Raw genomic sequence first — 48,580 nt, 5'->3', positions numbered from 1 at the left:
TTGTTTTGTCTGTTATCTGGCGTTCTGCTCGAGCATGGGCATCCTGAGACGAATTGTGTAGGACAAATCCGCCGGGAGCGGATTTGAACGTTGCGAAGCAACGGCCCGAAGGGGGGCGGGCAGGACGACCGCCATAAACTGCCAGGCATCAAATAAAGCCGAAAGCCCTGAACTGACGTTCAGGGCTTTTTGCTGTGCGTAAAATGGAATATCCCCGTTGTAATCCGCTTCAGCTTTCATCGTACTGTTTAATATTCATCACAAAACCAACGCATTGTTTCTCTGAATGTCAGATATTCTTCGTCCGCTATTAAGTTTGGCTGTTAACTTATAAATAACAATAAAGTAACAACCAGGGCGGCAGGAAGCCAAATTTCATCATTGTTATGGCTTGGAGAATACATCATGACAGAAACAACCTCGGCTCTTGGGGATGAGCACGGCGTCGAACAGGGGGCGCTGGATAACAAGAAACGCATTTTCGCTATCGTCGGGGCTTCATCAGGCAATCTGGTGGAGTGGTTTGATTTTTATGTTTACTCCTTCTGTTCCATTTACTTTGCCGCCTCGTTCTTCCCGGCGGGCAACAGCACCACGCAGCTGCTGCAAACCGCCGGGGTATTCGCCGCCGGCTTCTTTATGCGGCCGATTGGCGGTTGGTTATTCGGCTATATTGCCGACAAGCATGGTCGAAAAAATTCCATGCTGCTTTCGGTCTGTATGATGTGCGCCGGATCGCTGGTGATCGCCTGCCTGCCGACGTATGAATCGATCGGCAGCTGGGCGCCAGCGTTGCTGCTGATCGCCCGCCTGTTCCAGGGGCTGTCGGTAGGGGGAGAATACGGCACCAGCGCGACCTATATGAGTGAGGTGGCGATCAAGGGGCGACGCGGTTTCTATGCCTCGTTTCAGTACGTCACCTTGATCGGCGGGCAACTGCTTGCGCTGCTGGTCCTGGTGATCCTGCAGCAGATATTGCCCGCCGAAGCGCTGAAAGCCTGGGGATGGCGCATTCCGTTTGCCCTGGGGGCCGTGTTGGCGATAGTCGCGCTGTACCTGCGCCGTTCGCTGAATGAAACTTCCGATGCGAAGACGCGTAACCACAAGGATGCCGGTTCGCTGACGGGGCTGTGGAAAAATCGCAAGGCGTTCCTGATGGTGTTGGGCTTTACCGCCGCCGGTTCGCTGACCTTCTACACCTTTACCACCTACATGCAAAAATACCTGGTGAACACCGCCGGTATGGACGCCAAGCTGGCCAGCGCCATCATGACCGTCGCGCTGTTCGTCTTTATGCTGCTGCAGCCTGCGGTAGGCGCGTTTTCGGACAAAATCGGCCGTCGCAGCTCGATGTTGATCTTCTCGGCCTTCGCCACGGTGTTGACGGTGCCGATCCTGTTCGCTCTGAAAGAGGTGAGTAATCCTTATATGGCGTTTGGCCTGATCGTGCTGGCGCTGTTCATCATCAGTTTTTACACCGCGATCAGCGGGCTGCTTAAAGCCGAAATGTTCCCGCCGGAGGTTCGTGCGTTAGGGGTGGGCTTGTCTTATGCGGTGGCGAACGCCATGTTCGGCGGCTCGGCGGAATATGTCGCGCTGTCGCTTAAATCGTTTGGCGTGGAGAACGCTTTCTTCTGGTATGTCTCCGGCATGTGCCTGCTGGCGCTGCTGGTCTCGCTCCGGTTGCATCGCAAAGGCAAGGAGATACAGCTGTAATAAAAACCCCGGCCTTGGCCGGGGTCAGCATACCGCTTACAGGATACGGCTGATCAGCCGATCGATGCGGATACGGCGCAGACGCCGAATCAGCTTACGGACCTTGATCGGATACTGCTGAATGCTTTGCAGTTCCTGATAATGGCCGACTACAGTGGTATGAGTACGGATGCATTCCAGCTCTTTCTGCCGTTGCTCGCGCAGCTCTTGCTTGGGATCGTGGATCAGAATGGCGTTTTCCAGATCCAGCCGCCAGGCGCGCGGGTTGAGGTTATTGCCGGTAATCAGCTGCCACTCTTCGTCTACCCACATGCCTTTCAGGTGATAGCTGTTATCGCCATCCTTCCACAAACGCACGATCAGTTGGCCGGTGTCGATGTAACGCTGCAACCGGCTCAGGAAGCGGCGCAGGTTGATCTCGTACAGGTAGGGCAGTGCGCCGATGATTTTGAACGGCTGATCTTCCGGAATATAGAAGTCGTTGGCGGTCTTATCGCCGACGATGATCTCTACCTGTTTGCCCTGGCGCAGCAGATAGATGATGTTGCGCACCAGCAGCGCCGGCAGGTTGAAATAGGGGGTGCACAGCGTCAGTTTCTGGTCGGCACACGACATCAGGTGATGAATGGTTTTATTCAGCACGCTTTGTTTGCCCAGCCCAACCAACGGTGTCACCGCCAGCTCATCGTTGCCGGCCTTACCGCGGAAGTGATAACCGGCGCGGCGCAGGGCGAAACGGAACAGACGGGTTTCGTTTTTGATCTCCGGGCTTTTCGGCCGATCGCTGCGATCGAGGCGCTGCACCGCGCCGGCGGTCAGCAGATGCTGCTTGATGTAATCGATCAGGGTATCGGCCAACACCTCATTGGTGATCAGTTGGTAGCGATCGTAACGGTATTTCTCATGCTGATGCAGATAAACGTCGTTGATGCTGGCGCCGCTGTAGATCACGGTATCGTCGACCACAAAGCCCTTCAGATGCAATACGCCCAGCGCTTCACGGGTATTGACCGGCACGCCGTAGATCGGCACCGACTGTTCCGGGTGCTGGCTGGCCATGGCGCAATACCAGTCGGCGTTGGTATTGGCGGCGGCAGCGCCGATGCGCCCGCGCTGTGCGCGGTGCCAGTCGACCAGCACGCAGATTTCCAGCTCGGGCCGCCGCTGCTTGGCTTGATACAGCGCGTTGAGGATCTCACGCCCGGCGTCGTCATGCTCCAGATACAGAGCCACCAGATAGATGCGTTGGGTGGCGTTGGCGATGGAATCCAGCAGCGTGGCGCGAAAGTCGGACGGCGCGTACAGAGTACGAACATCAGCAACCGTCTGGGGGAGTTTGGGCAGTTGTGCAAGGTGTTGTTGATGTTTGCTACGTTTAAATTTTGACAACATCACAGTGCGCTTCTTCTCTCATGATTGATGGCCGGAACGCCACAGACTTAAAAACAATAAACCGAATAATCGGGCGATAATACCATTAGTTGCCTCGATTGTGCGTATGTTTTGGCGTTAAGTGGTGGATTCGTAGCGCATTGCGACGCAGGTCACTGCGCGTCGTCGGCCTGCAGCGGCAGCGTCAGATTGACGATGCCGTCCTCAAGCTGCACCTCGATGCCAAAGCCCAGCCGCTGCGCCAGCGCGATCATGCCGCGGTTATTCGGCATGGTGATGCCGCTCAGGCGGGTCAGGCCATGCGCGCGCGCATAGGCGATCATTTTCTCCAGCAGCTGGCGGCCGAGCCCCACGCCTTTCAGGTCGGAACGCACCAACACGGCGAACTCGGCATCGGTGTTGTCCGGATCGGACAGCGCGCGGGTCACGCCGATAATCTCGTCTGCCCGCACCGCCACAAAGGCCATTTCCCGATCGTAGTCGATCTGCGTCATGTTGGCCAAATCGTCATGGGTAAACTCGTTGATCTCGCTGAAGTAGCGATAATAGAGATCTTCCTTGGTCACCCGGTCGATGAAATGCTTCAGCGCCGGCTCGTCTTCCGGCAGGATAGGGCGGAACAAGCATTGGCTGCCGTCTTTCAGCGCGATGGTCTCTTCCAGCTCATGCGGATAAGGCCGAATCGCCAGCCGCGCCTGTGGATCGCCGCTGAACGGCGCGAGCTGCATCGAAACGTCCAGCAGGGTGAACTCGCTGCCGGAAGCCAGCACCGGGTGAATATCCAGCCGGGCGATCTCCGGGCAGTCAAGGATCAGGTTGGAAACCTGCACCAGCAAGCGGCTCAGCCCGGGGATATCTAAAGGCCGCAGCGCGCTGCGCCCGCGGATCTTGCCGCCTTTCACCGCCTGCAGCACCAGATAACGCGCCAGCGCCATATTCAGCGGCGGCAGCGCGACCGCCACCTGATTTTCCTGGCGCCACTCTACGCCGCCTTCACCCAGCATGATCAACGGGCCGAAAATGGCATCCTGCTCCACGGCGATGCGCAGCTCCTGGGCGCCGGCGCGGTTGGCCATGCTCTGCACCAACAGGCCGTGGATGCGCGCCTGAGGGTAGGTGCGCTTCACGCGGTCGAGGATCGCCTCCGCCGCGCGCTGCACTTCGGTCGCGGTGCGCAGGTAGAGCATCACGCCCTGAACTTCCGATTTGTGCGGGATATCCGGCGAACGCAGCTTCAGCGCTACCGGGTAGCCGATCTGCTCGGCGATGTGCACCGCTTCGGCGCTGTCTTCGGCGATCCAGGTCGGCAGGGTGCTCAGATCGTAGGCCTGCAGAATGGATTGCACCTCGTGGGTATCCAACTGGGTAGCGCCTTCGGCCAGCGCCTGATGAATCAGGCGGTGGGCATCGGCGGTATTGGCGGTCAGGCCGACCGGCAGCGCGGGCGTCTCCTTCAGCTGCTTCTGGTTGCGGCGGTATTCCACCATATGCATAAAGGCGGTGACCGCGCCTTCCGGCGTGCGGTAAGTCGGAATGGCGGCTTCGGTAAACAGCCGGCGCGCCTCTTGCGAAGAGTATTCGCCGCACCAGTTGGTCAGCAGCGTGATGCGCTTGCCCCTCGCATGGCGATGCAGTGCGTCGATCAGCCGCTGCGCCGTGGCAGTGCCGGGCGCAGCCGCGCTCGGCGCGTGGATCAGCAGCAGCGCGTCATAGTCGTGGCTGTCGAGCAGCGCTTCGAGCGCCGCCAGGTAACGCTGTGGCGTGGCGTCGTCGCGCAGGTCGAGCGGGTTGCCGGCGCGAATGAAGTCCGGCAGCGCGTCGCTCAGCGTCGCCAGGCTCTCCTCGCTCAGCGTCGCCAGCTTACCGTTGCGGCCGAGCAGTTCGTCCAAGGCCATCGCCGCCGGCGCCGCCCCGTTGCTGACGATCATCAGCCGTTCGCCGCGCAGCGGATGCATATGGCTGAGGGTTTCCACCGCCGAGAACAACTCATGGGTATCCTGGACGCGCAGCAGGCCGGCGCGCTGGATGGCGGCGTCATAGGCGGCGTCCAGCCCCAGCTGGCTGTTGAGCAGTAATTGCGCCTGTTGGCTGCGGCCGCTTTTGATCACCAGAATAGGCTTGTTGCGCGAGGCGCTGCGCGAGGCGGAGAGAAAGCGCCGCGCATCGCTGATGTTTTCCAGATACAGCAGGATGGCGCTGGTCTTGCTGTCGCGCGCCAAAAAGTCGAGCAGGTCGTCGACGTCGATATCCAGGCTGTCGCCTAGCGCGATGAAATAGGAGAAGCCGACTTCGCGCTGCTGTGCCCAGTCGAGAATGGTGTTGGCCACGGCGGCGGACTGCGAGATAAACGCCAGCTTGCCCTTTTGGATCGGCACCGGCGAGAAGCTGGCGTTGATGCCTTGCCACGGCGCCAGTAGCCCCAGACTGTTGGGGCCCAGCAGCCGCATGGCGTAACGCTGCGCGCAGGCTTTGAGCTCGGCGAACTGTTCCGGCGGCGAAGAGAGCACGATGGCGGTTTTGCAGCCGCGTTGGCCCAGCGCTTCAATCAGCGCCAGATTACGGCTGGCGTGGGTGCAGATGATCGCCAGATCCGGCGTCAGCGGCAGGCTGGCGACGTCGGGATAGGCCATGACGCCGCATACCGCCTTGTAGCGCGGCGTCACCGGCAAGATGGGCCCGCCGAAACCGCCGGCCAGCAGGTTGCTCATCATCAGGTTGCCGGCGCGGCCCGGCTGCTGCGAAGCGCCCAGCACGGCGATCGATTTGGGACGTAGTAGCGCTTCTAACCCTCGCTGGCTCATGCACGGCTCCTTTTGGCAACGTTACGCCTGATTTTAGGCGCTTTATGGCTACATTGCTGTGACCGGTGCCTCCGGTCGGGTCGGTTTTCCCGCCAGATACTGTTGACGGAAATAGCGGAAATGCTGATTCAATCCGTCGGCGGCCGGCATATCGCCCGCCTGTTGCAGCAGGGCGGCGGCCACTTCCGCCGTGCAGTGTTGCTCGGCGCGGCTGGCTTCGCGCAGCTGATAATCTGATGCGGCGTCGACGTTGAGGGAAAATACCGGGAATTGATTGAGGTACGGGCTCTTACGGAACATTTTTCGCGCTTCCGCCCAGGTGCCGTCCAGCATGATGAACAGCGGCGGTTTGCCGCCGGCGGGCAGCTCGCTGAACACCGGCCGCTCGGCGTCGGCGTAGGATGCGGGGAACACCACGTAAGGCTGCCGTGTCGGATCGTTGATGGCCGCCAGCAGGGCGGGATCGACCTCGGTACGCGACCAGAGGAACGCCTGGGTGTCCGGCAGGATATCGGCGATCAGGCGGCCGGTGTTGCTGGGCTTGAGCGGCTCGGCGCCGAACATGATCAGGCAGAAACGGCTGCCGGCCTGCTGCGGGCGAATGGTGTCGCACAGGCAGTTTTTATGCGGCAGCAGGCAACCCTGACAACGCGCCACCCGGCAACCGCGCGCCAGAAAAGGGCGGGTGGCGCGGTCTAAACGGAATTGGCGCAGGCGAAGTACGGCGTTGTCGGTCATAACGATCCTGGGGAAAAACCGCTATTGTAACGCAGAAAAAAGCCCGCCGGGAGGGGCGGGCTCGATCGGGGCGCGTTCGCGCGCGATGGCGGGATACGGCCTATACTTGCCGAATCACACTAACTCGTTGAGCCAGTTGTCAAACGGCGCCTTCGGCATCGCGCCGTTGAGCATGTCGACCATCTTGCCCTGACGGAACACCATGATGGTCGGGATGCTGCGGATGCGGAAACGGGCGCTCAGTTCCGGCTCGGCTTCAGTGTTCACTTTCACGAAGCGCACTTTGCCGGCGCGCTCTTCGGCCACGTCTTCAAAGATCGGCGCAAAGCTGCGGCACGGGCCGCACCACGGCGCCCAAAAATCGACCACGACCGGCAGATCGTCCTGCAGCAACTGGTCCAGCGTGGCGGCGGTGGCGTTGATCACTTCACCGTCGAAGAGCTCATGGCCGCAGCGGCCGCATTTCGCGTTGTCCGCCAGACGTTCTTCCGGCACACGGTTGGTGGCATTGCAAGCTGCACAAACTGTATTCATGTTGACCTCGGGTACTGAGAAAGCCGGGTCTCCGCAACGCGGTTGCGGAGATGTTTCTTTAATGCTGACGATTATCGGCAAAACCCGGCGCATGAACAATGAGGTTTGTTCAATGGATGTGATAGTTGGGAGCTTTTAGCGCAAGTTGGTGGCTTCATGCACCAACATCAGGTAATCTTCGCGCCCTGCGCGTTGGTGGAGAAGACAATGAACGATTCATTTAGTGGCAAGAACGGTAAGGTCAAAGTGATGTACGTCCGCAGCGACGACGACAACGGCGACGACCGCAACAAGAATAAACGTCCGGCCGGCAAAGGCCGTCCGGCTGACGGCGCGCGCTCGGGCCGCACCGGTCAAGACAAGGCGCGCGGCGGCAACGACCGTCGCGGTTCCGACTCCCGCCGCAGTGAAAGCGATCGTCCTCGCCGTCCGGCGCGCTCTGAAGATCGCGGCGGCAACGAGTCGCCGTGGAGAACCGTGTCGCGCGCGCCGAGTGAAGAGCCGGCGTTCGATCACGGCGGCATCAGCGGCAAAAGCTTCATCGATCCGGAACAGCTGCGTCGCCAGCGCGCGGAAGAAACCCGCGTTTACGGTGAAAACGCCTGTCAGGCGCTGTTCGCCAGCCGCCCGGAAGCGATCGTGCGCGCCTGGTTCGTGCAGTCGGTCACGCCGCGCTTTCGTGAAGCGCTGCGCTGGATGGCGGCTAACCGCAAAGCCTACCACGTGGTGGATGAGGAAGAGCTGGCCAAGGCTTCCGGCACCGAGCACCACGGCGGCGTCTGCTTCCTGATCAAAAAGCGTCAGGGCCTGGATGCGCAGACCTACCTGAAAACCGCGCCGGCGACCGACTGCGTATTGGCGCTGGAAGAAGTCGGCAACCCGCATAACCTGGGCGCCATCGTCCGTTCGTGCGCCCACTTCGGCGTCAACGGCGTGCTGCTGCAGGATCCGGCGTTGCTGGAATCCGGCGCGGCAGTGCGTACCGCAGAAGGCGGCGCGGAGCACATCAAGGCGATCAACGCCGATGATTTCCTGTCGGTGCTGGATACCTTCCGCAAGGCGGGTTACACCATCGTCACCACCTCCAGCCACAAAGGCACCGCGCTGGCGCAGGCCAAGCTGCCGGCCAAGATGGTGCTGGTGCTGGGCCAGGAGCGTGACGGCCTCAGCGACAGCGCCTGGCAGCAGGGCGATATGAACGTGTCTATCGGCGGCACCGGCAAGGTGGAAAGCCTGAACGTTTCCGTGGCGACCGGCATTCTGCTGGCGGACTGGTGGCGTCAGAATCAGGCGTGATTTTCATTACGTCGAATAAAAAACGGGCGCCTCAGGGCGCCCGTTTGGTTTATTGAAGCTTAGTGAGCGCCGCCGCCCCCGCCGCCGCCGGAGCTGAACGGCGGTTTCGCCACCCACACCAGCGCCAGCAGCACCAGGAATACCCCGGCCGACAGCCAGAAAATCTCGTTGGCGGAGATGATCAGCCCCTGTGCCGTGATCTCGTTGGCGATGTAGGCCGACGCCTGTTGCTTGCTCATGCCGAGCTGCTCTAGCTGCCGGTACATCTCCTGCGACTGCGGATTGTACGGGTTGACGAACTCCGTCAGCTGCGCGTGATGCTGCGATTCGCGCTGCGTCCACAGGGTGGTGGTGATCGAGGTGCCGATCGACCCCGCCAGGGTTCGCGTAAAGTTCGACAGGCTCGATGCCGCCGCCATGCGTTCCGGCGGCAGGCCGGACAGCGTGATGGTGGTCAACGGCATGAAGAAGCAGGCGATGGCGAAACCTTGAACGAACTGCGGCCAGGCCGAAGCGCCGAAGTCCATGCCCGGTTCAAACGTATAGGCACGCCAGTAGAAGCACACGGCATACATGATGAAGCTGAAGGTCACCAGCCGGCGCATGTCGAGCCGGTTGCCGAACTTGCCGATGATCGGCGACAGCAATACCGGGATCAGCCCGACCGGCGCCGACGCCAGCCCCGCCCAGGTGGCGGTGTAGCCGTACACCTCTTGCAGCAGCTGTGGCAGCAGAACGATGGCGCCGAAGTACAGCATGTACGCCAGGCTGATGCACAGACAGCCGATGGTGAAGTTGCGCGACTTGAACAGCGACAAATCCACTACCGGATGGTCGTCCGTCAGTTCCCAGACCACCAGGAACAACAGCGCGACCACGGCCACGACGGTCAGGGTGATGATCTCGGTCGAGTTGAACCAGTCCAGCTCCTTGCCCTGATCGAGCATGATCTGCAGCGAACCGATGCCGACGATCAGCAATACCAGGCCGACGGTGTCGATCGGTTTGATCTCGGTTTGGGTTTCCCGCCCCTTCAACGTCGCCATCGCCGCCACGATCACGAAAACGCCGATCGGGATGTTGATGAAGAAGATCCAACCCCAGTGGTAGTTGTCGCTGATGTAGCCGCCGAGGATCGGCCCGAAGATCGGCGCGACGATCACGGTCATCGACCAAAGCGCCAGGGCCATCGCTCGCTTGGCGGGCGGATAGTTGTTCAACAACAAACTCTGCGACAGCGGGATCAGCGGCCCGGCCACCACGCCCTGGATCACGCGGAAGAAGATCAGCATGCCAAGGCTGTTGGAGATGCCGCACAGCCAGGAGGCGAGGGCGAACAGCGCGGTGGACCAAAGGAACAGCCGCACTTCGCCGAAGCGCTTCGCCAGCCAGCCGGTGATCGGGATTGAGATGGCGTTCGCCACGCCGAACGAGGTGATCACCCAGGTGCCCTGCGAGTTGGAAGACCCGAGGTTACCGGAAATGGTGGGGATCGCCACGTTGGCGATGGTGGAGTCCAGCACCTGCATGAAGGTCGCCATGGCGAGCGCGACCGTCATCCAGGCAAGCTGGGCGCCTTCAAGCGGTTTCTGTGGCAAGATGGCCTCCCGCGCGCTTAGCCGGCGTTCGCATGGATCACGTCGGCGATCAGCTGGTTAACCGGCGCCAGATTCAACGCCAGCGCGTCGCTCTGATACAGCGGTTTGTCGCGCACCACGTCAGACAGCACGCGGCCGTCCTGGTTGGCGGTATCGACGGTCACCAGCGTCGAAAGACCGATGCGCAGCGGATGATCGGCCACCTGCTTGGCGTCGAGCTCAATACGCACCGGCAGACGTTGCACCACCTTGATCCAGTTGCCGGTGGCGTTCTGGGCCGGCAGCAGCGAGAAGGCGCTGCCGGTGCCCATGTCGATACCGACCACTTTGCCTTGATACACCACGTCGTCGCCGTAGACGTCGCTGACCACCGTCGCCGGCTGGCCGATGCGCATATTGGCGATCTGCGTTTCCTTGAAGTTGGCGTCAACCCAGATGTGATCGGCCGGCACCACCGCCATCAGCGGCGAACCGGCGGCGATCTGCGCGCCGACCTGCACGCTGCGGCGCGAGACATAGCCGGTAATCGGACTGATCACTTTGGTACGCTGCAGCGCCAGCCAGGCGTCGCGCATCTGCGCGGCGGCTTGCTGGATCGCCGGCTGCTGTTCCAGCGGGGTGTTCAGCACCATCGCCTGGTTGGCATTGTATTGCTGCACTGCCACTTCGAGCGCGGCTTTGGCGCTGTCGACCGCATCGCGAGCATGTTGCAGCTCTTCGCGGCCGATGGCGTCAACGCTGCCCAGCACCACGCGACGTTTCAGATCGTTCTCGGCCTTGCTCAGATCGGTCTTGCGCAAGGCGATGTTGGCCTGATACTGCTTGCTGTTGATGATCAGCTGGTGGGTCTGACGCACGCTGTTGGCCAGGCCGGTTTTGGCGCGTTCAAACGCCTGCTCGGCATCGGTCGGATCGAGCGTCAGCAGCACGTCGCCCTGCTTGACGTAGTCGGTGTTGTCGAAGTTGACGCTGTTCACGCTGCCGGACACCTGGGCCATGATCTGCACCTGGTTGCCGGAGACGTAGGCGTCGTCGGTTTCCTGGTGATGACGCAACACCAGGAACCAATACACTAAATAAGCCACCCCTATAACAATGAAAATAACCGTCAGCAACAGCAGCCAAAATTTGCGCTGCTTCTTTTTGCCGCTCGGCTGCTGCGGGTTTTGAGTTTCCGCGCTTGCGCTCATGGTGTTCTCCAAGCCTTATATTATTATGCTTTCGAATCCGCTGCGGCCGGGGCCTGATAGCCACCGCCCAACGCGCGGATCAGTCCTATCTTCGCCTGCAGTAAATTGCTGCTGGCATTCAACTCCGCCTGTTGCTGCTGCAATAGCTGCGTCTGGCTGGTCAACAGATCGTCGCGCCCGATAATCCCTGCCTGGTAACGGGCGTTGGCGACCTGATACACCTGTTGCATCGACTGGGCCGCGGACGCCGCCTGCAGCTGCTGTTGTGCAGAGCTCTGCTGGATGGTGATGGCGTCGGCGGTTTCCTGTACCGCATTCAGGATGGTTTGGTTGTAGGATTCCACCGCTTCGTCATACAGCGCGGATTCCTCGCCCAGCTTGCTGCGCAGGGCCCCGGCGTGGAAGATCGGCAGCGAGATCGCCGGCATCACGTTCCAGGCCTGGCTGGCCGCTTCAAACAGATTCGGGCTGGTGCCACTGGTATTGGTGGTCATCAGGCCGGCGAAGGCTGAAATGGTCAGGCTGGGGTAAAACTCTTTACGCGCGGCGCTGACGCGCTGGCTGTAAGACTCCACCAGCTGGCGTTGCGCGGCGATGTCCGGGCGTTTGCCCAACAGATCCGCCGTCAGTTCACCCTGCGGCGCCATCAGGTTGTCTGCAGGCAGCGGCACCTGACGCAGGTGCTGCATGGCGTTCGGCCCCTGGCCTGCCAGCGCGGCGAGCTGGTGTCTGAGCTGTTCGATTTGCGACTGCAGCTGCAGAATCTGCTGTTTGGCGACGTCGGACTGCGCCTGGGTTTGTTGCGGCACGTCGACGCCGGTCAGGCCGGCCTGATAGCGCTGTTGGCGCAGCGCGGTCAGGCGCTCGTTGTTGTTCACTTCCTGCTGCAGCAGCTTCTCGAGCGCGAGATTGCTCTGCAGCTGGTAGTAGGCGGACGCCACCGAGCTGGTCAGCGTCAGCGCCGCCTGTTCCTGCTCGGCGCGCGCTGCGTTCACTTGCGCCTTGGCGGCGTTCACCTGGTTGCGGTATTTACCCCACCAGTCGAACTCGTACGCCAGGTTCAACCCCAGCGAGTTGGAGCTTGAATAGATCGGCTTATGCGGATACCCCAGCCCCATATTGACGTTCTGCGGCACGCGCTGACGCTGGGTGCTGGCGTTCAGATCCAGGTTCGGCCCGTTGGCGGCGTTGGCTTCGCCTACCACGCTCTGCGCTTCGCGCACGCGGGCGGCGGCCTGACGCAGGGTCGGCGAACTTTGCAGCGTTTGCGTCATCAAGGCGTCCAGCTGCGGATCCTTGAGGGCGCGCCACCACTGCGGGCTGACGGCCAGCGAACTGACTTTCGGCTGAGCCAACTGCAGGCTCTGCGGATCCATCAGCGTGGATTGCGGGGCAATATTATCGGTAGAAGCACACCCGGCCAGCAGCAACACGGCGAACAGCGGGGTGAATCTCCAGTGAAATGGGGATCGCATAAGTAGGTACCTGAACAGAAATTGTGAATTAGGGTAACTGTTCTGTGATTTCCATTTGATCCAGACGTGCCAGCAATTTGCGCGTCAGCTGTTCCAGCTGTTTTTGCTCATCGTCGGTCAGCGTGGACCACAGGAAATGCAGACATTGGTGCTGCGGCGGCAGCAGTTGACTGAGAAATTCTTCCCCCTGCGGCGTCAGATGCAGATGCAGGCAGCGGCGATCGTTGTCGCTTTCCCGGCGCTCGATCCAGCCGCGCTTCTCCAGCTCGTCGGCGATGCGGGTCGCATTGGTGCGCGAGGAGCCCAGGGCAGAGCTTAGCTCAGAAGGTTGGATGCTGTGGCTTTCCTGCGCATCCAGGGTAATCAGCGCCATAAACAGTGTTTCGTTAATCCCCTGCGCTTTCAGCATCTTATTGCGATTTTCCAGCAGCTTGCCTTGCATGTGCATGCATAGACGGGTCAGCAGGATTTCCTGATAAGGGAAATCTTTCTGCCGCGTGGCGCGGAAATTCAGCATTTGTTCTATGGGGGCAAACGAGCTTTCCATAATTTAGGGCCTCATTAATTTCGTTCGAGATAGTAACGACGGTGACAAATAATGTAAATGTTCAGCCGTGCGGATAATTTAGCAATTCGTGTCATTTGTCAGTGTTTGTAAAGATGTGACGCCTGAAAACGCCAGTGTGAAGCCAAACGGTCGGAGGCGGCGTCAGCCAGGGCCGAAAAACATTAACAATTTTAATGTGACGCCAAAGGCCGTCGCGCCGAGCAGCGTCGACAGAATGATGCTTTTACTGCGGTAGAAGCACAGTGCCAGCGCGGCGAACCCCGCTAACGTCGGCAGCAGCTTGTCCGGTTCGCGCATCACCACCGGCGTGCTGGAGACCACCAGCAGAGCGCAGATGGAGGCGATGCCGATGCTGTCGAGCAGCAGGGCGGCTTTGCCGCGTTTGATGCCGGGCTGAGCGCGCGCCGGCGCCAGCCGCAGCGGCAGATAACGGAACAGGTAGTTGGCGCAGCCCACCACCAGGCCGATCACCAGCACATCAGTGTTCATGGCAGGCCTCCGCGTGCGGGGGTTGGAACAGGGCGGCGACGCAGCCGGCGCCGATGCCGGCCAAAATGGCGACCGGAATGGAGAACAGCACCACGCCGAGCAGCGCGCCGGCCAGCGCGGCGGCGATGGTCAGGCTCTGCGGGCGCCGGAAAGCGGCCAGCAGGAAACTGAGAAACAGCGCCGGCAGCATGAAGGCGAGCGAGGCCTCGATCACCGGGAACTGCTCCAGCGGGCCGTTGCCGAACAGCGCGCCGAGCGCGGTGCCGGCTACCCAGGAGAGCCAGGAACAGAGCGCGATGCCCAGCATCCAGTTTTCGCTCCAGCTGCGATTATTGCGCATCAGTCTGGCGGTGGCGGCGGCGAACACCTCATCGGTCAGGCCAAAGGCCCACAGCGCCGTTTTGCCGGGCGACAGGCGCGAGACGATGCGGTGACGCAGCGCCGGGCCATACAACAGGTGGCGCACGTCCATCGCCATTACCGTCAGCGCGGAGACCCACAGCGACATGCCGGCGCTCAGCAGAGCGGTGATCACGAACTGGCTGGCGCCGGCGTAGATAATGCAGGAGAAGAAAATGCTTTCCAGTGGGGAAAAGCCCAGTTTGACGGCGCTGAGGCCGAAAGCGAACGCCACCGGCACGTATCCGATGACGATCGGCAAACTGTCGACGACGCCGTTGGCGAAGGTGGCGCTGACGGCGGGCGGAGTGAGGCTGTCTGCAGCTTGGCTTTGCATGGTTGTGGGTCGCAGGGTAGATAGGTCGTCAATAGTTTATGCCCAGAACATTACCAGAGAGTAAGTAATGTTTATACCCTGCACCGCTAATAAATTTCTTTAGTGACTATTTGCACGATAATCAGATTGCCGCCGGCCCCTGCGGATCGTGATGCTTGCCGAGCCACCAGGTCAGCAGGTTGAGCAGGCATAACCCCCCTCCGACGGCGGCCACGCCGTACCAGCCGGCATGCTGATAGGCGGACGCGGAGAGCAGCGAACCGAGCGCGCCGCCGATAAAGTAGCTGGTCATGTAGCCGGCGGTCAGGCGGTTGCGCGCCTCCGGCATGATGCGATACATCACGCTCTGGTTGGTGACGTGTACCGCCTGCGCCGCCAGATCGAGGATCAGGATGCCGGCGATCAGCGCCCACAGCGATTGTTTAGCCAGCGCGATAGGTATCCAGGACAGCAGCAGCAATACCAGGCTGACGGTGGTGGTCAATCCGGCCTTGCCTTTGTCCGCCAGATGCCCGGCGCGCGAAGCGGCCAGCGCTCCGGCGGCGCCCACCAGACCGAACAGTCCGATCACCCCTTCGGAATAGTTGAACGGCGGCGCGGCGAGCAGAAAGGCCATTGAGGTCCAGAGCACGCTGAAGTTGGCGAACGACAGGGCGCCGAGAATGGCGCGGGTGCGCAGCAGCGGCGTGCGGCAGAACAGGCTGAAGATCGAGGCCAGCAGCTGCGGGTAGTTCAGCCCGGAGTGTTGCTTATAGCGCGGCAGCGCGCGCCACAGGATCAGCGCCATCAGGATCATCAGCACGCTGGCGACCCAGTAGATGGTGCGCCAGCCGCCGAACGATGCCAAGGCGCCCGCGACGGTGCGCGCCAGCAGGATGCCGAGCAGCAGGCCGCTCATGATGATGCCGACGGTCTTGCCGCGCTTTTCCGGATGGGCCAGCGTGGCGGCCAGCGGCACCAGGATCTGCGCCACCACCGAGAACAGCCCGGTGAGCGCGGTGCCGAGGATCATCATCGGCAGCGTGGCGGAAGTGGCGGTGATCAGCATGCCGCCGGCGGCCAGCAGCGTCATGAACACGATCAGCCCGCGGCGCTCGAACATGTCGCCGAGCGGCACCAGCAACAGCAGGCCGGTGGCGTAACCGAGCTGCGCGGCGGTGACGATAAAGCCGGCCTGATTGACCGACAGGTTGAAACCGGTGGCGATGGTTTCCAGCAGCGGTTGCGCGTAATAGTTGCTGGCGACCGCCAGGCCGGTAGCGATGGCGATCAGCACGGTCAGCGCCGGGCTGAGGCCCGGATGGGCGTTTTGTTGGCTCATGGTTTTTTCATCACGGAAAGAAGATGGCGCGCAGTATCCGGCAACGCGTCTGCGGAAACCAATGTATAATTTTCATTTGATTTATCTCATTTCAAGATAGATGCCATGAACCTGAAACAGATCCGCTATGCGCTGGCGGTGGCGGAAGAGCAGAGTTTCACCCGGGCGGCACAGCGCTGCCATACGGTGCAGTCGGCGCTCAGCCACCAGATCGCCAAACTGGAAGAAGAGCTGGGCTGTACGCTGTTTGAACGCACTTCGCGCCGGGTGCGCTTGACCCCCGCCGGCCAGGCTTTCATTCCGTCGGCGCAGCGCCTGCTGGCGGCCCAGCAGGCGCTGGTGGAAGAGGTGACCGCCGCCGGCGATGCGGTGTCCGGCACCCTGACCATCGGTACGATTTCAACCATAAACGCGATTGATCTGACCGAAAAGCTCGACAAGTTTCATCGCCACTATCCGGCGGTGAACATCCGCCTGTACGTTGGCATGAGCGAAGCCCTGCTGGAGGATGTGCGTCAGCAGAAGTGCGATATGGCGTTCGTCGGCATTTGGCCCGGCGATGTCGATCTGCTGCCGATGTCGCACCGGCAGTTGACCGATGAGCCGCTGGTGGCGCTGGTGGCGCCGCAGCATCCGCTGGCCAACCGCGAGCGGGTCAACCTGCAGGCGCTGGCGGAAGTGCCGCTGGTGGATTTTTACAGCGGCACCGGCGCGCGGCGCCAAACCGACCGCGCCTTTCAGGCGGCGGGCATCCGCCGGCACGTCAGTTTTGAAATCGACCATATCGAATGGCTGGAGAATCTGGTGCGTCGCGGGTTGGCGGCGGGCATCGTACCGATCTCGACCGCGCAGCGTTTAGGGGCGCTGGTGTCGATTCCGATTGAAGACGGGCCGCGGCGCCAGGTGTATTGCATTTGGCCGCAGCCCTTGTCGAACGCCGCTGCACGTTTTTTACAGTTCAGCGGCATCGATCTGGCGGGGTAGGGGCGCGGCAGAGGCGGCGCCCCCGATCGGTTACGGCTTCGCCGCTTCGGCGGCGGTTTTCACCCAGCCGTCGAAGGTGGCCTGATGCGCCTTGATCCAACCGTTGACGTGGTTTTGGATGTCGGCCTCCGAAGCCTGGCCTTCATGCATGCGCAGGTTTTGCGCGTTGATGTCGGCGATCGGCAGCTTCATGATGGCGAACAGCTTGGCGGCCGCCGGGTTGGCTTCGGCCCACTGCTTGTTGGCGGCGATGCGCATGGTGTTGACCGGGAAGCCGTAGTTGGCGCCGTTAGGCAGCTTGGTATCGACGTTCTTCTGCTCGCCCGGCAAGGAAGAGAACGGCACCTGCAGCCAGACCACGTCGCGGCCCGGCACCATCACATCGCTGACCCAGTACGGCGTCCAGGTGTAATACAGCACCGGTTTGCCCTCTTTGTAGCGGGTGATGGTGTCGGCGATCATCGCCGCGTAGTTGCCCTGGTTGTGTTCGACGGTATTGCTCAGGCCATAGGCCTTGATGTGATGGTTGATCACCGCCTCGCAGCCCCAGCCCGGGGTGCAGCCGGTCAGATCGGCCTTGCCGTCGCCGTTGGTGTCGAACAGCTTGGCGATCTTGGGATCCTTGAGCTGTTCGACGTTGGTGATGTGGTACTGCTCGGCGGTTTTCTTGTCGATCAGGTAGCCCTGCGCGGCGCCGTTGACGTAGACGCCTTCGCGGTAGAACTTGGCGTCGCCGCCGGCGGCCTTGTACTGATCGGCGTGCAGCGGATCCCAGTTGACCGCGATAAAGGTGGCGTCGCCGGAGGCGATGGAGGTGTAGGCGACGTTGTAATCCACTTCGCGCGGTTCCTTCACGTCGTAACCCAGTTTTTCCAGCGCCTTGCTGACCAGCAGCGTCTGGAACGTCTCTTCGGAAATGGTGCTTTGCACCGGCTGTACCGCTATTCCCTTACCGGGTAAATCCGCCGCGATGGCGCTCTGTGAGCCAATCAGTGTCGTCAGGGCGAGAGCCCAGATGCCCGTGGTGCGCATAGTGTTTCCCCTCTTTTGATGTGGTGGTGCCTTGGCCCGCCGGGGCCGCAGCCGCCGGCGGGAAAAGCGTCAGGCTTGTTTGATAAATGGACGGGTAAACAGCCCGATGGGGCCGCGACGGTACCAGCGGCCGATGCCCTTGCTGCGGCGATCGCGCCCCAGCGATTGGGTGAGGCGATCGAGAATGATCGCCAGGATCACGATGCCGACCCCGCCGATGGCGGCCAGGCCCATATCCAGCCGGCCGATGCCGCGCAGCACCATCTGGCCCAGACCGCCGACGGCGATCATCGAGGCGATGACGACCATCGACAGCGCCAACATCAGCGTCTGGTTCACGCCGGCCATGATGGTCGGCATCGCCAGCGGCAGCTGCACCTTGAACAGCAGCTGGCGCGGGCTGGCACCGAAGGATTCGGCGGCCTCGATCAGATCCTCCGGCACCTGCTTGATGCCAAGAATGGTCAGACGCACGATCGGCGGCAGCGCGAAGATAATGGTCACCACCACGCCCGGCACGTTGCCGATACCGAACAGCATGACGATCGGCACCAGATAGACGAAGGCCGGGGTGGTTTGCATGGCGTCGAGCAGCGGCCTAATCACTTTGGCGGCATGCTTGCTGCGCGCCAGCCAGATGCCGAGCGGCAGGCCGATAAGGATGCAGAAGAACAGCGCGGTCAGCACCAGCGCCAGCGTAACCATCGCCTGCGACCAGGCGCCGATGGCGCCGATGGCGACCAGAGAGAGTAGCGTCGCGGCGCCCATACCGAGGCCCGCGATCTGCCAGGCGACCAGCGAGAACACCAGAATGGCGATCGGCGCCGGCATGCCCAACAGCAATTGCTGGAAGCCGCTCAAGATCACGTCTACCGGCACGCGGATGCCCTGGAACAGCGGGCGGAAGTGCAGCACCAGCCAGTCGATGCCTTGCGTGACCCAGGAATCAAACGGCACCCAGGCTTTGTGGAACGGATCAAGCAGGCTGAAGTGCTCAGGCTGCGCCGGGGCGCTGCTGAGCCAATCGGCGCCTTGCCCGGCGGCGTCATGAGCGGCCGGCGGAGGCGCGCTGGACCAGGCGTCGCCGGCGTTGGCGGCGGCATCGTGAGTTGGGGCAGCGCCGGCATCGGCCGGTGCGGTAGCCCAGGGATCTTGGTTTTGCGTGGTATCACTCATTGGCTGAGCCCTCCTTGTCCAACGCCTGCAGCAGCATGGCCTTGGAGATGATGCCGAGATAGTTATGTTCTTCGCCCACTACCGGCACTGCGCACGGCGCCTGGGCGACCAGGGAGATCAGATCGCTGAGCGGCGTGTCGGCCGGCACAGCGGCGGGGGCCTCAAGCAGGGCATCGTCCAGCGTTTGATTGGCGGACAGCGCCTTTTTCAGCGACTCTATCGACACCACGCCGATAAATTTCTTCCCGCGTTCAACAACATAACCATAATCACGGTCCTCATCGCGCAGCAGCTGCAGCGCCGAGCGGGGGCCAAAACCGGGGGTTTTGCGGATCAGCGTCACCGGGCGCCGCTGGGCGATATCCTTGGCGCTGAACACATGACTGATGTCCACGCCGCGGAAGAAGGTGCGCACGTAGTCGTTGGCCGGGTTATTGAGGATCTCGTCCGGCGTGCCGACCTGGATCACCTCGCCGCCCTGCATGATGGCGATGCGATCGCCAATGCGCATCGCTTCGTCCAGATCGTGGGAAATAAACACGATGGTGCGCTGATGCTGAGCCTGTAATTTCACCAGCTCATCCTGCATCTCGGTGCGAATTAACGGATCGAGCGCCGAGAAGGCTTCGTCCATCAATAATATATCCGGGTTATTGGCCATCGCGCGGGCTAATCCCACGCGCTGACGCATGCCGCCGGATAATTCATCCGGGTAAGACAGCGCATAATTCTCAAGCCCGACCTGACGCAGGGCGTCCAGCGCTTTTTCCTGGCGCTCCTGCAGCGGTATTCCGGCTAATTCCATGCCAAAGGCGGTATTATTCAGAACATTCATGTGCGGCATTAGCGCGAATGACTGAAATACCATGCTGATCTTATTTCGCCGCACGGTGCGCAGCGCGGTGTCGGATATTTTGGCGATGTCCTCACCGTCGATCAGCACCTGACCGCGGGTGGGTTCTATCAGACGATTGAGAAGGCGTACCAGGGTGGACTTGCCGGAACCGGAGAGCCCCATGATGACAAATATCTCGCCTTCTTCAATGGCCAGAGTGGCGTCTTTTACGCCGAGCGATAAGCCGGTTTTTTCAAACAGCTGATCTTTTGTCAGACCTTTATCCAGCAGTTTGAATGCGCGTTCCGGGTGCTCGCCAAATATCTTATACAGGTTCTTTACTTCGAGTTTAATTGCCATGCAATTTGCTGTTTCCTCTGGTTTAATTAAAGCGTTATGGGCTGTCCTTAGCAAAATAAAAGAGCTTTTTACCCTAACACAGTGAATATCTGAGACAACCCTCAATGTCATTTAAATAGGATATTAGTGGTTTACATCAAGGTTTTAATTAGTTATGGTAATTTAGCCCGTGACTCAAAATTGACGGCCATTATTCGCCATAATGGTTTGGTTTTTGGGGAAATAATACGGTGTGGCGCAGAGAAATATTTGGGCGCCGCGCCTGCCGTTCGGATAATAAAAAACCCGACCAGAGGCCGGGCAAAAGTCATCAGTATTTCATCAGTTTTAACGACAGGTGCCGATATCGAGGGGGATATCGTCGGGCGTCATGTTATCGCCTTAGTATGACAGCCAGATGGCAGCCTCAGGCCTTGCGATACAGCCTGCGCGGATGGCCGATATTGCCGTACAGCATCTCCACCCGCACGAACTGGGTGGCGACGCAATATTCCAGATAACGGCGAGCGGTGGTTTTGCTGATGCCGACCTGTTCGACCACGTCTTCCACCGCATGTGCCACCGCCGGCTGGGCGATAAACAGCGCCTGCACCAGCTCCAGCGTGTTGGTTTCTATGCCTTTGGCGCTCGGTTCGCTGGAGAACTGCTTCGACTGCAGGTTGTACAGCGCATCGACATTGTCCTGATCGATGATTTTAAAGGTGCGCTGGGTCTGCACGAACTGCATGAAGCGCTCGAGCGAGTTGCGCAGCCGTTTGTAAGACACCGGCTTGATGATGTAGTCGAAGGCGCCGTTGCGGATCGCCTGGCTGCAGGTATGCATGTCGCTGGCGGCGGTGATGAAAATCACCGAACAGGCGGGATTCTTCACCGCCGGTTCTTCCATCAGCTCGATGCCCTGGCCGTCCGGCAGAAAGTTGTCCAGCAGGATCAGCCGCGGCTGATGCTCGTTGGCTTTGGCCCGAGCTTCGGCCAGCGTGGCGGCGTAGGCTACCACCTGCAGGTTGAAATTTTTCTCGATGAACTCTGCGTGCAGCGTCGCCAGTTGCGGCTCATCTTCCACGATCAGAACGTCCAGTGTTTGGTGTGACATAATCGGGTGCTCAAAAAAATCGGGTTATGGGTTTTATTTAGGGATAAATATAGAGAATATCGCGCCGTGCGGCTCGTTGTCCGACACTTCTATGCTGCCGTGTGCCTGCGCCACGTGGCTGGCGACCAGATGCAGGCCGATGCCGTGGTCGCTTTTATCCGCTTTGGTGGTCACGCCCTGTTCAAACAGCGTATCACGAATCTCCTCGGCGATGCCGGTGCCGCGATCCGCCACCTCGATCACCAGTTCGTCGCTGCCGTCGCTGATATAGAGTTCGATCGCGTCGTGCGGAGCCGGGCAGTGCAGCGTCGCCTCCACCGCATTATCCAGCAGGTTGCCGACGATCGACATCAGTTCGGTCTCATTCAGCGCCGCCGGGATCTGCCGCAGCTGGCAGGCCGGATCGAAACGCAGTTCGATGCCTTTCTCTCTGGCGCTGGAGTATTTGCCCAGCAGCAACCCGCACAGCGCCGCCGAACTGAAGCGCTGCGAGATGAAATCGAGGATCTCCTGTGCCCCCTCCGACTGGGCTTCCACATAGCGGATGGCCTCGTCGTAGCGCTGCATGTGCAGCAGCCCGGCCAGCGTGGCGGTCCAGTTCAGCTGCTCGTGGCGCATGATGCGCAGGTTGTCGGCATAGCGTTTCACCTGGCTGAGCTGGCTGCTCAGGGTATTGATATCGTTCTTGTCGCGGAAGCTGATCACCCAGCCTTGCAGCTCCTGCTCCTGCATGATGCGCACCCGGCTGGCGATCACCCGCACGTGGTTGAAGCGGCACACCTCGTCATGGGTGTCGTGCTCCAAGTGCGCGACGGCGAAAAAGTCCGGCTGGGCCTGGATCACATCGCCGATCGGCTGGCCCAGCAGGCCGGTGGCGGGCTGATGCAGATCCAACAGCTCACGCGCCGCATGGTTGATGGTGATGATCCGCAGCTGCGGATCGATGGCGATCACGCCCTCATAGATGGCTTCCAGCAGCGCTTTTTGCTGGCGCACCAGCAGCGCGATCTCTTTCGGCTCCAGCCAGAACATTTGGCGTTTGAGATTTTTCGACAGCAGCCAGGAAAAAACGAACAGGGCGATCAGCAGCAGCACGATGGAACCGATAATTTGCGTTAATGTCCTGGCATTTAAATTATCGATATGCGATTTCAAATAGCCGACGGAAACGATGCCGATGACGTGATTATTTTCATCCAGAATCGGCGCCTTGCTGCGTAATGAAACGCCGATGCCACCCTTGCGAATGGAAATAATGCTTTTTCCTTCCAATACTTCTTTATTATCGCCGCCGATCATCGGCGTGCCCAGGCGGCCCTCATATTCGGAATGATAGAGATGACGGGCATGATTATCACCGATGACGATATAGCTGGCGTCGCTGCTGGCGCGGATTTTTTTCATCAACGCAGCGATCCTGGCGGCGTCGTTTTTTTCTACGGCATCCACCAACGAAGGGATAAGGGCGATTTCACGCGCCTGCACCTGGGCGCGGGCGCCGAGATCGCGGTGCAGTTGCGCATCCAGCTGGTAATAGGTGTAGGCGCCGATGCAGCTCAGCAGCAGGCAGGAGAAGGCCACCAGGCACAGAAACAGCTTGATTTGAAATGAGAGTTTAAGGCGCATGGCGGAGCTTCACCGTAAAGAGATCCTGAAGCCTTACCCTATCACGAGATACGGGGTGTGTAATATTGCGCCCGATCAACTTGTGATCCCTCACACGGGATTAGAGTGAACCGGACGAGAATTGTTCGTCTGCGATAAAGTTGATAAGCTTTAAAATAAAAACGGCATTAACACCATTAAAACCACGCTGATTTTTACATAATCTTAATTAACCCCATAGAAACCATAACCACCATTAAAAACCCTTTTTAATTTTGAACATAATCACAGCAGATAATCCGTGCGCTTCCCTATGATGGCTGAACAAACTAATAAGAGGCCAGATTATGAGCACAACAGATGATTCTTACCTCGTAGCCAAAGACAAGGCCGCCGATATTCCTCTGCGTGAGAAATGGTGGCGGATACTGGACAATTATAAAGTAGGGATTATTCCGTTACCGTTCTTTATTCTGGCCGGCGTATTGATTCTGCTCGACTGCCTGGAAGGCAAGTTGCCGAGCGATATCGTGGTGATGGTCGCCACCCTGGCGTTCTTCGGTTTCGCCTGCGGCGAATTCGGCAAGCGCCTGCCGCTGATCGGCAAAATGGGCGCGGCGGCGATCTGCGCCACTTTCATTCCTTCCGCGCTGGTGCACTATGGCCTGCTGCCGGACGTGGTGGTGGAGTCGACCACCAAGTTCTACAAATCGACCAACATTCTTTACCTCTACATCTGCTGCATCATCGTCGGCAGCATCATGAGCATGAACCGCCAGGTGCTGATCCAGGGCTTCCTGCGCATCTTCATCCCCATGCTGTGCGGCGAGATCGTCGGCATGCTGGTGGGGATGGGCATCGGCATGGCGCTGGGCCTGGAACCGTTCCAGATCTTCTTCTTCCTGATCTTGCCGATCATGGCCGGCGGCGTAGGTGAAGGGGCGATCCCGCTGTCGATGGGTTACGCCGCGATCCTGCACATGGAGCAGGGCGTGGCGCTGGGGCGCATTCTGCCTATCGTGATGCTCGGCAGCCTGACCGCTATCGTCATCGCCGGCCTGCTCAACCAACTGGGCAAGCGTTATCCGCACCTGACCGGCGAAGGCAGCCTGATGCCGAGCAAGCAGGGTGAAAGCGACATGAGCGCGGTGGAAAAAATCAGCGGCAAGGTGGACGTCAGCACCATCGCCTGCGGCGCGCTGTTGGCCATTCTGCTGTATATGGTGGGCATGCTGCTGCACCGTCTGATCGGCCTGCCGGCGCCGGTGGGCATGCTGTTCGCCGCCGTGGCGGTGAAGTTGGCGCACGGGGTGTCGCCGCGCATTCAGGAAGGCTCGCAGGTGGTGTACAAATTTTTCCGCACCGCCGTGACCTATCCCATCCTGTTCGCCGTCGGGGTCGCCATCACGCCGTGGCAGGAACTGGTGGACGCGTTCACCGTACAGAATCTGATCGTGATCGTCACCACCGTCAGCGCGCTGGTGGCGACCGGCTTCTTCGTCGGCAAGAAAATCGGCATGCATCCTATCGACGTGGCGATCGTCTCCTGCTGCCAGAGCGGGCAGGGCGGAACCGGCGACGTGGCGATCCTCACCGCCGGCAACCGCATGTCGCTGATGCCGTTCGCCCAGATCGCAACCCGTATCGGCGGCGCTATCAACGTCTCGCTGTCGCTGCTGGTATTAGCCAAGTTCTTCGTATAACTCCTATAAATCCTTAGCGTTACTTTGCCTTTCCCCGCCCCCGCGGGGATTTTTTTTGCCCGCGCGCCGGCCTGACGCGCGGGCGGGGAACTGCCGGTTACGCCGCTTGCTTCATGGCGGCGTCATACCACGCGAAGTAGCGCTCTACGCCGCGACGGCCGGATTCGATCAGCGCGCGTTTCTTCTCCTCGCTGATGCCGAACTCCAGCGTGCCGACGTCGAGCGTGTCGACATACACGGTACGCTTCCAGTCATCGCTGTCCAGATGCACCTTGGTTTGGATGTCCAGCATCACGTTGGCCACCGCCAGGGTGAAATCAAACAGGTTGTTGACCGGCGTGCGCGGGCCGGCCTGACCGGCGGCCTGAGCGATTTCACTGGCGGAGTCCAGGCGAATGCCCAGCGTGCGGGTGTTGATGCGCTGGCTGGCGTTGTCGATGTAAGGCGGCGTGGCGGAGAAGTCATAGTCGAACAGCCGCACCGGGTAGTTGTCGATCATGCCGCCGTCGATGCACAGGTCGCCCAGGGCATTTTTCTTCGCCACGAAGGCGAACGGGAACGACATCGAAATGCGCAGGCCGTCCGCCACTTTCATGCGCGGCGTGGTGCGATGCGAATAGACTTCGCGCTGGCCGCTGTTGAGGTTGGCGCCGATAAAGTAAATCGACTTGAACCCTTTCGCCGTTTTCATCGCTTCGAACTGTTCGAAGGTAATATTCGGGTTGCCGGTATATTGCTTGATAATATCGCGCGACCATTGATAAAAATAATCACCGGGCGCAATGCCGTATTGATTGAACAGGCGATAGGCGTCCTGGAGCGTGCCGAAAAAACCGCCGTTATAATCGAGGAATTTTTTAAAATCCATCGCCGACAGAATCTTGGTCACGTCGGCCGAGCTGCAGCCCAGCCCGACCAGCAGCGCGGCGATGGCGCCCGCTGAGGCGCCGGAGGTTTGCTTGATCTGCGGCATGATGCCTTTGGCCTCCAGCAATTCCAGTGCGCCGCCATAGGCGATGCCTTTTACGCCGCCGCCTTCAAAGACCAGGTTTTCGAATTGATAGCTCATCATATTTCCTTACTCGTGGTTTAGGGAGTAAGAAAAATAACCAAGCGGCGCACGAGAAAATATGGATTGGGGTTGTGTGGCTCGGCAAACAAAATTATTCATAATGAATATATTATTTATATATTTATCAAAGGCATTTATTAAACAGGCGCATCGGGCTTTTTGCGTCAATACTTAGCGCTGTTTAATTCTCACAAGGAGTCATCATGTTCTGGAAACGTTGTCTGTTGGGCGCGGCGCTGGCCGTTATGTCGTTACAGGCCGGCGCCGCCGCGCCGCAGGCCAAAACCCCGACGCCGGGATTCTACCGCATCATGTTGGGCGGTTTTGAAGTGACCGCATTGTCTGACGGCATCATTCGCCTGCCGGCGGACAAACTGTTGCTGAACAGCACGCCGCAGCAGATCGTCGCCGGGGTAGCCGAGCAGCATCAAAGCCTGCCGGTGGTCACGTCGGTCAATGCTTATCTGATCAATACCGGCGACAAGCTGGTGATGATCGACAGCGGCGCCGGCCAGCTACTGGGCGACGGCCTGGGCAAGCTGGTGGATAACCTGCGTGCGGCGGGCTACCAGCCGGAGCAGGTGGATGAGATCTACCTGACCCACATGCACCCGGACCACCTCGGCGGCCTGACGCACGACGGCAAGGCGGTATTCCCCAATGCGGTAGTGCGCGCCGCCAGCCAGGACGCGGACTTCTGGCTAAGCGCGGACCAACTGAAACAGGCCAGCGCGGGCAGTAAAAGCAACTTCGAACGGGCTCAGGCAGTGATCAAGCCGTATCAGGCGGCCGGCCACTTTAAGCCGTTCAGCGGCGACGGTGAGCTTTCCCCGGGCATTGCCGCCTTTGCCGCCCACGGCCATACGCCGGGGCATAGCGTGTATCAGGTGACCAGCCAGGGCCAGAAGCTGTTGCTGCTGGGGGATCTGATCCACGTGGCGGCGGTGCAGATGCCGCATCCGAAGGTGGCTATCAGCTTTGATAACGATGCCAAGGCGGCGGTCGCTCAGCGGCTGCGGATATTTGGCGACAGCGCGCGGCAGAGCGAACTGGTGGGGGGCGCACACCTGTCGTTCCCGGGGTTGGGGTATCTGAACCGCCAGGGCGACGGTTACACCTGGGTGCCATTGAACTACGGCGCCCTGTAATGGAAATGGTCGCCCAACGGGCGGCCATCGTAAGCGCCTTGGGGACATTGTTCGATAATTTGGGATGATGATGCCAGAGAATCGGGGCTGATTCGCCGTGATAAAGAGTGCATGATTAACGTTACCCTCGTCGTTTTCTTTAAGGATCTCCCGATGAATCAGAAAACTCCCTCCGTCGCCATCGTCACCGGCGCATCGCGCGGCATCGGCGCGGCCATCGCCGAGCGTCTGGCCGCCGACGGCTTCACCGTCATCATCAACTATTCGGGCAACCCGGCGCCGGCCGATGAGCTGGTGCGCAAGATTGAACAGGGTGGCGGCCGCGCCTTGAGCGTCAAAGCCGACGTCAGCGATGCCTCTGCGGTCGCCCGCCTGTTCGACAGCGCCGAACAGGCGTTTGGCGGCGTCGACGTGCTGGTCAATAACGCCGGGGTGATCGCGCTGGCGCCGGTGGCGGATATGCGTGACGAAGACGTGGATCGCCTGCTCGACATCAATCTGAAAGGCAGCTTCAATGCGATGCGCGAGGCGGCGAAGCGCCTGCGCGACAATGGCCGCATCATCAACTTCTCCTCCAGCGTGGTGGGGTTGCTGCAGCCGGGGTACGGCATGTATGCCGCCAGTAAGGCGGCGATCGAAGCGCTGACCAGCGTGCTGGCGAAAGAGCTGCGCGGCCGCAATATCACGGTGAACGCCGTCGCGCCGGGACCGACCGCCACCGGCTTGTTCCTCGACGGCAAAACCCCGGAGCTTATCGAGCGGTTGGCGAAGATGGCGCCGCTGGAGCGCCTGGGCACGCCGGACGATATCGCTGCGGCGGTGGCCTTCCTCGCGGGGGCCGACGGCGGTTGGATCAACGGCCAAACCCTGCGCGCCAACGGCGGCATCATCTGATTGACGACGCACCGCCGCAGGATCGGGTATCCTGTGGCGGAACTCATCACATCAAGGGCAGCGTATGGCGGGCGACAATCAGCAGTTTCATCCCGGCGTCAGGTCGCCCTGCGTCAGCCTGTGCCGGATTGACGACGAAACCCAGCAGTGCCGCGGATGCCGGCGCACGCGGGCGGAGATCGCCGCCTGGCCGACCGCCAGCGACGCGGAGAAACGCGCTATCTGGCGGCGGCTTGAGCTGCGTCAATCGGTGAAATAATCCTCTGCATTATTGCGCTGTCAGACTGCATGTAGCACAATTGAGCTACATGTGATTGACCGACGTTAGGAGCGATTATGTCGACGACGACCATTCGTATTCCAGATGAGCTTAAAGCTCGAGTCGCTGCCGTCGCCGAGCAGGTTGGCGTAACGTCTCACAGCTTTATTTTGCAGGCAATAGCGGAGAAAACGCAGCAGGAAGAGTTGCGCCGCGACTTTGCGAATGAAGCGGAAAAACGCTATGCCAAGATAATTGCGACGGGAGAGACGGTCTCTTGGAAAGAGATGCGCGGTTATTTGGAAAATTACGCAGCGGGTGATACTGCCGCTGTCAAACCTCCGGTTAAAAAATTGGGGCGCTGATGGCAAATGTCGAGTTGGCGCCAGAGGTCAGGGATGATATCGAACGTATTCTCGCTCATTTGGCTCAGTATGGCGCTGCGGATTCAGGGCGGCGCATTCAGGAAATCATCCAGGCAATTGCGGTATTGGAACATAATCCATTGATCGGACGGTCCCTTGGCGCAGGGCTGCGTGAATTGATTATTGGGCAGCAAGCTCGCGGTTATTTGGCGCTCTACAAATACATTCCTGATATCGATACGGCGTTTGTTCTGGCGATCCGCAGTCAGAAAGAACAAGGGTATTGAATGCACGATACCGGCCTGAAAGACCGGCATCGCTGTCATGTCCTCAGAAATCCCAGTCCTCATCCTCGGTGTTGACCGCCTTGCCGATAACGTAAGACGACCCTGAACCGGAGAAGAAGTCGTGGTTTTCGTCGGCGTTTGGCGACAGCGCCGACAGGATCGCCGGGTTGACCTCCGCCATCGCCGGTGGGAACAGCGCTTCATACCCGAGGTTCATCAACGCCTTGTTGGCGTTATAGTGCAGGAAGGTCTTCACGTCTTCCGTCCAGCCGACGCCGTCGTACAGCTCCTCGGTGTAACGCACCTCGTTGTCGTACAGATCCTGCAGCAGATCGAAGGCGAAGTTTTTCACCTGTTGGCGCCGTGCAGCGTCCACTTTCTCCAGCCCTTTCTGGAACTTATAGCCGATATAGTAGCCGTGCACCGCTTCGTCGCGAATGATCAGGCGGATCAGATCGGCGGTGTTGGTCAGCTTGGCGCGGCTGGACCAGTACATCGGCAGGTAAAAGCCCGAATAGAACAGGAACGACTCGAGGAACACGCTGGCGACTTTTTTCAGCAGCGGATCGTCGCTGCGGTAGTGCGCCAGAATGATGCCGGCTTTCTTCTGCAGCGCGCGGTTTTCCTCGCTCCAGCGATAGGCGTCATCCACGTCCGGCGTTTGGCACAGGGTGGAGAAGATTGAGCTGTAAGAGCGGGCGTGCACCGCTTCCATAAAGCTGATGTTGGAGTACACCGCCTCTTCGTGCGGCGTCAGCGCATCGGCGATCAGGGCCGGCGCGCCGACGGTGTTCTGGATGGTGTCCAGCAGCGTCAGCCCGGTGAACACCCGAATGGTCAGCTGCTGCTCCTTCGGCGTCAGCGTGGCCCAGGAGGGGATATCGTTGGACAGCGGCACCTTCTCCGGCAGCCAGAAGTTGGAGGTCAGGCGGTTCCACACCTCCAGATCCTTGTCGTCTTCGATGATGTTCCAGTTGATGGCGCGCACCAGCGGCGCCGATGTTACGGTCGTCATAAGTTGCCTCACAGCGCGCAGGACACGCAGCCCTGCACCTCGGTGCCTTCCAGCGCCATCTGGCGCAGGCGGATGTAGTAAATGGTTTTGATGCCTTTGCGCCAGGCGTAGATCTGCGCGCGGTTGATGTCGCGGGTGGTGGCGGTATCGCGGAAGAACAACGTCAGCGACAGCCCCTGATCGACGTGTTGCGTCGCGGCGGCATAGGTATCGATGATTTTTTCCGGGCCAATCTCGTAGGCATCCTGGTAATACGCCAGGTTGTCGTTGGTCATGTACGGCGCCGGATAGTAAACGCGGCCGATCTTGCCTTCCTTGCGGATCTCGATGCGCGAGACGATCGGGTGGATGCTGGAGGTGGCGTTGTTGATGTACGAGATGGAACCGGTCGGCGGCACCGCCTGCAGGTTCTGGTTGTACAGCCCGTGCATCATCACCGACTGGCGCAGCGCGCGCCACTCATCGCGGCCCGGAATGGCGATGCCGGCGGCGGCGAACAGCTCGCGCACCCGCTCGGTCTGCGGCAGCCAGTCGCGTTCGATGTATTTGTCGAAGTACTCGCCGCTGGCATAGCGCGAGTGCTCAAAGCCGTCGAACGCGCCGCCGCGTTCGATCGCCAGCCGGTTCGAGGCGCGGATGGCGTGATAGGCCACGGTATAGAAATAGAGATTGGTGAAGTCGATGCCTTCTTCCGAGCCGTAGAAGATGCGCTCGCGCGCCAGGTAACCGTGCAGGTTCATCTGGCCCAGACCGATGGCGCGGGCGCTGCGATTGCCTTCGGCGATCGACGGCACCGAGCGGATGTCGCTCATGTCGGCCACCGCGGTCAGCGCGCGGATCGCGGTCTCGATCGCCTTGCCGAAGTCCGGCGCGTCCATGGTTTTGGCGATGTTCAGCGAGCCGAGGTTGCAGGAGATATCCTTGCCGATGCGATCGTAGTTCAGATCCTCGTGATAGGTGCTGGCGCGATTGACCTGCAGGATTTCCGAACACAGGTTGCTCATGTTGATGCGCCCGGCGATCGGATTCTCCCGGTTGACCGTGTCCTCGAACATGACGTAGGGGTAGCCGGATTCGAACTGGATCTCCGCCAGCACTTGGAAGAACTCGCGCGCGTTGATGCGCGACTTGCGGATGCGCTTGTCGTCCACCATCTCACGGTATTTTTCACTGACGCTGATTTCAGACAGCGGCGTGCTATACACCCGTTCGACGTCGTAGGGCGAGAACAGGTACATTTCTTCGTTGTTCTTCGCCAGTTCGAAGGTGATATCCGGGATCACCACCCCCAGCGACAGCGTTTTGATGCGGATCTTCTCGTCGGCGTTTTCCCGCTTGGTGTCGAGAAAACGCAGGATATCCGGGTGGTGGGCGTTGAGATACACCGCGCCGGCCCCCTGGCGCGCGCCGAGCTGGTTGGCGTAGGAGAAGGCGTCTTCGAGCATTTTCATGATTGGAATGACGCCGGAGGACTGGTTCTCGATGCGTTTGATCGGCGCGCCCACCTCGCGAATGTTGCTCAGCATGAAGGCCACGCCGCCGCCGCGTTTCGACAGCTGCAGCGCGGAGTTTACCGCCCGGCCGATCGATTCCATATTGTCTTCGATGCGCAGCAGGAAGCAGGAGACCAGCTCACCGCGCTGGCGTTTGCCGCAGTTGAGGAAAGTCGGCGTGGCCGGCTGGAAGCGGCCCGAAATCATCTCTTCCACCAGATCCTGCGCCAGGGCGGTGTCGCCCGCCGCCAGCGTCAGCGCCACCATGCACACCCGGTCTTCGTAGCGTTCCAGATAGCGCTTGCCGTCGAAGGTTTTTAGCGTATAGCTGGTGTAGTACTTGAAGGCCCCGAGGAAAGTCTCGAAGCGGAATTTTTTGGCGTAGGCCTGCTGGAACAGCTGCTTGATAAACGGGAATTCGTACTGCGCCAGCACCTGCGGCTCGTAGTAGCCTTCTTCCACCAGATAGCGCAGCTTTTCCTCCAGGTTATGGAAGAACACGGTGTTTTGGTTGACGTGCTGCAGGAAGTAGTGCCGCGCCGCCAGCCGATCTTTATCGAACTGGATCCGGCCTTCCGCATCGTAAAGATTGAGCATCGCGTTGAGCGAATGGTAATCCAGCGCGCCCGTCTCGGGCCTGGTCAGTTCTGTCGTTGCCAAAATGCGGTTACTCCCTGTCTAACGTTTTCAACGTCTTGCGTAGTGCCGAGCAGCTCGAAGCGGTACAAGAAAGGCACCTGGCATTTTTTGGCGATGATGTCGCCGGCGATGCCGTACGCTGCGCCGAAGTTGGTGTTCCCGGCGGCGATGACGCCGCGCAGGTATGAACGGTTTTGCGGAACGTTGAGAAAGCGGATCACCTGGATCGGCACCGCGCCGACGGCGCTGCCGCCGCCATAGCTGGGCACGATCAAGATATAGGGTTGTTCCATCAGCAATTTGCTGCGGGCGCCGGCGATCGGAATGCGGATCGCCGGCAGGCCCAGTTTCTCAACGAATCGATGGGTGTTCTCCGAGCTGCTGGAGAAATAGACCAGCGGATTCATCGTCGGGCCTCAGCAGGTGAGCGCCAGCGCGCCGATTTTGTCCGGCCGGAAACCGGCCCAGTGATCGTCACCGGCGATAATCACCGGAACTTGCTGATAACCTAAGGATTTAACGTGGTCCAGCGCTTGCGGATCCTGGGTGAGGTCGATCACCTGATAATCAATCCCCTGTTTATCAAATGCGCGATAGGTGGCGTTGCACTGGACACAGTCCGGCTTACTGTAAATAATAATGCTCATGATTCGCATTTACCTTTAGGCTGAAGGAAAGGCGGACAAGTCAGAGAACGGAGCATTGTTCCTGGCGTTTCTGACGGCGTTATCAGCCGAACAACATTCCCTGCGGCTGACCCATAAAATACTATATGTTGATATTTGTTTTATCAACCACGCTATATATGGTGTTTTGTCGGGTTTTGCGCGCAGGCCGCGCCGGGGCTGGAAAAGGCGAGGGGAAAAATTTTTGCGGGTGTGAAATTCCCCCTCAGAGTCAAGAGGGGGAGGCGAGCGCATTACTGACGCATGCTGACGGCCAGCCGGTTGAAGGCGTTCATGATGCTGATGGCGAAGGTCAGATCGGCGATCTCGGCGTCGCTGAAGTGCGCTTTCAGCGCCTCGAAAGCGCTGTCCGGCGCGCCGGTGGCGGCGATCAGCGTAACCGACTCGGCCCACTCCAGCGCCGCGCGTTCACGTTCGCTGAATTCATGGCTGACGCGCCAGCCCGCCAACGTATCCAGCTTGGCATGGCTGAAGCCGCTTTCGCGCAGCGCTTTGCCGTGCATGTCCAGGCAGTAGGCGCAGCCGTTGATCTGCGAAACGCGCATAAACATCAACTCGATGGTCGCTTTGTCCAGAGTGCCTTTCTCCAGCGCCATCAGCGCGCTCACCATATTTTTGTACGGGGCGGGCGCCAGCTCGGCATAGTTCAAACGTGGCTTAATCATGGTCAACCTCAATCGGTAGTAACGAAATCATGGCGCTACTTTAGCGGCCTTATGGTCTATGCTATAGGGCCATAAAATGATTATTTAACCGGGCCATGATGCCACCGTTCCTGACTTCATTGCGGCTGGACAGCCGGCTTGCCGAGCCGCTGTACCGGCAGATTTACCAGCGGATTAAAGACGCCATCGCCCAGGGCAGCCTGGCGGCGGGCAGCCGGCTGCCTTCAGTGCGCGGGTTGGCGAGCGATCTGGGCGTGGCGCGCGCCACGGTGGAAAGCGCCTACGCGCAGCTGATCGCCGAAGGTTTCTTGCAGAGCCGGGGGCAGGCGGGCACCTATGTCTCGCCGCAGTTGCCGCACATGCCGCCGGGCGCGATGCCCGCTGCGCCGCCGCTGGCGACGATAGCGCCCGATCCGCTGCAGCCGCAGGGCATGCTACAGCCTTTCCAACTGGGCGTGCCGGCGCTGGATGCGTTTCCTCGGGCGCTGTGGCAGCGCATTGTCGCCCGCCAGCTGCGTGGTTCCACGGCGGCTTCCCTGGCGCTGCCGCTGGCCGGCGGCCTGCCTGAACTGCGTGAGGCGATCGCCCATTATCTGCATTTGTCGCGCGGCATCAGCTGTCGGCCGGAGCAAATTTTCCTCTGCGCCGGTTATCCGGCGTTGCTGGACTGGGTGACGGAGACGCTGTTGCACGCCGGCGACGCGGTATGGATCGAAGATCCCGGTTATCCGGTCACGCGTCCGCTGTTGCGGGCCGCCGGCGTCAGGCCGGTCGCCGTGCCGGTGGATGAACAGGGCATGGACGTGGCCGCCGGTATGCTGACGGAGCCTGAGGCGCGGCTGGCAGTGGTGACGCCGACCCATCAAAGCCCGCTCGGCGTCTCGCTCAGCCTGGCGCGGCGGATGGCGCTGCTCGACTGGGCGCAGCAGCGCGGGGCCTGGATCCTCGAGGATGACTACGACAGTGAGTTTCGCTATCACGGGCGGCCGCTGCCGCCGCTGAAAAGCCTCGATGTTCAGGGGCGGGTGCTGTACGCCGGCACCTTCAGCAAAACGCTGTTCCCGGCGCTGCGCATGGCTTATCTGGTGGTGCCCGACGGCCTCACGGAGGCCTTTGCGCGCAGCAGCCGGCTGCGTGGCTGCGGCTGCCCGCCGCTGCTGCAGGCCGGCGTGGCGGATTTTATCCGGCAAGGGCATTTCTATCGCCACCTGAAACGCATGCGGCCGCTGTACCGCCAGCGGCGCGAGTGGCTGACGCAGGCGCTGGAACGGCAGCTGGGGGCCTGGCTGACGACGGTGCCGCAACAGGGCGGCATTCAGCTGTTGGCCCGGCTGCGCGACGGCTTGGCGGATGCGCCGTTGGCGGCGCAGGCCTGGCGACAGGGGCTGGCGGTGCAGGCGTTGTCGGAGTGGCGAATCGACCATCAGGCGGGGCAAGGGTTACTGCTGGGGTTCGCCAATTTCAGCCGGCGAGAGGAGGCGGAGCGAGCGGTACAGGGGCTGGCGCAGCTGTTTCGCTAAAATTAAACGGCCCGCGATTTCCGCGGGCCAGACGCACATCTGTTTTATCTTTATGACTGCAGGGGTGTTAACGCCGGGCCAGCAGCACGCCGAGCACGATGCCGACGGCGGCACCGATCCCTACGCCCTGCCAAGGTTTGTCACGCACATAGCTGTCGGCTTGATCGACCGCGTCGCGCGCATGCTGTGTCAGACTGGTGGAGCCGTTGAATCGCGCTCGCGCGTCGCGCAGCACGCCTTTCGCCTTGCTGTGCAGCTCTTTCAGTTCCTCTTTGGTCTTGTCACCGGACTCGCGCAACACTTCATCCAGCGTATCGGCCAACAGAGTCACATCCTGATCGATATCGCGTTCTGTTCTTTCCGCTTTCTTAAACATTCAGCTCTCCATTTCGACACATGTCTTTTAAGTGTAGACCATGTCGAGATTTGCGTAGCCGATCACGGAAAAAAACCGCCGTCACGCAGGTGTTTGCCGGCACCTGGGCTTTGTACATTTGGTTACTCGGCGAAACCAATCACTCACGGAAACGGTCGTTTGATTCCACTAGTATCTGTTTCAACGGCTCCACCGGAGCTTACCGAAACAACACTCTGAGGATTTAAAGATGAAAAAAGTATTAGCGCTGATCGTTGCTGCCACTATGGGTCTGTCTTCTGTTGCTTTCGCTGCTGATACTGCAGCTACTGCTCCGGCTACCACCACCGCGCCAGCTGCGACCACCACTACCGCTGCCCCAGCGGCGGCTGCTGAAAAAGCGCCAGCTAAAGCAACGCACCACAAGAAAGCTAAGCACCACAAAAAAGCGCCAGCCCAGAAAGCTCAGGCCGCTAAAAAGCACCACAAAAAAGCGCCAGCTCAGAAAGCCCAGGCTGCTAAAAAACACCACAAAAAAGCGCCAGTGCAGAAAGCTCAGGCCGCTAAAAAACACCACAAAAAAGCCGGTAAAAAAGCTTAATTAAGTGATGTTTGCGGAACCGAAAGGTTCCGCACGCTCCAGCCCGTACTCCAGACACCCGGTTCTTCCGGGTGTCTTCTTTTGAGGCGACGAACGATGATCCAGCGCTATCTGTTTGAGGTCATTTTCAGCGCGGTAACCCTGTGCGGGGTGATCGTCGGCTGGGAACTGTTTTTGGCCGGCAGCTTCCTGTAATTATTGCGCCGCGGCGGTTTCGTGCAAATGCCGCCAGCCGAGCGCGTCGGGCAGGCGTTCAAACACCACCGTGGAGTAGCGCAGCGTGGCGCTTTGCCCTGGCAACCGCTGTTTTTCTCGATAACTGACTACCGCGCCCGTCGGCCATTCGGCCACCAGCTTCATCTCTTCTATCTCGATTTCCAGTCCCGGTTTGGCGGCGCGATGCGCGCGGAAAAAAGCGCACAGCGCGGTGAAATCCAGCGGGGCGCCGTTCAGCGCGATCATGCTGAAATCCGGCGTAAAGCGCGCCAGCAGCGCCTGCTCCTCTCCGGCGCCTTTGCCCAGCCAGCGTTCAATGGCGATGTGGGCGTCGATCACTTCGGTAAAATACGGGTTCATAAAGCATCCTGTTGAGCGTTGAGTTGGCGCACGATGGCGCGGTTGGCGAGGCGCAGACACAGCAACAGCGGGATAAGTGTGCTGGCGCCCGCCAGAATGAAGCAGGTTCGGTAAGCCGCCGCGGGCGGCAACACGGCCAGCAGCAGATTCAGCAGCAGACTGAGCAGCGCCACGCCGAGGCAAAAACTGAGCTGGCGGTTGATATTCCACAGTGCGCTGGCGTCTGCCAATTGGCCGTCGGGGATCTGCAGAAACGCGCTGCTCTGCGCGGTGCTGCTGCACAGGCTGCCGCCGAACCCCATCAGGGCGAAGGCGGCGATCTGTAACGCGTGCTGCCCGGCCTGATCGATCTGCGCCAGCGTCAGCATGCCGGCGCCTTGCAACAGACAGCCGGCGATCAGCAGCGGCCGCGGGCCGAGGCGATTAAAGCTTTTGCCGGTCAGCGTGATGGCCAGGAACGACGCCAGCGCCCAGGGCAGCATCAGGCCGCCGACCTGCGCGGCGGGCATCCCCAGCTGGTTTTGCAAATACAGCATCGCCACCAGGCTGACGCCGATGAACAGACCGGGAATGCACAAATAAACCGCCATGGCGTTGCGCAGCAGCGGATCGCCGACCAGCCGCAGGTTCAGCAGCGGCTGCGGGGTGCGCAGGCTATGGCGCAGATAATAGGCCAGCACCAGCAGGCCGGCGGCCAGCAGCGCCGCGCCGGAAACCTGATGACCGGCTTCGCTCAGCCGGGTCAGGCCGAGCAGCAGCAGCGTCAGCGCCGCGCAGGCGCTCAGTAATCCTGTCGCGTCGAGCGGTTTGCGCGCCGCCGTCGGCGTTTCCGCACGTAGCCACAGCGCCGCCAGCGCCAGGGCCAGGGCCGCCAGCGGCAGGTTGGCGAAAAACACCCAGCGCCAGTCCAACCGATCGACGAGCCAGCCGCCCAGCGCCGGTGACAGCGCCGGCGCCAGCAGCCCGACCAACATGATGGCGGCCGACAGCCCGGCGCGTTCATGGCTGCGGTACAGCTGATAGGTCAGGGTCTGGCCGATGGGGATCAGCAAACCGCCGCCCATGCCCTGCAGGGTGCGCCAGCCGATCAGCGCGCCGATGCTGTCGGCGTTGCCCGCGCCGAGGGTGGCCAGCATGAACAGCGCCAGCGAGAGCAGAAACACCCGCCGCCCGCCGATGCGCTGCGCCAGCCAGGCGCTGAGCGGGATCACCAGCGTCAGGCCGAGAATATAGCCGTTGCTGACCCACGCCAGCTGGCTGACCGATGCCCCCATCGCCTGGCCGATGGCGGGGTAGGCGACGTTGGCGATAAACATATTGATCAGATCGACGAAAAAGCCGAGCAGATAGACGATTGCCACTTTGCTGCGATAAGACATGGTGCCTCCGGTTGAAGGCGAGCAGTGTATCGGGGGGAAAAGTGCGGATAAATCGGCGGCGGGCGATTACACTGTCAAAATTATTTTGACAATAAGGGCGATGAAATGCTGAATTTGCAGCGTCTGGCGATCTTCGCGGCGGTGGTGGAAGCGGGCAGCTTTACCGCGGCGGCGGCGGCGCTGGGGCAAACCAAGGCGGTGGTGAGCTTTAACGTCAAGCAGCTGGAGAACGAACTGGGGGTTTCACTGCTGGCGCGCAGCACCCGCCGATTGTCGCTGACCGATGCCGGCGAACGCTTTTACCAGCGCAGCCTGCAGCTGTTGCAAGAGGCCGAGAACGTGCTCGACGACGTGCGACGCGATCATCACGGGCTGAGCGGCGTGCTGCGTATTACCAGCACGCCTGAGTATGGCGCGCAGGTCGTGGCGCCGGCGCTGGCGGCGTTTTCGCGCCAGCATCCGCGCCTGCGCATCCAGCATGTCTCTTCTTCTTATCACGCCGATCTGATCTCGGAGCGCTTCGACGTGGCGATCCGCCTGGGCCAGCTGGCGGATTCCAGCCACCGCGCGGCGCTGATCGACAGCTTCGCCATCTTTCCGGTGGCGGCGCCGAATTATCTGGCCGAGCGACCGATCCATTCGCTGACGGATCTGGCGCAGGCGCAGTGGATCGCCCACAGCCGGCTCAGTTCGCCCCTCAGCTGGCAGGTGGTCACGCCGCAGCGCGAAGCGGTGCTGTTCAAGGTCGCGGACGCCGCCCCCCTCACCGGCGACAGCGCCGCCGCATTGCTGGCGTTCGCCCTGCATGGCGCCGGGGTGGCACTGCTGCCGGCGTGGCTGGCGCAACCCGACATCGACGCCGGCAGGCTGCAACGGTTGCTGCCGGATCACCGTTTCCCCGAGCAGAGCATCTATGCGCTCTACCCGAACACCCGCCACGTGCCGGAGAAGGTGCGGGCGTTTATCGATTTTCTGCGTGCACGGGTGGCGGCAAACCGTTAGCGAAATAATAATTCGTTATTACTCTCTCATTTATCATCAAATCTCGTCAGGGTATGCTGGAAGGCTTCGTCTACCCCGCCCGATGCGAGCCGCCTTCGATGACCGCAGAAAATAACTTCCAGTTGAACCGACGTATTTTGTCCGTGGTGATGTTCACCTTCGTCTGCTACCTGACCATCGGCCTGCCGCTGGCGGTGTTGCCGGGGTTTGTGCATGACCACCTGGGCTACAACTCGGTGCTGGCGGGCCTTATCATCAGCGCGCAGTACTTCGCCACGCTGTTCAGCCGCCCGCACGCCGGGCGTTACGCCGATCAGTTGGGGCCGAAGAAGGTGGTGCTGTTCGGCCTGGCCTGCTGCGGCGCCAGCGGCCTGTTTTACGCGCTGGCGTTCGGCGTTGACGGTTGGCCGTGGCTCAGCCTGCTGCTGCTGTGCGTGGGGCGGGTGTTTCTCGGCGTCGGCGAAAGCTTCGCCAGCACCGGTTCCACGCTGTGGGGCATCGGCCGGGTTGGGGCGATGCATACCGCGCGGGTGATCTCCTGGAACGGCGTCGCCACCTACGGCGCGATGGCGGCCGGTGCGCCGCTCGGCGTGTATCTGAATCAGCAGTGGGGCTTGGCCGGGGTGGCAGCGCTGATCGTGCTGGCGGTTGCGGTGGCGCTGCTGTTGGCGAGCGGCAAGCCGGACGTCTCGATCGCCGCCGGGCAACGCATCGCCTTTCGCGCGGTGTTCGGCCGTATTTGGGCCTATGGTCTCGGGCTGGCGATGGGCACCGTCGGCTTCGGCGTGATCGCCACGTTCATCACCCTTTACTACGCCGACAAAGGCTGGAGCGGCGCGGCGTTTTCGCTGACGCTGTTCAGCTGCGCCTTCGTCGGCATTCGCCTGATCTTCAGCAATGTCATCAACCGCCACGGCGGGTTGAAGGTGACGCTGGCGTCGTTTCTGGTGGAGATCGTCGGGCTGCTGTTGATCTGGCAGGCCGGCGAGCCCTGGATGGTGCAAACCGGCGCGTTGCTGGCCGGCGCCGGTTTTTCGCTGGTGTTCCCGGCGCTGGGCGTTGAGGCGGTGAAACAGGTGCCGCCGCAGAATCAGGGCACGGCGCTCGGCACCTATTCGGCGTTCCTCGACCTGGCGTTGGGCATCACCGGCCCGCTGGCCGGGCTGTTGATTGGGCAAGCGGGCGTGCCGTCGATTTATCTGGCGGCGGCGCTGCTGGTGGCGCTCGGCGTGTTGCTCACTCTGCGTCTGTTGCAGCAGCGTCGGACCTGAGTCAGGAATAGTCTGAAACCCGGATTCCTCCCCAGAAAATCATTGTTTCGGTGAATGATTACGGTAAGGTCGCTCAGCGGTCCAGAATGAGAGGAGGAATCGATGTATTTACGGCCGGATGAAGTGGCTAAAGTGTTGGAGAATACCGGCTTTGAGCGTGATTATGTCACCGATCAGGCCTATGGTTACCGCAAGGGCGCACACTATGTGTATGTGAATCGCGAAGCGCGGATGGGCAGAACCGCGTTGGTGATCCACCCGGCGCTGAAAGAGAAAAGCGTGCATTTCGCCACGCCGACCTCGCCGGTGCGCACCAGCGAGCAATATCTGGAATTTCCCCTGGATTTAAGCAGCGACGCGCCGAATCAGCGTTACGGCATCGCACACGGCTTCAGCTCGCGCGAAGCGCTGTCGCGTTACCTCTACAGCATGTTCCTGTAAACGGTCCCCCGCCAGGGGGACGCTATCAGCCGTGGGCCAACGCTTCGCGGTTGAAACGCTCGTTGTAGGCGCGGCGGAACTGCGCCAGTTCAAACGCATCGATATCCAATTCGGCGAAGTAAAACAGCGCCGCTTCGGTGTGTTCGGCGTGCAGCTCCGGCGACAGCCCGGCGCGCAGCAGCATATCGCGCCATTGGCCGATCTGTTCGTCATCCGCCTGCTTGATGAACGTCAGGTAGATGAACAGCAGATAAGCGGCCTGGTGCATCTCTTCGGTGTAGCCGTTGTTCAGCATGCGGATAAAGGTCTGGCTTTGGCGGCCGCCCATTTCCTGGATCATCGATTCGATCAGCATCGGTTTGACCCTCAGCAGATGGGCCAGCGAATCGATGGCTTTACGGGTATCGGACGTCAAAATGCGGTAACCGATGATGAATACGACGATCAGGGCGGCGAGGATGATCCAGGTCATTTAGGCTTTATTACACTCTCAATACGCCAGAAGAGGGGCGGGAGGCGCTGTGCGACAGCGCCCGCTATCAATGCTGTTCGCCGCTGAAATTACCGACCGCGCTCTGTTGGCGCAGGTGGTGATTGAAGGTGGCCGCGTCTTTGGCCAGCGCGTCCAGATGGGCGCCGAGCATTTTGATCTGCTTGACCAGCGCATGCTGCTCCGGCACCGAACTGGCGGTGCTCAGTTTGCGCGCCAGTTGTTCATTCTGCGCCCGCAGCGCGGCTTCGCGCTGTTTGGCTTCTTCCAGCAGTTGCTGCAGCGCCTGGTAGCTGCGCTGCCATTCGCGGTGTTGCCGTTCGAAGCTGCTCTGCAACTCATTCATCGCATTTTGAAACTGGATTTCCAGCTCGCGCATTGTCATGGGCTCGATCCTTTGCGGCACTCAATGATGGCTTAGCAGTATAGCGAAAACTGCTCGCAAGCTCACCCGTTGACGACAATTGAGACACATGCCGCTGACAATTCCCGGCTTGCAACCGCGCCAAGGCGTCTTACAATCGACCCCATTCCCGGCCGTAAAGGCTGCCGTTCAAGAGAGGTGGAACATGAGCGAGCAGGAAAAAGACTTTTTTGAACAGGCGATGGCGGACGTGGTGCCGCTGGCGAGCAGGCGGCAGACGCTGTACCTCAAGCCGCAGGAGACGGTGGACAAAAGCGCGCGGCGCGAAGCGCAGCGGCTGCGGCAGGAAAACTTCCTCAGCACCGATTTCCTCGAGGTGATCCCCTGCGATCGGCCGCTGGAGTTCAAAGGGGAAGGCATTCAGCAGGGCGTGCTGGACAAGCTGCGCAACGGCCGTTACCCGCCGCAGGCGTCGCTGAACCTGCTGCGTCAGCCGGTTGAAGCCAGCCGGCAGGCGCTGTTCCGCTTCATTATCCAGGCGGAGGCGCAAAACCTGCGTTCGCTGCTGATCGTGCACGGCCGCGGGCGGCAGAACGACAGCCATCCGAATATCGTGCGCAGTTACGTCGCCAAATGGCTGGCGCAGTTTGAACAGGTGCAGGCGTTTTGCCGCGCCTTACCGCGCGACGGCGGCGAGGGCGCCTGCTATGTCACGCTGCGTAAATCGGCGCAGGCCAGGGCGGAAAACTTTGAGCGCCACGCCAAGCGCAGCCGGTGAAAGGACAGCCGAAATAAAATGGCCGGCGCATATCGCCGGCCATCGATGAATTATTTATTAAATATTTTATAGTCCAGCGAATAACGGCCGGCGCCGGTCACCGCCAGCAACAGCAAACCGCCAATGATGCTGATGTTTTTAAAGAAGTTGATTTCGTTGCCCATCATTTCCATGCCGGTCATCTTCCAGAACGGATGGCCGATAAACGCGGTGCCCAACACATACAGGGCGAAAATGACCGCGATAGGGCGAGTAAACAGGCCGAGAATAAGCGCGATGCCGAAAATAAACTCCACCACCACGGCGACAATCGCCGCCAAATAAGGCATCGGCGTGCCGTAGCCTTCCATCGCCGTGACGGTCGCACCGAAGTTGACCAGTTTCATCCAGCCGAAAATGATAAACAGAACCATCAGTAGAATGCGGGACAGCAGAATTACGCCGTCTTTTGAGCTATCACCCATTTCGAACTCCTTAGCCACTGTCGGAATTATGTTGTCTTGCTGATTAAAGATTAGAACAATTTACGTTTTTTTCTAGCTGCGGCGGGCGGTTGCGCCACTTTTTTCAGCGGAAGAGAGGCGTGGTGAAGCCGACGGCATTGCCTATACTTGAGCCTGGAGCAAAAACAATAAAACAGGCAATGTGAGGCCATGATGGATGAGGAATTGACCGCCGCCGGTTACCGCCGTTATTCCGGCGACAAGATTGACGTTTATTTCAACAGCGCGATATGCCGCCATTCCGCCAACTGCGTGCGTGGCAACGCGGCTATTTTTACCCTGAACCGCCGCCCGTGGATTATGCCGGACAATGCCGACGCGGCCGAAGTGAAACGCGTTATCGACACTTGCCCCAGCGGCGCACTGAAATATAGGGAGAAATAATATGGATCATAAAATACTGGCGGACGAGAAGCGTTTTTATATCAATGACGAGCACGGCAAGCTGATCGCCGAGATCTCTTTCGTGCCGAGCGGCGACAAGCTGACCATTATCGATCACACCTGGGTGGACGAGTCATTGAAGGGGCAGGGCGTCGGCAAAAAGCTGGTGGCGCTGGTGGTGGAGAAGATGCGCGCGGAGCAGCGCAAAATCATTCCGCTGTGCCCGTTCGCCAAGCATGAGTTCGATACCACCCCAGCCTATCAGGACATTCGCGCCTGAGGCGATAACGGGGCGCGGCGCGCCCCGATCATTCAGCAAACGCCGAAATCGCCGTCTTCGTGGTACAGCGCCACCTCGTTGGCCTGCACCTCCGTACGCTGCTCTTTACCCAGTTCATTCCAGCTGCAAACCAGGGTTTCGCCGTCGATCTCCACCACGGTCATCTTCGGGCCGCCGGTGGTGCGTTGTACAAAATCACCGATATTGAATGCCATGCGTTCCTCCACAACAGATTAAACCTCATCTATTGATAACACAGAATGGCGCCGCCGTTGGCAGGTGTTTCGTTATGTATTAAATTATACAGCGATTATCACCAGGGAGAGCAGATTAACATGCCGGGATTATTGATGTTTTATGTGGGCGGTACGGCGCCGGGCGCCAATATTGAGTTGCACGACGTGCAGTTCGCGGCGGCGGATCGGCCGGAAGAGGCGTATCCGCTGCTGCGTGAAAAGTGGTTCGGCGATAAGCGTAAGGTGCATGTCGACGGCTATGCGCGCATCGACTGGGCGGACGGTTACGACGTGAGTCTGGAGCCCGCCCCGTTTGCCGGTGAAGAGAGGCTGTTTTTCGTCAACGTGGGCGGCTACCGCAGCGATGAGCTGGCGGAATTGCACCAGTTCGGCCTGTTCGTGGCGCGCTCCGCCGACGAGGCGAAGGAGAAAGCCAAACGGGCGCTGCTGATCGACAGCGCGCAGCAGCACAAGGATGACCTGGCTGAGGTGGACGACTGCCTGCTGTTGCAGGCGCTGCAGGGCTACCACGTTCATCTGCGCGCCAACCCGCACGGCAAGCCCGCCCGGCCGCTTTGGCAGGGGTATCTGCCGATTGGTGAGTAACGTTGGGGGGAGGCGGCCTCCCCAACTGTGGTGGTGTGAACGGTTTACTGCGGGTGAATCAGATCAGAATCAGGCGGGTTTGCGGGCGGCGAGAATGAAGATCATCGGGCGTTCCTGCTCTTCGTCCAGCGCCGGGGTAGCGGCGATTTGCTGCGCGCTGGGGCCCCATTCGTTCAAATGCTGGATGATAAACCCTTGCTGCGCCAGCGGGTTGATATAGCTGCCGAGCGTGCGGTGCTGCTTGATAACGCCTTCCGCCAGCCAGTTGGAGACGCGCCGGCCTTCCCGCTGGTAGCCGTTGACCGGCCAGGATTTCTGCCCGTTGCCGTCGGTCAGCCAGCCCTGCTGCGCCGGGGCGGTGTAGATCGGGTGCTCGGCGGTGAAGATGAACTGCCCGCCGGGTTTCAGCGCGGCGTAAATCGTGGCGAACAGGGGGGCCAGATCCTCGAGGTAGTGCAGCGTCAGCGAGCTGTAGACCAGATCGTAGTTTTCCTGCGGCAGCTGCAGCTGCGCCAAATCCTGCCGACGATACTCGATGCCCGCGTCGGCGGTCATCTCCCGCGCCTTGGCCAGCATCTTTTCCGAGACGTCCAGCCCCAGCACGCTGGCTGCGCCCTGTTCGCGCGCGCTGCGGCAGAACCAGCCGTAGCCGCAGCCGAGATCGACCACGCTTTTGCCCTGCAAATCCGGCAGGATGCGGCGGATGGCGGGCCATTCCGGCGCGCCGTCCAGGCCGTGCTGCGAGCGGCTGAGCTGCGCATAGCCGTCGAAGAAGGCCTGATTGTCATAGATGTTTTGCGTCATGATGACTCCTTGGGGTGAATGACGGCGGCGGAATGCCGCTGCCATACTCTGCATATTGCTGCATAATTCTACGCTGACAACATGAATAACGGGAATGACCATGGACATGATTTCGGTGCGGCAAGCGCCCGAGCTGGCGCCGCGCGCCATTGCGTATTTTCAGCGGCACTGGGCCACGGCAGAAACGCTGATGATGTATGAAGACGCCATCAACCGCAGCCTCGGCGCCGCCAACCCGCTGCCGCAGTGGTACCTGCTGATGGCAAATGACCGGATCCTCGGCTGCGCGGGGCTGATAACCAACGACTTTATCAGCCGTGGGGAATTATATCCCTGGCTGTGCGCGCTCTACGTAGAAGAGACTCAGCGCGGCCAGGGCTACGGCGCGAAACTGATTGAGCATGTGGCGGCGGAAACCCGCCGGTTGGGCTTCCCGCAGCTGCACCTGTGTACCGATCTGGAGGGTTACTACGAGCGTAATGGCTTCGTTTATAACGGGCTCGGCTATCACCCCTGGGGCGAAGCCTCGCGGGTCTATTCGCGGGTGCTGTGAGCCGCTCGTTGTTTGCCAATTCGGTCCGATGGTTATCCTGGGTTGTGTTTTATCTGTCGTGCCGAATATTTTCAGCGCATTCCCGCAATGAGAAAACGGCGCAGAGAGAAACGAGTGCCTTTGTCGTTACATCTGAGGGGGGATTGTGAGTGACGGCATATTCTCATTAATTTTTTTGTTGGTTCTATATTAATTATTTATGTGAGTTATCATTCTGGCTGTTTCTCGGTTTTAATGTGCTGTGTATATTTTTAATGTGCGGCCGTGGCGGTTAATTAAATGTAATTATCATGGGGCGTTTGTCTGTCTGTTGGTATGATTTTATTGTTTATTAGTCGCCGCAATCTATTTTTTTCTACTTATTTTGCCATATGCTCTGAATTTTCCTCTGTATTTAGCTTTATATTTCAATTGTTGTTCTGGGACGCTAAATTGGCACTTCCTGCATCGTCGCTGGCATTGACGCAGGTGAAGCCGTGCCGAGAAATACAAATTGATGGTTATCTAATGAGAGAACGTTTATCGCTTCTGCGTCAGGGGAAGTGAGAACTATTTATCTCATCGATGGCTTGCGTAATTGCAAGCGTGCGGATTAATGGGAATGGAAACCACGCTGGGATGAAAAAGAGACTGTTGCAAACAAGCCTGATCGCTTTATGGGTTCTTTTTTCCGGTCAACTTATCGCTGCGCCTTCGGCTGAGTTGAAAGTATCCGGGAAAATAAAACATTCAGGATGCACCGTTATCGCCGGTAATGACGGCGTTTATGATTATGGCGCCATGCGGGGAGGCGCTCGGGGTGAGGCGCAGAGATTACCGACCTTGAAACAGACCTGGCAGGTACGCTGTGAAGGCGATGCCTATCTGGCCATCATTCCGACGGATAACCGCGCGGCCAGCCGCAATGAGCCGGATCTGCGCCGTTTCGGGCTGGGCAATACGCCGGATGGGCAACCCGTTGGCTATTTTCTGTTGGGGCTGTCTCACTCTGCCGTAAACGGCTTCCCGGCTACGTTGCGTTCACGCAATGCGTCAGTGCCGCCGAACACGGAAGCCGCGCTGATTTCCGGTGAGCGTAGCGATTGGTTGCTGGCGGATGCGACGCGCGCCGCCGGCCAGACCTACACCATGGATATTTCAGTGACGCCGGTTCTGGACGCCAATATTCTCGCCGTCGATAAAGTGGAACTGGATGGCTCTGTCACGTTGAATTTCGTTTTTGGGCTCTGAATAACAAGCAATAAGTGCGCAGCGTCAATTCATGCATTGTTTTTACGCCAGCATGGGTAACGACAGTGAATTTGAGTGACACAAAGGGGTTTATCCCCGCTTAACATCCTGTCATCTGTTTTGAACGGGATAATATTAACTATGAGTATGGATATTCATGATGAAAAAAACAGTAATCTCTGCAAGCATCGCCGCAATCCTGATGATGGCGAATCAGGTCTCAGCGGCCTCTATGTCGCCGGAATTGAAAGTGAAAGGGCAAATGGCGGTGCCATCCTGTGAGGTGTCCATCACCAATGACGGTGTCTTCGAACTGGGTAAGTTGTCCAATGGGTTAATCAATTCAGCGGCGGCCACGGCGTTAGCCAAGTCGCAAAAGCAGCTGGTTATTAACTGCGAGGCCGAAACCTTCCTGAATTTCACCGTGGTCGATAACCGTGAGGGGACCGCCAGTGTAACCGGCAGCGCTCACTTTGGCCTGGGGAACGTCAATGGCGACGGCAAGCTCGGATATTATAAAGTCAACGTCCTCAACGCTGGGGTTAATGCCATTCCTTCGGCGCTGTTCAGCGTGAAGAAAGGCACCACGGCGTTCACCACTGTCAGTTCCGCCTATATCGATAAAAACAACATCACCGGCTGGGCAAAGTCGGGCAACGTACAAAACAGCGGCAAGCTGTTTACCGCCATGCTGGAGGTTGAGCCTTATCTGGCCTCGGCCAAAGACATGAAGGGCCCTATTACCGACAACGTAAAACTGGATGGATCTTCCACGCTCAGTTTCGCGTACGGCATTTGAGTGCCCGAAAAAGTTCTTTGGATTGAAGCGATATAAGGATGTCGACTAAATGAATAAAATTGCATTGCGCGTGATGGTAGCGTCCACGCTGCTGGTCGCCGGGAGCTCTTTGGCCGCCGGCCCGAGCGCGGAAATCAAAGTGGTCGGAGAGCTGGTGGCGCCGACCTGTGAGGTGTCACTTCCTAACAATGGGGTGTTTGATTACGGCAGCATCAGCCATACGAAAGTCAGCAGAGACAAAGCGGTCAGCCTGGGAGTAAATGGTAGCGGCACCATGGAGGTGAAATGCGATGCCGAAACGCCGATGACCTTCAACGTTATCGACAACCGCCTGGGCACCGCCAGCGAGGCGGGAAAAACCTTTGGTCTCGGTAACATCAATAATACCGGCAAGTTGGGATTTTATGTGATAACGGCCTACCTTCCACAGATTGATGGCAAACTCGGTCGACTGTTCGTGACCCAGAACAGCACGATCACCTCCCCAACGGGTACCGTACAACTCGAACACGGCAAGCGCGTAGGCTGGGCTTCAAACGCCAATACGCTGGCCATCGGCAAGACCTTCACCGCAATGCTTAATGTTGAAGCCTACCTGGCTAAAAGCGGCGATATGCACGGCGGTATCGGCGAAGGCACCAATCTGGACGGCTCCACCACGCTGGATTTCGCGTTCGGACTGTAATGTCTGATGGGTAACGCAAGGGGGAGGGCTCTCCCCCTTTTTCTGAATCTGTCGCTCCCGGCATTAACCCAGAGAAGATGACGTGTCTATCAGGCAAAGGGCATCGGCGTTGCTGTTTTTGTTGGTCTGGCCGATGACGAAAACCGCTGCCGCCGGATTTGATGTCAAAACCCTGGCGCAGCTGGGGTACAACGCGGATATCGCCGAATTTTTCAATACCGCCCGGTTTTTGCCGGGCGTGCACCGGGTGACGCTGGAGGTCAATGCGGCGCAGCGTTACCAGGAAGAGGTGCGTTTCGATTCGCAGGGGGCGCTGTGTCTGGATGAACGGCTGGCGCAGACGCTGCGTTTGCGGGTCACGCCGCCGCCGGGGGCCTGCGAACGTTTCGATTCGCACTGGCCGCAGGCGGTGGTGCAGGTGTTTCCCGGCGCCTTTCGGGTGGAAATCACCCTGCCGGAGGCGGCGTTCGATGCGGACAAACTGCGCAGCGAGCAGTCGGGCGGCCATGCGGTGCTGCTGAACTACGACCTGTACGCCAACCGGCGTCAGGGGCGCTA

General features: G+C 59.9%; 55 protein-coding genes (1 of these 55 running past the window's edge). 24 read left to right on the top strand and 31 right to left on the bottom strand.

The window, feature by feature from the left end; translation table 11 throughout:
• Window positions 1-12: 12 nt before the first annotated feature.
• Window positions 13-240: a hypothetical protein gene (locus J9788_RS19710; protein WP_209333063.1), complete on the bottom strand. Its 228-nt coding sequence runs from the start codon at window positions 238-240 to the stop codon at window positions 13-15.
• Between the two features lie 165 nt (window positions 241-405).
• On the opposite strand from J9788_RS19710, the gene J9788_RS19705 reads away from it, so the two are divergent.
• The gene (locus J9788_RS19705; protein ID WP_046897864.1) at window positions 406-1,716 is read left to right on the top strand and encodes an MFS family transporter; all 1,311 of its coding nucleotides are present in this window, start codon (window positions 406-408) and stop codon (window positions 1,714-1,716) included.
• Window positions 1,717-1,752: 36 nt separating this feature from the next.
• Here the strand turns inward: J9788_RS19705 and pssA are convergent, their stop codons facing one another.
• From pssA to trxC, 4 genes are all read right to left on the bottom strand, one after another.
• Window positions 1,753-3,108: a CDP-diacylglycerol--serine O-phosphatidyltransferase gene (gene pssA / locus J9788_RS19700; protein ID WP_046897863.1), complete on the bottom strand. Its 1,356-nt coding sequence runs from the start codon at window positions 3,106-3,108 to the stop codon at window positions 1,753-1,755.
• A 152-nt stretch (window positions 3,109-3,260) separates the two neighbouring features.
• On the bottom strand, window positions 3,261-5,909 hold the full coding sequence (locus J9788_RS19695) for a bifunctional acetate--CoA ligase family protein/GNAT family N-acetyltransferase (protein WP_033644169.1): 2,649 nt from the start codon (window positions 5,907-5,909) through the stop codon (window positions 3,261-3,263).
• A 48-nt stretch (window positions 5,910-5,957) separates the two neighbouring features.
• Window positions 5,958-6,647 carry a tRNA-uridine aminocarboxypropyltransferase gene (locus J9788_RS19690; RefSeq protein ID WP_046897862.1) on the bottom strand — a complete coding sequence of 230 codons (690 nt, stop codon included), beginning with the start codon at window positions 6,645-6,647 and terminating at the stop codon, window positions 5,958-5,960.
• 114 nt (window positions 6,648-6,761) lie between these two features.
• Complete coding sequence (gene trxC / locus J9788_RS19685; protein ID WP_004928868.1) at window positions 6,762-7,181, bottom strand: thioredoxin TrxC; 420 nt, start codon at window positions 7,179-7,181, stop codon at window positions 6,762-6,764.
• A gap of 207 nt (window positions 7,182-7,388) precedes the next feature.
• On the opposite strand from trxC, the gene J9788_RS19680 reads away from it, so the two are divergent.
• The gene (locus J9788_RS19680; RefSeq protein ID WP_182265589.1) at window positions 7,389-8,477 is read left to right on the top strand and encodes a tRNA/rRNA methyltransferase; all 1,089 of its coding nucleotides are present in this window, start codon (window positions 7,389-7,391) and stop codon (window positions 8,475-8,477) included.
• A 59-nt stretch (window positions 8,478-8,536) separates the two neighbouring features.
• Here the strand turns inward: J9788_RS19680 and emrB are convergent, their stop codons facing one another.
• The 7 genes from emrB to J9788_RS19645 form a co-directional block, all read right to left on the bottom strand.
• A complete protein-coding gene (gene emrB, locus J9788_RS19675) occupies window positions 8,537-10,075 on the bottom strand; it encodes a multidrug efflux MFS transporter permease subunit EmrB (RefSeq protein WP_182265588.1) in 1,539 nt (512 codons plus the stop codon).
• 17 nt (window positions 10,076-10,092) lie between these two features.
• Window positions 10,093-11,265, bottom strand: a complete 1,173-nt coding sequence (gene emrA / locus J9788_RS19670; RefSeq protein ID WP_182265587.1) for a multidrug efflux MFS transporter periplasmic adaptor subunit EmrA — start codon at window positions 11,263-11,265, stop codon at window positions 10,093-10,095.
• Window positions 11,266-11,288: 23 nt separating this feature from the next.
• Window positions 11,289-12,740, bottom strand: coding sequence for an efflux transporter outer membrane subunit (locus J9788_RS19665; RefSeq protein ID WP_033644165.1), 1,452 nt, complete (start codon window positions 12,738-12,740; stop codon window positions 11,289-11,291).
• A gap of 28 nt (window positions 12,741-12,768) precedes the next feature.
• Complete coding sequence (gene mprA, locus J9788_RS19660; protein ID WP_004928879.1) at window positions 12,769-13,287, bottom strand: transcriptional repressor MprA; 519 nt, start codon at window positions 13,285-13,287, stop codon at window positions 12,769-12,771.
• Window positions 13,288-13,449: 162 nt separating this feature from the next.
• Window positions 13,450-13,797 (bottom strand): L-valine transporter subunit YgaH, encoded by a 348-nt coding sequence (gene ygaH / locus J9788_RS19655; protein ID WP_033644164.1) that lies wholly within the window; start codon window positions 13,795-13,797, stop codon window positions 13,450-13,452.
• A complete protein-coding gene (locus tag J9788_RS19650) occupies window positions 13,787-14,533 on the bottom strand; it encodes an AzlC family ABC transporter permease (RefSeq protein ID WP_046897860.1) in 747 nt (248 codons plus the stop codon). Before J9788_RS19650 ends, ygaH begins: the two co-directional genes overlap by 11 nt.
• A 121-nt stretch (window positions 14,534-14,654) precedes the next feature.
• Complete coding sequence (locus tag J9788_RS19645) at window positions 14,655-15,854, bottom strand: MFS transporter (protein ID WP_182265586.1); 1,200 nt, start codon at window positions 15,852-15,854, stop codon at window positions 14,655-14,657.
• A gap of 105 nt (window positions 15,855-15,959) precedes the next feature.
• Between J9788_RS19645 and J9788_RS19640 the strand changes: the two genes are divergently transcribed.
• Entirely contained in the window at window positions 15,960-16,838 is an 879-nt protein-coding gene (locus tag J9788_RS19640; RefSeq protein ID WP_182265585.1) for a LysR family transcriptional regulator, read from the top strand.
• A gap of 30 nt (window positions 16,839-16,868) precedes the next feature.
• Here J9788_RS19640 and proX read toward each other — a convergent pair whose 3' ends face one another.
• From proX to proV, 3 genes are all read right to left on the bottom strand, one after another.
• Window positions 16,869-17,870, bottom strand: a complete 1,002-nt coding sequence (gene proX / locus J9788_RS19635) for a glycine betaine/L-proline ABC transporter substrate-binding protein ProX (RefSeq protein WP_033644160.1) — start codon at window positions 17,868-17,870, stop codon at window positions 16,869-16,871.
• A gap of 69 nt (window positions 17,871-17,939) precedes the next feature.
• The gene (gene proW / locus J9788_RS19630) at window positions 17,940-19,046 is read right to left on the bottom strand and encodes a glycine betaine/L-proline ABC transporter permease ProW (RefSeq protein ID WP_046897857.1); all 1,107 of its coding nucleotides are present in this window, start codon (window positions 19,044-19,046) and stop codon (window positions 17,940-17,942) included.
• Window positions 19,039-20,241: a glycine betaine/L-proline ABC transporter ATP-binding protein ProV gene (gene proV / locus J9788_RS19625; RefSeq protein WP_046897856.1), complete on the bottom strand. Its 1,203-nt coding sequence runs from the start codon at window positions 20,239-20,241 to the stop codon at window positions 19,039-19,041. Before proV ends, proW begins: the two co-directional genes overlap by 8 nt.
• 126 nt (window positions 20,242-20,367) lie before the next feature.
• Between proV and J9788_RS19620 the strand changes: the two genes are divergently transcribed.
• Window positions 20,368-20,631 (top strand): hypothetical protein, encoded by a 264-nt coding sequence (locus J9788_RS19620; protein ID WP_129993510.1) that lies wholly within the window; start codon window positions 20,368-20,370, stop codon window positions 20,629-20,631.
• Window positions 20,632-20,647: 16 nt separating this feature from the next.
• Here J9788_RS19620 and J9788_RS19615 read toward each other — a convergent pair whose 3' ends face one another.
• Both J9788_RS19615 and J9788_RS19610 read right to left on the bottom strand, forming a co-directional pair.
• Window positions 20,648-21,334: a response regulator gene (locus J9788_RS19615; RefSeq protein WP_046897855.1), complete on the bottom strand. Its 687-nt coding sequence runs from the start codon at window positions 21,332-21,334 to the stop codon at window positions 20,648-20,650.
• A gap of 33 nt (window positions 21,335-21,367) precedes the next feature.
• A complete protein-coding gene (locus J9788_RS19610) occupies window positions 21,368-22,960 on the bottom strand; it encodes a sensor histidine kinase (RefSeq protein ID WP_046897854.1) in 1,593 nt (530 codons plus the stop codon).
• 326 nt (window positions 22,961-23,286) lie between these two features.
• On the opposite strand from J9788_RS19610, the gene J9788_RS19605 reads away from it, so the two are divergent.
• Window positions 23,287-24,642 carry a 2-hydroxycarboxylate transporter family protein gene (locus tag J9788_RS19605; RefSeq protein WP_182265584.1) on the top strand — a complete coding sequence of 452 codons (1,356 nt, stop codon included), beginning with the start codon at window positions 23,287-23,289 and terminating at the stop codon, window positions 24,640-24,642.
• A 97-nt stretch (window positions 24,643-24,739) separates the two neighbouring features.
• On the opposite strand, the gene J9788_RS19600 is transcribed toward J9788_RS19605, so the two are convergent.
• Window positions 24,740-25,711, bottom strand: a complete 972-nt coding sequence (locus J9788_RS19600; protein ID WP_094141951.1) for a patatin-like phospholipase family protein — start codon at window positions 25,709-25,711, stop codon at window positions 24,740-24,742.
• Window positions 25,712-25,917: 206 nt separating this feature from the next.
• Here J9788_RS19600 and J9788_RS19595 point away from each other — a divergent pair, with 206 nt between their 5' ends.
• The 5 genes from J9788_RS19595 to J9788_RS19575 all read left to right on the top strand — a co-directional run bounded on the left by J9788_RS19595 (window position 25,918) and on the right by J9788_RS19575 (window position 28,667).
• Entirely contained in the window at window positions 25,918-26,862 is a 945-nt protein-coding gene (locus J9788_RS19595) for an MBL fold metallo-hydrolase (RefSeq protein WP_182265583.1), read from the top strand.
• A 153-nt stretch (window positions 26,863-27,015) separates the two neighbouring features.
• Entirely contained in the window at window positions 27,016-27,756 is a 741-nt protein-coding gene (locus tag J9788_RS19590; protein WP_042785246.1) for an SDR family oxidoreductase, read from the top strand.
• Between the two features lie 64 nt (window positions 27,757-27,820).
• Window positions 27,821-28,015, top strand: coding sequence for a DUF1289 domain-containing protein (locus tag J9788_RS19585; protein WP_046897850.1), 195 nt, complete (start codon window positions 27,821-27,823; stop codon window positions 28,013-28,015).
• 77 nt (window positions 28,016-28,092) lie between these two features.
• On the top strand, window positions 28,093-28,380 hold the full coding sequence (locus tag J9788_RS19580; protein WP_182265582.1) for a CopG family ribbon-helix-helix protein: 288 nt from the start codon (window positions 28,093-28,095) through the stop codon (window positions 28,378-28,380).
• Window positions 28,380-28,667, top strand: a complete 288-nt coding sequence (locus tag J9788_RS19575) for a type II toxin-antitoxin system RelE/ParE family toxin (protein WP_033639548.1) — start codon at window positions 28,380-28,382, stop codon at window positions 28,665-28,667. Before J9788_RS19580 ends, J9788_RS19575 begins: the two co-directional genes overlap by 1 nt.
• A 43-nt stretch (window positions 28,668-28,710) precedes the next feature.
• On the opposite strand, the gene nrdF is transcribed toward J9788_RS19575, so the two are convergent.
• The 5 genes from nrdF to J9788_RS19550 all read right to left on the bottom strand — a co-directional run bounded on the left by nrdF (window position 28,711) and on the right by J9788_RS19550 (window position 33,165).
• A complete protein-coding gene (gene nrdF / locus J9788_RS19570; RefSeq protein WP_004928917.1) occupies window positions 28,711-29,682 on the bottom strand; it encodes a class 1b ribonucleoside-diphosphate reductase subunit beta in 972 nt (323 codons plus the stop codon).
• Window positions 29,683-29,690: 8 nt separating this feature from the next.
• Window positions 29,691-31,835: a class 1b ribonucleoside-diphosphate reductase subunit alpha gene (gene nrdE, locus J9788_RS19565; RefSeq protein WP_182265581.1), complete on the bottom strand. Its 2,145-nt coding sequence runs from the start codon at window positions 31,833-31,835 to the stop codon at window positions 29,691-29,693.
• On the bottom strand, window positions 31,817-32,221 hold the full coding sequence (nrdI, locus tag J9788_RS19560; protein ID WP_004928930.1) for a class Ib ribonucleoside-diphosphate reductase assembly flavoprotein NrdI: 405 nt from the start codon (window positions 32,219-32,221) through the stop codon (window positions 31,817-31,819). The genes nrdE and nrdI overlap by 19 nt, the downstream gene beginning before the upstream one ends.
• A gap of 9 nt (window positions 32,222-32,230) precedes the next feature.
• Window positions 32,231-32,461, bottom strand: a complete 231-nt coding sequence (locus tag J9788_RS19555; RefSeq protein ID WP_033644148.1) for a redoxin NrdH — start codon at window positions 32,459-32,461, stop codon at window positions 32,231-32,233.
• Between the two features lie 272 nt (window positions 32,462-32,733).
• The gene (locus J9788_RS19550; RefSeq protein WP_182265580.1) at window positions 32,734-33,165 is read right to left on the bottom strand and encodes a carboxymuconolactone decarboxylase family protein; all 432 of its coding nucleotides are present in this window, start codon (window positions 33,163-33,165) and stop codon (window positions 32,734-32,736) included.
• Between the two features lie 95 nt (window positions 33,166-33,260).
• Here J9788_RS19550 and J9788_RS19545 point away from each other — a divergent pair, with 95 nt between their 5' ends.
• Window positions 33,261-34,685 carry a PLP-dependent aminotransferase family protein gene (locus tag J9788_RS19545; protein ID WP_182265579.1) on the top strand — a complete coding sequence of 475 codons (1,425 nt, stop codon included), beginning with the start codon at window positions 33,261-33,263 and terminating at the stop codon, window positions 34,683-34,685.
• A 67-nt stretch (window positions 34,686-34,752) separates the two neighbouring features.
• On the opposite strand, the gene J9788_RS19540 is transcribed toward J9788_RS19545, so the two are convergent.
• On the bottom strand, window positions 34,753-35,061 hold the full coding sequence (locus tag J9788_RS19540) for a YqjD family protein (RefSeq protein ID WP_004928950.1): 309 nt from the start codon (window positions 35,059-35,061) through the stop codon (window positions 34,753-34,755).
• 229 nt (window positions 35,062-35,290) lie between these two features.
• On the opposite strand from J9788_RS19540, the gene asr reads away from it, so the two are divergent.
• The gene (gene asr / locus J9788_RS19535; protein WP_004928953.1) at window positions 35,291-35,641 is read left to right on the top strand and encodes an acid resistance repetitive basic protein Asr; all 351 of its coding nucleotides are present in this window, start codon (window positions 35,291-35,293) and stop codon (window positions 35,639-35,641) included.
• A 195-nt stretch (window positions 35,642-35,836) separates the two neighbouring features.
• Here the strand turns inward: asr and J9788_RS19530 are convergent, their stop codons facing one another.
• Both J9788_RS19530 and J9788_RS19525 read right to left on the bottom strand, forming a co-directional pair.
• Window positions 35,837-36,217, bottom strand: a complete 381-nt coding sequence (locus tag J9788_RS19530) for a DUF4440 domain-containing protein (RefSeq protein WP_094141959.1) — start codon at window positions 36,215-36,217, stop codon at window positions 35,837-35,839.
• Window positions 36,214-37,596, bottom strand: coding sequence for an MFS transporter (locus J9788_RS19525; RefSeq protein WP_046897843.1), 1,383 nt, complete (start codon window positions 37,594-37,596; stop codon window positions 36,214-36,216). The genes J9788_RS19530 and J9788_RS19525 overlap by 4 nt, the downstream gene beginning before the upstream one ends.
• A gap of 105 nt (window positions 37,597-37,701) precedes the next feature.
• Between J9788_RS19525 and J9788_RS19520 the strand changes: the two genes are divergently transcribed.
• The 3 genes from J9788_RS19520 to J9788_RS19510 all read left to right on the top strand — a co-directional run bounded on the left by J9788_RS19520 (window position 37,702) and on the right by J9788_RS19510 (window position 40,310).
• The gene (locus tag J9788_RS19520; RefSeq protein WP_182265578.1) at window positions 37,702-38,598 is read left to right on the top strand and encodes a LysR family transcriptional regulator; all 897 of its coding nucleotides are present in this window, start codon (window positions 37,702-37,704) and stop codon (window positions 38,596-38,598) included.
• A 98-nt stretch (window positions 38,599-38,696) separates the two neighbouring features.
• A complete protein-coding gene (locus tag J9788_RS19515; RefSeq protein WP_046897841.1) occupies window positions 38,697-39,869 on the top strand; it encodes an MFS transporter in 1,173 nt (390 codons plus the stop codon).
• Window positions 39,870-39,971: 102 nt separating this feature from the next.
• The gene (locus J9788_RS19510) at window positions 39,972-40,310 is read left to right on the top strand and encodes a DUF2002 family protein (RefSeq protein WP_033644143.1); all 339 of its coding nucleotides are present in this window, start codon (window positions 39,972-39,974) and stop codon (window positions 40,308-40,310) included.
• 25 nt (window positions 40,311-40,335) lie between these two features.
• Here the strand turns inward: J9788_RS19510 and J9788_RS19505 are convergent, their stop codons facing one another.
• Window positions 40,336-40,782 carry a DUF1198 family protein gene (locus tag J9788_RS19505; RefSeq protein WP_063919944.1) on the bottom strand — a complete coding sequence of 149 codons (447 nt, stop codon included), beginning with the start codon at window positions 40,780-40,782 and terminating at the stop codon, window positions 40,336-40,338.
• Between the two features lie 67 nt (window positions 40,783-40,849).
• A complete protein-coding gene (locus tag J9788_RS19500; RefSeq protein WP_033644141.1) occupies window positions 40,850-41,185 on the bottom strand; it encodes an MbeD/MobD family mobilization/exclusion protein in 336 nt (111 codons plus the stop codon).
• Between the two features lie 184 nt (window positions 41,186-41,369).
• Here J9788_RS19500 and smrA point away from each other — a divergent pair, with 184 nt between their 5' ends.
• Window positions 41,370-41,942, top strand: coding sequence for a DNA endonuclease SmrA (gene smrA, locus J9788_RS19495; protein WP_182265577.1), 573 nt, complete (start codon window positions 41,370-41,372; stop codon window positions 41,940-41,942).
• A gap of 50 nt (window positions 41,943-41,992) precedes the next feature.
• On the opposite strand, the gene J9788_RS19490 is transcribed toward smrA, so the two are convergent.
• Entirely contained in the window at window positions 41,993-42,406 is a 414-nt protein-coding gene (locus J9788_RS19490) for a DoxX family protein (protein WP_016929826.1), read from the bottom strand.
• 192 nt (window positions 42,407-42,598) lie between these two features.
• Here J9788_RS19490 and J9788_RS19485 point away from each other — a divergent pair, with 192 nt between their 5' ends.
• Both J9788_RS19485 and J9788_RS19480 read left to right on the top strand, forming a co-directional pair.
• Entirely contained in the window at window positions 42,599-42,829 is a 231-nt protein-coding gene (locus J9788_RS19485) for a (4Fe-4S)-binding protein (RefSeq protein ID WP_016929825.1), read from the top strand.
• Window position 42,830: 1 nt separating this feature from the next.
• On the top strand, window positions 42,831-43,109 hold the full coding sequence (locus tag J9788_RS19480) for a GNAT family N-acetyltransferase (protein ID WP_033644139.1): 279 nt from the start codon (window positions 42,831-42,833) through the stop codon (window positions 43,107-43,109).
• A gap of 32 nt (window positions 43,110-43,141) precedes the next feature.
• On the opposite strand, the gene J9788_RS19475 is transcribed toward J9788_RS19480, so the two are convergent.
• A complete protein-coding gene (locus J9788_RS19475; protein WP_182265576.1) occupies window positions 43,142-43,324 on the bottom strand; it encodes a YodC family protein in 183 nt (60 codons plus the stop codon).
• 120 nt (window positions 43,325-43,444) lie between these two features.
• Between J9788_RS19475 and J9788_RS19470 the strand changes: the two genes are divergently transcribed.
• Window positions 43,445-43,951, top strand: a complete 507-nt coding sequence (locus J9788_RS19470) for a DUF1543 domain-containing protein (RefSeq protein ID WP_182265575.1) — start codon at window positions 43,445-43,447, stop codon at window positions 43,949-43,951.
• Between the two features lie 69 nt (window positions 43,952-44,020).
• Here the strand turns inward: J9788_RS19470 and J9788_RS19465 are convergent, their stop codons facing one another.
• Window positions 44,021-44,755: a bifunctional 2-polyprenyl-6-hydroxyphenol methylase/3-demethylubiquinol 3-O-methyltransferase UbiG gene (locus J9788_RS19465; protein ID WP_182265574.1), complete on the bottom strand. Its 735-nt coding sequence runs from the start codon at window positions 44,753-44,755 to the stop codon at window positions 44,021-44,023.
• Between the two features lie 100 nt (window positions 44,756-44,855).
• Between J9788_RS19465 and J9788_RS19460 the strand changes: the two genes are divergently transcribed.
• The 5 genes from J9788_RS19460 to J9788_RS19440 form a co-directional block, all read left to right on the top strand.
• Window positions 44,856-45,308, top strand: coding sequence for a GNAT family N-acetyltransferase (locus tag J9788_RS19460; protein ID WP_182265573.1), 453 nt, complete (start codon window positions 44,856-44,858; stop codon window positions 45,306-45,308).
• A 618-nt stretch (window positions 45,309-45,926) separates the two neighbouring features.
• The gene (locus tag J9788_RS19455) at window positions 45,927-46,538 is read left to right on the top strand and encodes a DUF1120 domain-containing protein (protein ID WP_072056046.1); all 612 of its coding nucleotides are present in this window, start codon (window positions 45,927-45,929) and stop codon (window positions 46,536-46,538) included.
• 157 nt (window positions 46,539-46,695) lie between these two features.
• Complete coding sequence (locus tag J9788_RS19450; RefSeq protein WP_052759935.1) at window positions 46,696-47,337, top strand: DUF1120 domain-containing protein; 642 nt, start codon at window positions 46,696-46,698, stop codon at window positions 47,335-47,337.
• Between the two features lie 49 nt (window positions 47,338-47,386).
• Entirely contained in the window at window positions 47,387-48,022 is a 636-nt protein-coding gene (locus J9788_RS19445) for a DUF1120 domain-containing protein (protein WP_182265572.1), read from the top strand.
• Between the two features lie 82 nt (window positions 48,023-48,104).
• Window positions 48,105-48,580: the 5' end (the start) of a fimbria/pilus outer membrane usher protein gene (locus tag J9788_RS19440; protein WP_370576362.1), read on the top strand. It continues 1,891 nt past the right edge of the window; the window shows 476 of its 2,367 coding nt (coding positions 1-476); it begins with the start codon at window positions 48,105-48,107; its stop codon lies off the right edge, out of view.

Source organism: Serratia sp. X10 (genome assembly GCF_017811775.1).
GTDB classification, from domain to species: Bacteria; Pseudomonadota; Gammaproteobacteria; order Enterobacterales; family Enterobacteriaceae; genus Serratia; species Serratia ureilytica.
The sequence above is the reverse complement of the archived record's forward strand: the minus strand, read 5'-3'. Positions and strand labels throughout refer to the sequence as shown.

Excerpts from the sequence above, each read along its gene's own strand:
- J9788_RS19710 (WP_209333063.1), bottom strand. The coding sequence starts at position 240 with ATGAAAGCTGAAGCGGATTACAACGGGGATATTCCATTTTACGCACAG.
- J9788_RS19705 (WP_046897864.1), top strand. The coding sequence starts at position 406 with ATGACAGAAACAACCTCGGCTCTTGGGGATGAGCACGGCGTCGAACAG.
- pssA (WP_046897863.1), bottom strand. The coding sequence starts at position 3,108 with ATGTTGTCAAAATTTAAACGTAGCAAACATCAACAACACCTTGCACAA.
- J9788_RS19695 (WP_033644169.1), bottom strand. The coding sequence starts at position 5,909 with ATGAGCCAGCGAGGGTTAGAAGCGCTACTACGTCCCAAATCGATCGCC.
- J9788_RS19690 (WP_046897862.1), bottom strand. The coding sequence starts at position 6,647 with ATGACCGACAACGCCGTACTTCGCCTGCGCCAATTCCGTTTAGACCGC.
- trxC (WP_004928868.1), bottom strand. The coding sequence starts at position 7,181 with ATGAATACAGTTTGTGCAGCTTGCAATGCCACCAACCGTGTGCCGGAA.
- J9788_RS19680 (WP_182265589.1), top strand. The coding sequence starts at position 7,389 with ATGAACGATTCATTTAGTGGCAAGAACGGTAAGGTCAAAGTGATGTAC.
- emrA (WP_182265587.1), bottom strand. The coding sequence starts at position 11,265 with ATGAGCGCAAGCGCGGAAACTCAAAACCCGCAGCAGCCGAGCGGCAAA.
- J9788_RS19665 (WP_033644165.1), bottom strand. The coding sequence starts at position 12,740 with ATGCGATCCCCATTTCACTGGAGATTCACCCCGCTGTTCGCCGTGTTG.
- mprA (WP_004928879.1), bottom strand. The coding sequence starts at position 13,287 with ATGGAAAGCTCGTTTGCCCCCATAGAACAAATGCTGAATTTCCGCGCC.
- ygaH (WP_033644164.1), bottom strand. The coding sequence starts at position 13,797 with ATGAACACTGATGTGCTGGTGATCGGCCTGGTGGTGGGCTGCGCCAAC.
- J9788_RS19650 (WP_046897860.1), bottom strand. The coding sequence starts at position 14,533 with ATGCAAAGCCAAGCTGCAGACAGCCTCACTCCGCCCGCCGTCAGCGCC.
- J9788_RS19645 (WP_182265586.1), bottom strand. The coding sequence starts at position 15,854 with ATGAGCCAACAAAACGCCCATCCGGGCCTCAGCCCGGCGCTGACCGTG.
- J9788_RS19640 (WP_182265585.1), top strand. The coding sequence starts at position 15,960 with ATGAACCTGAAACAGATCCGCTATGCGCTGGCGGTGGCGGAAGAGCAG.
- proX (WP_033644160.1), bottom strand. The coding sequence starts at position 17,870 with ATGCGCACCACGGGCATCTGGGCTCTCGCCCTGACGACACTGATTGGC.
- proW (WP_046897857.1), bottom strand. The coding sequence starts at position 19,046 with ATGAGTGATACCACGCAAAACCAAGATCCCTGGGCTACCGCACCGGCC.
- proV (WP_046897856.1), bottom strand. The coding sequence starts at position 20,241 with ATGGCAATTAAACTCGAAGTAAAGAACCTGTATAAGATATTTGGCGAG.
- J9788_RS19615 (WP_046897855.1), bottom strand. The coding sequence starts at position 21,334 with ATGTCACACCAAACACTGGACGTTCTGATCGTGGAAGATGAGCCGCAA.
- J9788_RS19610 (WP_046897854.1), bottom strand. The coding sequence starts at position 22,960 with ATGCGCCTTAAACTCTCATTTCAAATCAAGCTGTTTCTGTGCCTGGTG.
- J9788_RS19605 (WP_182265584.1), top strand. The coding sequence starts at position 23,287 with ATGAGCACAACAGATGATTCTTACCTCGTAGCCAAAGACAAGGCCGCC.
- J9788_RS19600 (WP_094141951.1), bottom strand. The coding sequence starts at position 25,711 with ATGAGCTATCAATTCGAAAACCTGGTCTTTGAAGGCGGCGGCGTAAAA.
- J9788_RS19595 (WP_182265583.1), top strand. The coding sequence starts at position 25,918 with ATGTTCTGGAAACGTTGTCTGTTGGGCGCGGCGCTGGCCGTTATGTCG.
- J9788_RS19590 (WP_042785246.1), top strand. The coding sequence starts at position 27,016 with ATGAATCAGAAAACTCCCTCCGTCGCCATCGTCACCGGCGCATCGCGC.
- J9788_RS19585 (WP_046897850.1), top strand. The coding sequence starts at position 27,821 with ATGGCGGGCGACAATCAGCAGTTTCATCCCGGCGTCAGGTCGCCCTGC.
- J9788_RS19580 (WP_182265582.1), top strand. The coding sequence starts at position 28,093 with ATGTCGACGACGACCATTCGTATTCCAGATGAGCTTAAAGCTCGAGTC.
- J9788_RS19575 (WP_033639548.1), top strand. The coding sequence starts at position 28,380 with ATGGCAAATGTCGAGTTGGCGCCAGAGGTCAGGGATGATATCGAACGT.
- nrdF (WP_004928917.1), bottom strand. The coding sequence starts at position 29,682 with ATGACGACCGTAACATCGGCGCCGCTGGTGCGCGCCATCAACTGGAAC.
- nrdI (WP_004928930.1), bottom strand. The coding sequence starts at position 32,221 with ATGAATCCGCTGGTCTATTTCTCCAGCAGCTCGGAGAACACCCATCGA.
- J9788_RS19555 (WP_033644148.1), bottom strand. The coding sequence starts at position 32,461 with ATGAGCATTATTATTTACAGTAAGCCGGACTGTGTCCAGTGCAACGCC.
- J9788_RS19550 (WP_182265580.1), bottom strand. The coding sequence starts at position 33,165 with ATGATTAAGCCACGTTTGAACTATGCCGAGCTGGCGCCCGCCCCGTAC.
- J9788_RS19545 (WP_182265579.1), top strand. The coding sequence starts at position 33,261 with ATGATGCCACCGTTCCTGACTTCATTGCGGCTGGACAGCCGGCTTGCC.
- J9788_RS19540 (WP_004928950.1), bottom strand. The coding sequence starts at position 35,061 with ATGTTTAAGAAAGCGGAAAGAACAGAACGCGATATCGATCAGGATGTG.
- asr (WP_004928953.1), top strand. The coding sequence starts at position 35,291 with ATGAAAAAAGTATTAGCGCTGATCGTTGCTGCCACTATGGGTCTGTCT.
- J9788_RS19530 (WP_094141959.1), bottom strand. The coding sequence starts at position 36,217 with ATGAACCCGTATTTTACCGAAGTGATCGACGCCCACATCGCCATTGAA.
- J9788_RS19525 (WP_046897843.1), bottom strand. The coding sequence starts at position 37,596 with ATGTCTTATCGCAGCAAAGTGGCAATCGTCTATCTGCTCGGCTTTTTC.
- J9788_RS19520 (WP_182265578.1), top strand. The coding sequence starts at position 37,702 with ATGCTGAATTTGCAGCGTCTGGCGATCTTCGCGGCGGTGGTGGAAGCG.
- J9788_RS19515 (WP_046897841.1), top strand. The coding sequence starts at position 38,697 with ATGACCGCAGAAAATAACTTCCAGTTGAACCGACGTATTTTGTCCGTG.
- J9788_RS19510 (WP_033644143.1), top strand. The coding sequence starts at position 39,972 with ATGTATTTACGGCCGGATGAAGTGGCTAAAGTGTTGGAGAATACCGGC.
- J9788_RS19505 (WP_063919944.1), bottom strand. The coding sequence starts at position 40,782 with ATGACCTGGATCATCCTCGCCGCCCTGATCGTCGTATTCATCATCGGT.
- J9788_RS19500 (WP_033644141.1), bottom strand. The coding sequence starts at position 41,185 with ATGACAATGCGCGAGCTGGAAATCCAGTTTCAAAATGCGATGAATGAG.
- smrA (WP_182265577.1), top strand. The coding sequence starts at position 41,370 with ATGAGCGAGCAGGAAAAAGACTTTTTTGAACAGGCGATGGCGGACGTG.
- J9788_RS19490 (WP_016929826.1), bottom strand. The coding sequence starts at position 42,406 with ATGGGTGATAGCTCAAAAGACGGCGTAATTCTGCTGTCCCGCATTCTA.
- J9788_RS19485 (WP_016929825.1), top strand. The coding sequence starts at position 42,599 with ATGGATGAGGAATTGACCGCCGCCGGTTACCGCCGTTATTCCGGCGAC.
- J9788_RS19480 (WP_033644139.1), top strand. The coding sequence starts at position 42,831 with ATGGATCATAAAATACTGGCGGACGAGAAGCGTTTTTATATCAATGAC.
- J9788_RS19475 (WP_182265576.1), bottom strand. The coding sequence starts at position 43,324 with ATGGCATTCAATATCGGTGATTTTGTACAACGCACCACCGGCGGCCCG.
- J9788_RS19470 (WP_182265575.1), top strand. The coding sequence starts at position 43,445 with ATGCCGGGATTATTGATGTTTTATGTGGGCGGTACGGCGCCGGGCGCC.
- J9788_RS19465 (WP_182265574.1), bottom strand. The coding sequence starts at position 44,755 with ATGACGCAAAACATCTATGACAATCAGGCCTTCTTCGACGGCTATGCG.
- J9788_RS19460 (WP_182265573.1), top strand. The coding sequence starts at position 44,856 with ATGGACATGATTTCGGTGCGGCAAGCGCCCGAGCTGGCGCCGCGCGCC.
- J9788_RS19455 (WP_072056046.1), top strand. The coding sequence starts at position 45,927 with ATGAAAAAGAGACTGTTGCAAACAAGCCTGATCGCTTTATGGGTTCTT.
- J9788_RS19450 (WP_052759935.1), top strand. The coding sequence starts at position 46,696 with ATGATGAAAAAAACAGTAATCTCTGCAAGCATCGCCGCAATCCTGATG.
- J9788_RS19445 (WP_182265572.1), top strand. The coding sequence starts at position 47,387 with ATGAATAAAATTGCATTGCGCGTGATGGTAGCGTCCACGCTGCTGGTC.